This is a genomic window from Pseudomonas sp. R-28-1W-6 (genome assembly GCF_009799925.1).
In the GTDB taxonomy this organism is placed as follows: domain Bacteria; phylum Pseudomonadota; class Gammaproteobacteria; order Pseudomonadales; family Pseudomonadaceae; genus Aquipseudomonas.
The window spans coordinates 220,804-275,231 of record NZ_WELK01000002.1 but is presented as its reverse complement, the minus strand read 5'-3'; the positions used below and the strand labels follow the sequence as shown (position 1 = coordinate 275,231).

Below are 54,428 nucleotides of genomic sequence, written 5' to 3'. Positions count from 1 at the left end.
GTTCGGCGTGGCGGCCTCGATGGTCGCCGGCAGGTTGAGGATCAGCTTCTGCGCCGGGGTCGGCTGGAATACGCCGATCACCGCGTTGCACACCTCGACGGCGAATGCGGTCTCGGTGGAGCTGAACACTTCCGGCGAGTACTCGAAACGCCAGGCGGTTTCCGGCGCCTGGGCGGCCAGGCGCTGGATGATCTGCGCGGCATTCACGGCGATCTCGATCACGCCGGCCTGGTCCTGGTTGAAGACGATGCGGCGGAAGCTCGGCGCGGTGGCGTTGTAGTAGTGGACGATGGCCTGCTTGGCGCCCTTGAGCGACTCGAAGGTGCGGGTGATCAGGTCTTCGCGGGCCTGGGTCAGCACCTGGATGGTCACGTCGTCCGGAATGTGGCCGCCTTCGATCAGCTCGCGGACGAAGTCGAAGTCGGTCTGCGAGGCGGACGGGAAGCCCACTTCGATTTCCTTGATGCCGACCTTCACCAGGGTCTTGAAGAAACGCATCTTCTTCTCGGCATCCATCGGCTCGATCAGCGACTGGTTGCCGTCGCGCAGGTCGGAAGAAAGCCAGATCGGCGCCTGGTCGATGGTCTTGGACGGCCAGGTGCGGTCCGCGATGTCGATCTGCGGGAACGGGCGGTATTTGGTCGACGGGTCTTTGAGCATGGTCATCGGGCTAATCCTTGGTGCGGCGGCGGGCCGGAGAAAACGGGGTGTTGGCGAACGAGGACTTAGCCGCGCAGTCGCGGGCTGACCAGGCGCAGGCAGGCGTGTTGGCGCAACAGAATGAGGGTGTGGGCTGTATTCATGCTGCAACCCTAACCTTGTAGGGTGAAAGCTGGCAAGGCTTGCTTGGAAAACGCCGTTTTTGTGCTGAAAAATGATTATTTGGAAATATTATTGCTGAATCGGTGTGCACTCTTTGTTCCGATTGCGTGGCGATTTTCCACTTCGCTCAGGGTTTGAAGGCGCCGATGAAGATCGCCGGGTCGACCCGCGCATCGTTGAGGCTGACGTTCCAGTGCATGTGCGGGCCGGTGGCGCGGCCGGTGCTGCCGACCTTGCCGACCAGGCCGCCGCGCGGCAGTTCCTGGCCCAGCTGCACGTCGACCTTGGACAGATGGCAGAACATGCTGATCAGGCCCTGGCCGTGGTCGACGAACACGGTCTTGCCGTTGAAGAAGTAGTCGCCGATCAGGCTCACCTTGCCGGCCGCCGGTGCCTTGATCGGGGTGCCGGCCCTGGCGGCGAAATCCAGGCCGGAGTGCGGGTTGCGCTCCTCGCCATTGAAGAAGCGACGCAGGCCGAAGGGGCTGGAGAGCGGGCCGTCGACCGGCTTGTCGAGCAGCAGGTTGCTCGGCTGGCGCGGGCTGAACTGCTGGTAGGCAAGGGTCTGTTCGGCCAGTTCGCGCTCGATGCGCTGGAGGTTGGCCGGGCTCGGGTTGACCTGCTCCTGGTTCTTCAGGGTGATGCGCTGCTCGCGGTAGTGCTTGCTGCCGATCTGGAAGGCGACCGCCTGGCCGTCGACCAGGGCCTGCGCCGCGCCGGGCTGGCTGGTCAGCGGCAGGCCGATGATGGCGATCCACTGCCGGCCGTCTTCCTTGACCGTCAGCACCGGCTTGCCCTGGAAGCGCACCTGCGGCGCGCTGGCGCCGCTGCCCAGTTGCAGCACGGCGACGCCGCCCGGTACCGGCTTGTGCAGCAGGCGGCTGATGAAACCTTCGGCGTGGACGGGCAGGGCGAGGCAGAGGAGCAGCAGGGCAAGCAGGCGCATGAATGGCAGTCCGGCGTGGGGTTAATCCAGTAGCGACAGGGTCACCGGGCTCAGGTGGTTGTCTTCCACTCGCACCAGCAGCTCGCCTTCGCCGAGCCGGGCCTTGAGGCGCTGGCCGGGCTGGGTCTGCGCGGCGCGGCGGATGGCCTGGCCGCGTTCGTCGAGGAGGATGCTGTAGCCGCGGCCGAGGGTGGCCAGCGGGCTGACGATATGCAGGTTCTGCATCAGGCCTTCGAGTTTCTGCCGGCGCTCGCGCAGTTGGCCGAGGGCGGCGCGCGGCAGGCGTTCGGCCAGGCTGTCCAGGCGCTGGCGCAGCAGTGCCAGGCTGCGCCCCGGGTGCTGGGCGGCCAGGCGGGTATCCAGGCGCGCCAGGCGTTCGCGGCGCTTGTGCAGCTCCTGGGCAAAGGCGCGGCGCAGGCGCATGTCCAGGTCGTCCAGGCGCTGGGCCTGCTGGCGCAGGCGTTCGCCGGGGTGGCGCAGGCGCCGGGCCAGGCCGTCCAGGCGCAGGTGCTCATGGGCCAGGCGGCCCTGCATGCGCAGCAGCAGGCGGCGCTTGAGGTTGTCCAGGCGGTGGCGCAGGTCGCTGCTGTCCGGGGCCAGCAGTTCGGCGGCGGCAGAGGGTGTCGGCGCGCGCACATCGGCGACGAAGTCGCTGATCGAGACATCGGTCTCGTGGCCGACGGCGCTGACGATGGGGGTTTTGCAGGCGGCCACGGCGCGGGCCACGGCCTCCTCGTTGAAGCACCAGAGGTCCTCCAGCGAGCCGCCGCCACGGGCCAGGATCAGCGCGTCGAAGCCCTGGGCGTCGGCCAGCTGCAGGGCGCGGACGATCTGCGCGCTGGCCTCGCGACCCTGCACGGCGGTGGGGATCAGGGTCAGCGCCACCTGCGGGGCGCGGCGGCGGAACACGCTGATGATATCGCGGATCACCGCGCCGGTCGGCGAGCTGACGATGCCGATGTGCTGCGGGTGGGCGGGCAGGGCGACCTTGTGCTCGGCGCTGAACAGCCCCTCGCCGGCGAGCTTTTCCTTCAGCGCCTCGAAGGCCAGGCGCAGGGCGCCGTCACCGGCCGGTTCGACGCTGTCGAGGATCAGCTGGTAGTCGCCACGGCCCTCGAACAGCGAGACCTTGCCGCGCACCTTGACCGCCAGGCCGTCGCGCAGGGCCTGGCGTACGCGGCTGGCGTTCTGTCGGAACAGTGCGCAGCGGACCTGGGCCTGGCTGTCCTTGAGGGTAAAGTAGAGATGCCCGGAGGCCGGCTTGGCCAGGTTGGAGATTTCGCCTTCGACCCAGACCTGGGCGAACACGTCTTCCAGCAACAGCCGCGCGCGGTTGTTGAGCTGGCTGACGCTGAGCACATCACGGTCGAGGCCGAGGCGTTGGAACGGGTCGTTGATCATGGCCGGCATGATAAAGGCTTTGCCGGGCCGGCCATAGGCCGACGGCGTTGACCACTGCGCCGCAGCCGCTAAGCTGCGCGCCTTTGATCGAGAGACGGAGCCTGCCATGAGCGACAACCAGGCCATTATCGTGCCGCGCATTTCCAGCTTTCCCGGCCATGAGGCACGGGCGCGGGTGATCCTGCGCTGGCTGGCGCAGCTGAATGTCGTCGAGGAGCGGCCGAGCACCTGTGGGCGCGGCTTCAATCGCATGGCCTATGCCATCGCCCCCGGCGCGCGACAGGTGGTCGAGCAGCCGCAGTTGTTGCCCTTCGGCCAGTCGATCAATGGCCTGGAGGTGGTGAACAAGCGCTGCATCTATACCCCGACCGAGCATTTCGCCGAGGAGGCCGGCTGCCCCGCGTGTCGCCAGGAAATCGGCGAGGCGCTGTTCGACAGCCTGGAGGAGTGGATGCCCGGGCAGACCGACAACTTCCGTTGCCCGGAGTGCGGGCACGAGGACGACATCAACGGCTTCCTGTTCCTGCAGCCCTGCGCCTTCTCCAACCTGGGCTTCATCTTCAACAACTGGGCCCCGGCGACCTTCAGGCAGGGCTTTCTCGACGAGTTCGCCGAGCGCCTGGGCTATCCGCTGGCGCTGGTGCCGGTCGTGCTCTGAATGACTTGTGCGGCCAAGTCATTCTTTGCATTGAGTGAGTGAGGCCGGCTGGGTATAATGGCGCGCTTCCAATTTTCCCGCCCGGGAGCCCCCGCCATGCTGCGTATCAGTCAAGAAGCCCTGACCTTCGACGACGTTCTTCTCATTCCAGGTTATTCCGAAGTTCTGCCCAAGGATGTGAGTCTCAAGACCCGCCTGACCCGTGGCATCGAGCTGAATATCCCGCTGCTGTCGGCAGCCATGGACACCGTCACCGAAGCGCGCCTGGCCATTGCCATGGCCCAGGAAGGCGGCATCGGCATCATCCACAAGAACATGACCATCGAGCAGCAGGCTGCCGAGGTGCGCAAGGTCAAGAAGTTCGAGGCCGGCGTGGTCAAGGACCCGATCACCATCGAGGCCGACGCCACCGTGCGCGACCTGTTCGAGCTGACCCGGCAGAACAACATCTCCGGCGTGCCGGTGCTCTCCAACGGCGACCTGGTCGGCATCGTCACCTCCCGCGACGTGCGCTTCGAGAACCGCATGGACGCCCTGGTGCGTGACGTGATGACGCCGAAAGAGCGCCTGGTCACCGTCAAGGAAGGCGCCACCAAGGAAGTCGTGCGCGATCTGCTGCACAAGCACCGCATCGAGAAAGTCCTGATCGTCGACGACGCCTTCAGCCTCAAGGGCATGATGACCGTCAAGGACATCGAGAAGGCCAAGGCCTATCCGCTGGCCAGCAAGGACGACCAGGGCCGCCTGCGCGTCGGCGCGGCGGTCGGCACCGGCGCCGATACCGCCGACCGGGTGGCCGCGCTGGCCGCCGCCGGCGTCGACGTGATCATCGTCGACACCGCCCACGGCCATTCCAAGGGCGTGATCGACCGCGTGCGCTGGGTCAAGCAGAACTTCCCGGAAGTCCAGGTGATCGGCGGCAATATCGCCACCGGTGACGCCGCCAGGGCCCTGGCCGAAGCCGGCGCCGACGGCGTCAAGGTCGGCATCGGCCCGGGCTCGATCTGCACCACCCGCATCGTCGCCGGCGTCGGCGTTCCGCAGATCAGTGCCGTGGCCAACGTCGCCGCCGCCCTGGCCGGCACCGGCGTACCGCTGATCGCCGACGGCGGCATCCGTTTCTCCGGTGACCTGTCCAAGGCCATCGTCGCCGGCGCCTCCGCGGTGATGATCGGCTCCATGCTGGCCGGTACCGAAGAAGCCCCGGGCGAAGTCGAACTGTTCCAGGGCCGCTCCTACAAGGCCTACCGCGGCATGGGCTCGCTGGGCGCCATGGCGCAGGCGCAGGGCTCCTCGGATCGCTACTTCCAGGACTCCTCGGCCGGTGCCGAGAAGCTGGTGCCGGAAGGCATCGAAGGGCGCGTGCCATACAAGGGCGCGATGAGCGCCATCGTCCACCAGCTGATGGGCGGCCTGCGTGCCTCCATGGGCTACACCGGCTGCGCCACCATCGAAGAGATGCGCACCAAGCCGGAGTTCGTGCGCATCACCGGCGCCGGCATGGCCGAGTCGCACGTGCACGACGTACAGATCACCAAAGAAGCCCCGAACTACCGCGTGGGCTAAGTCCACTGCAATGAATCGACACGGGGCTGACTGATCAGCCCCTTGTCATTTGTGAATTCCGCTACGAGAGATGGCCATGGCTCACCCTGACATTCACGCCCACCGCATCCTCATCCTGGACTTCGGTTCCCAGTACACCCAGCTGATCGCCCGCCGTGTGCGCGAGATCGGCGTGTATTGCGAAATCCACCCGTTCGACATGGATAACGAGGCGATCCGCGCCTTCGCCCCGCGTGGGGTGATCCTCGCCGGTGGCCCGGAGTCGGTGCACGAGGCGGACAGCCCGCGCGCGCCGCAGGCGGTGTTCGACCTGAATGTGCCGATCTTCGGCATCTGCTACGGCATGCAGACCATGGCCGAGCAGCTCGGCGGCAAGGTCCAGGGTTCCGACCTGCGCGAGTTCGGCTACGCCCGCGTCGACGTGGTCGGCAAGAGCCGCCTGCTCGACGGCATCGAAGACCATGTCGACAGCGACGGCGTGTTCGGTCTCGACGTGTGGATGAGCCACGGCGACAAGGTCACCGAGATCCCGGCCGGCTTCCACATCCTCGCCAGCACCCCGAGCTGCCCGATCGCCGCCATGGCCGACGACGTGCGCGGCTACTACGGCGTGCAGTTCCACCCGGAAGTGACCCACACCAAGCAGGGCGGGCGCATCCTCTCGCGCTTCATCCTCGACATCTGCGGCTGTGCGGCGCTGTGGACCCCGGCCAACATCGTCGAAGACGCCATCGCCACCGTGCGTGCCCAGGTCGGCTCGGCCAAGGTGCTGCTGGGTCTGTCCGGCGGCGTCGACTCCTCGGTGGTTGCGGCGCTGCTGCACAAGGCCATCGGCGACCAGCTGACCTGCGTGTTCGTCGACAACGGCCTGCTGCGCCTGCACGAAGGCGACCAGGTGATGGCCATGTTCGCCGAGAACATGGGCGTCAAGGTCATCCGCGCCAACGCCGAAGCGCTGTTCCTCGGCCGCCTGGCCGGGGTCAGTGATCCGGAGCAGAAGCGCAAGATCATCGGCGCCAGCTTCATCGAGGTGTTCGATCAGGAAGCCACCAAGCTCAAGGACGTGAAATTCCTCGCCCAGGGCACCATCTACCCGGACGTGATCGAGTCGGCCGGCGCCAAGACCGGCAAGGCCCACGTGATCAAGAGCCACCACAACGTCGGCGGCCTGCCGGAAGACATGCAGTTCAAGCTGGTCGAGCCGCTGCGCGAACTGTTCAAGGACGAAGTGCGCAAGATCGGCCTGGAGCTGGGTCTGCCCTACGACATGGTCTACCGCCACCCGTTCCCGGGGCCGGGCCTGGGCGTGCGCATCCTCGGCGAAGTGAAGAAGGAGTACGCCGACCTGCTGCGGCGCGCCGACCACATCTTCCTCGAGGAACTGCACAACTTCGACTGGTACCACAAGACCAGCCAGGCCTTCGTGGTGTTCCAGCCGGTGAAGTCGGTCGGCGTGGTCGGTGACGGCCGTCGCTACGCCTGGGTAGTCGCCCTGCGCGCCGTGGAAACCATCGACTTCATGACCGCACGCTGGGCGCACCTGCCCTACGAGCTGCTGGAGAAAGTGTCCAACCGCATCATCAACGAGATCGAAGGCATCTCCCGCGTCACCTACGACGTGTCGAGCAAGCCGCCTGCCACCATCGAGTGGGAATGAGGTGACCGACAGGGGCAGCGCGAGCTGCCCTTGTCGTTTCTGCCTGCGGCAATCTGCGGCTCGTCGCGCTGTTCAGGTAATGAGAAGATGTCGCAAATACTTGGTCGATGGGAATGACAATGGCTTTTACCCGCAGACAGATACTCGCCGGCCTGGGTGCGCTCGGCATCGCCGGCCTCGGCGCCGGTGGCGTGCGCTACTGGCTGGGTCGTCCCGAGAATGCCGCGAGCCATGACTACGAGCTGATCGCCGCGCCGCTCGACCTGGAGCTGGTGCCGGGGCACAAGACCCCGGCCTGGGGCTACGGTGGCCAGGCGCCGGGCCTGGAGCTGCGCTGCCGCCAGGGCGAGCGCCTGCGCGTGCGCTTCATCAACAAGCTGGATGAGCCCACCACCATCCACTGGCACGGCATCCGCCTGCCGCTGGAGATGGACGGCGTGCCCTATGTCTCGCAGTTGCCGGTGCTGCCGGGCGAGTACTTCGACTACGACTTCATCACCCCGGATGCCGGCAGCTACTGGTATCACCCGCACACGGCCAGCAGCGAGCAGCTCGGCCGCGGCCTGGTCGGCCCGCTGATCGTCGAGGAACGCGAGCCGAGCGGCTTCGCCCACGAGCGCACGCTGTGCCTGAAGAGCTGGCATGTCGACGAGCAGGGCGCCTTCACCGACTTCAGCGTGCCGCGCGAGGCGGCGCGCGAAGGCACTCGCGGGCGCCTGTCGAGCATCAACGGCGTGGCGCTGCCAACCCTGGAGCTGCCGGCCGGGCAGGTGGTGCGCCTGCGCCTGATCAATGTCGACAGCACCATCACCTATCGCCTCAATCTGCCGGGCGCCGAGGCGCGCATCTATGCCCTGGACGGCAACCCGGTGGCGCCGCGCCCGCTGGGCAAGGACTACTGGCTGGGCCCAGGCATGCGCCTGGACCTGGCGCTCAGGGTGCCGGCCGCCGGCACCGAGCTGTCGCTGCGCAACGGCCCGCTGCGCCTGGCGACCCTGAAAAGTGTGGCCAGCGCGCAGGCGGCGGGCGACTGGCCGCCGGCGCTGCCGGCCAACCCGGTGGCCGAGCCGGATCTCGCCCAGGCCGAGACCCTGCGCTTCAACTTCGAGTGGGCGGCCATGCTGGCCAGCTCGAATCAGACGGGGCCGGCGCGCTACTGGCAGATCAACGGCCAGGCCTGGGACATCAATGACAAGGCCTGTGCCGACCGGCCCATCGCCACGTTGAAGAAGGATGGCCACTACATCTTCGTGCTGCGCAACATGGCCCAGTACCAGCACCCGATCCACCTGCATGGCATGAGCTTCAAGGTGCTCGATTCCGACCGCCGCGAGATCGTCCCGTATTTCACCGACACCTACCTGCTGGGCAAGAACGAAACGGCGCGCATCGCCTTCGTCGCCGATAATCCGGGGGTGTGGATGTTCCACTGCCATGTCATCGACCACATGGAAACCGGCCTGATGGCCGCGATTGCCGTGGTCTAAGGAAGCTTTGATGCGCCAGATCAAGATCATCGACCGCAGCCAGGACGAGCGCTTCATGCGCGAGGCCCTGGCCCTGGCCAGCGAGGGCGCGACGCTCGGCGAGGTGCCGGTCGGCGCGGTGCTGGTGCAGGATGGCGAGATCATCGGCCGTGGCTTCAACTGCCCGATCTCCACCCATGACCCCAGCGCCCATGCCGAGATGGTGGCGATCCGCGCCGCGGCCCTCGACCTGCGCAACTACCGCCTGCCCGGCAGCACCCTGTACGTGACCCTGGAGCCGTGCAGCATGTGCGCCGGGCTGATCGTGCATTCGCGCATTGCCCGCGTCGTGTACGGCGCCACCGAGCCCAAGGCCGGGGTGGTGGTCAGTCGCGGGCAGTTCTTCACCCAGGAGTTCCTCAACCACCGGGTGCTGGTCGAAGGCGGCCTGCTGGCGCAGGAATGCGGGGCGGTGCTGAGTGCCTTCTTCAAGGCGCGGCGCTCGTCCTGATCCCCGGCCTGGATTGCATTCGGGCCAGGCCGGTTATCAGAGCCTGTTCACGATCTCGCGAGCTAGAGATATACAAGGCAAAAACAGGCGAGGAAGCGGAGTTTACGAGCTGTAAATGAGCATTCCGAGTCTGTTTTTAACGCAGTAGAGCCGACGCGCAGCAGATCGTGAACAGGCTCTCAGAGCTGGGTGGGCTCTTCCTTGGGCAGGGTGCGGTTGACGCCCGGCACGTGGATGCCGCTTTCGGCGACCTGGGTGCCCTCCAGCTGCGGCTGGGTCACCCAGTTGAGGATGTCGTAGTAGCGGCGGATGTTGCGCACGAAGTGCACGGTTTCGCCGCCGCGCGCATAGCCGTAGCGGGTCTTGCTGTACCACTGCTTCTGCGCCAGGCGCGGCAGCATCTTCTGTACGTCCAGCCACTTGTCCGGGTTCAGGCCTTCGGCCTTGGCCAGCTTGCGCGCGTCGCCCAGGTGGGCGATGCCGATGTTGTAGGCGGCCAGGGCGAACCAGGTGCGATCCGGTTCCTCCAGGTCCTCGGCCAGGCTGCCGTGGATCAGTGCCAGGTACTTGCCGCCACCCTGGATGCTCTGCCGGGCGTCCAGGCGATTTGCCACGCCCATGGCCTGGGCGGTGCCCTGGGTCAGCATCATCAGGCCGCGCACGCCGGTCTTGGAGGTGGCGTCCGGCTGCCACAGCGACTCCTGGTAGCCGATGGCGGCCAGCAGGCGCCAGTCGACCTTGTGCTGCTCGGCGGCCTGCTTGAAATGCTGCTCGTAGCGCGGCAGGCGCTGCTGCAGGTGCTTGGCGAAGGTGTAGGCGCCGACATAGCCGAGTACGTCGACGTGCCCGTAGTAGCGCTGTTTCAGGCGCTGCAGGCTGCCGTTCTCCTCGACCAGGGCGAGGAAGTGGTTGACCTCCTGCAGCAGGCTGTCGTCCGTGCCGCCGACCACCGCCCAGCCCAGGTTGCTGGCGTCGCCCAGGTCGAAGGCCACACGCACGTTGGGGAAGTACACCTGGTTCATCGCCAGTTCGTTGGAGTCGACCAGGGTCAGGTCGATCTGCCCTTCGTCGACCATACGCAGCAGGTCGACCACCTCGACGGCGGCGGATTCTTCGTACTTGAGCGCGGGCAGGGTGGTCTTCAGCTGCGCCAGCTGTTCGGCATGGCTGCTGCCCTGCAGCACCAGGATGCGCTTGCCGATCAGGTCGTCGGGGCGCGAGGGGCGGGGCTGGCCGTTGCGGTAGATGACCTGCGGGGTGACCTGCAGGTAGGGCTGGGAAAACTGCGCCTGGCTCTTGCGCCCCGGGCTGTCGACCAGACCGGCGGCGGCCAGTTGCGGGCCGTTGCTCTGATTCAGGCGGCTGAACAGGTCGTCGAGGTTGTCGGCGGTCTCGATCTGCAGCTCGACACCGAGGTTTTCGGCGAAGCGCTTGACCAGTTCGTATTCGAAGCCGGTTTCGCCGCTGCGGTCCTGGAAGTAGGTGGCCGGGCTGTTGCGGGTGACCACCCGTAGCACGCCCTCCTTCTGTACGCGCTCGAGGGTGCTGGGCTGCTTGGTGACTTCGCCATCACCATCACAGCCCGCGAGCAGCAGAGGGATTGCGGTCGCCAGCAGCCAGGCGGCAGTGCGGATGCGCAACGCAGTTTGTGCAAACATCGACGCAGTATACGCAAAGGCCGGCGCCGGCCATATCTCGACAGCGGCAGGGGGCTCTGCTAGGTCCGTCGCCGCCCGCCTCCTTACGGGTGCCGTCGGCCGGCGCTTTAGGCTAGAATGCACGGCCTCAAAGCACACCCCTTCCCAGAGGCTGTTCACGATGTTGATCCTGCGCGGCGCGCCCGCTCTTTCCGCCTTCCGTCACGGCAAACTGCTTTCGCAACTGACCGCCAAGGTCCCCGCCGTGACTGGTCTGTACGCCGAGTTCGCGCATTTTGCCGATGTCGCCGGGGTACTCACTGCCGACGAAGAGCAAGTACTGGCCCGTCTGCTGAAGTACGGCCCGAGCGTGCCGGTGCAGGAGCCGAACGGTCGCCTGTTCCTCACCATCCCGCGTTTCGGCACCATTTCGCCCTGGTCGAGCAAGGCCAGCGACATCGCCCGCAACTGCGGCCTGGCGAAGATCCAGCGCCTGGAGCGCGGCATCGCCTATTACGTCGCCGGCGAACTGTCCGCCGCCGATATCCAGGCCGCCGCCGCGGTGCTGCATGACCGCATGACCCAGCTGGTGCTGGGTGCCATGGAAGAGGCTGCCGGCCTGTTCAGCCACGCCCAGCCCAAGCCGCTGACCTCGGTGGACGTGCTCGGTGGTGGGCGCGCCGCCCTGGAGCAGGCCAACGTCCAGCTCGGCCTGGCCCTGGCCGAAGACGAAATCGACTATCTGGTGAAGAGCTTCACCGAGCTGGGGCGCAACCCCCACGACATCGAACTGATGATGTTCGCCCAGGCCAACTCCGAGCACTGCCGGCACAAGATCTTCAACGCCAGCTGGGACATCGACGGCCAGAGCCAGGACAAGTCCCTGTTCGGCATGATCAAGAACACCTACGAGCTGCACCGTGAGGGCGTGCTGAGCGCCTACAAGGACAACGCCTCGGTCATCGTCGGCAACGTCGCCGGGCGCTTCTTCCCCAATCCCGAGACCCGCGAGTACGCTGCGACCCAGGAGCCGGTGCACATCCTGATGAAGGTGGAGACGCACAACCACCCGACCGCCATCGCCCCGTTCCCCGGAGCCTCCACCGGCTCCGGCGGCGAGATCCGCGACGAAGGCGCCACCGGTCGCGGCGCCAAGCCGAAGGCCGGCCTGACCGGCTTCACCGTGTCCAACCTGCAGATCCCCGGCTTCGAACAGCCCTGGGAAGTGCCGTACGGCAAGCCCGAGCGCATCGTCACCGCGCTGGACATCATGCTCGAAGGCCCGCTGGGCGGCGCCGCGTTCAACAACGAATTCGGCCGGCCGGCGCTGACCGGCTACTTCCGTACCTTTGAACAGGCGGTGAACAGCCCGCGTGGCGAGGAAGTGCGCGGCTACCACAAGCCGATCATGCTCGCCGGTGGCATGGGCAACATCCGCGAAGACCATGTGCAGAAGGGCGAGATCTCGGTCGGCGCCAAGCTGATCGTGCTCGGCGGCCCGGCCATGCTCATCGGCCTGGGCGGCGGCGCGGCCTCGTCCATGGCTACCGGCACCAGCTCGGCCGACCTGGACTTCGCCTCGGTGCAGCGCGACAACCCGGAAATGGAGCGGCGCTGCCAGGAAGTCATCGACCGCTGCTGGCAGCTGGGCGAGCACAACCCGATCAAGTTCATCCACGACGTCGGTGCCGGCGGCATCTCCAACGCCCTGCCGGAGCTGATCAACGACGGCGGTCGCGGCGGTCGTTTCGAACTGCGCGCCGTGCCCAACGACGAGCCGGGCATGGCCCCGCACGAAATCTGGTGCAACGAGTCGCAGGAGCGCTACGTGATGAGCGTGGACGCCGCCGACTTCGAACGCTTCAAGGCCATCTGCGAGCGCGAGCGCTGCCCGTTCGCCGTGGTCGGCGAGGCCATCGCCGAGCCGCACCTAACCGTGAACGACAGCCACTTCGGCAACCAGCCGGTGGACATGCCGCTCGAAGTGCTGCTCGGCAAGCCGCCGCGCATGCACCGCAGCGTCACCCGCGAAGCCGAGCAGGGCGATGACTTCAGTGCCGCCAGCGTCGACCTCGACGAAGCGGTCAGCCGCGTGCTGCGTCACCCGGCCGTGGCCAGCAAGAACTTCCTGATCACCATCGGCGACCGCAGCATCACCGGCCTGGTCGCCCGCGACCAGATGGTCGGCCCGTGGCAGGTGCCGGTGGCCGACTGCGCCGTGACCGCCACCAGCTTCGACGTGTATACCGGCGAAGCCATGGCCATGGGCGAGCGCACCCCGCTGGCCCTGCTGGACGCCGCCGCCTCCGGGCGCATGGCGATCGGCGAGACGCTGACCAACATCGCCGCCTCGCGCATCGACAAGCTTTCCGAGATCAAATTGTCCGCCAACTGGATGGCCGCCGCCGGCCACCCGGGCGAGGATGCCCGCCTGTATGACACCGTGAAGGCGGTGGGCATGGAGCTGTGTCCGGCCCTGGGCCTCACCATCCCGGTGGGCAAGGACTCGATGTCGATGAAGACCCGCTGGCAGGACGAGGGCCGGGAGAAATCCGTGACCTCGCCGCTGTCGCTGATCGTCACCGGCTTCGCCCCGGTCGTCGACATCCGCCAGACCCTGACCCCGCAGCTGCGCCTGGACAAGGGCGAGACCGACCTGATCCTGATCGACCTGGGCCGCGGGCAGAACCGCATGGGCGGCTCTATCCTCGCGCAGACCTACGGCAAGCTCGGCCAGACGGTGCCGGACGTCGACGACGCCGAAGACCTCAAGGCCTTCTTCGCGGTGATCCAGGGCCTCAACAACGATGGCCTGCTGCTGGCCTACCACGACCGTTCCGACGGCGGCCTGCTGGCCACCGCCCTGGAAATGGCCTTCGCTGGCCACTGCGGTCTGAGCCTGTTCCTCGATGCCCTGGCCGACGGCCGCGACGATGTCGCCGCCGTGCTGTTCAACGAAGAGCTGGGTGCGGTGATCCAGGTCCATCAGGACGCCACCCCGGAAGTGCTGGCGCAGTTCAGCGCCGCCGGCCTGGGCGACTGCGTGGCGGTGATCGGCCAGCCGATCAACGGCAGCGACGTGGCCATCAGCTTCAATGGCGAGCCGGTGTTCGGCGGCCAGCGCCGCCTGCTGCAGCGCCAGTGGGCCGAGACCAGCTACCAGATCCAGCGCCTGCGCGATAACGCCAGCTGCGCCGAGCAGGAGTTCGACAGCATCCTCGACGAGGACAATCCGGGCCTGTCGGTGAAGCTCAGCTTCGACGTCAACCAGGACATCGCCGCGCCGTACATCAAGAAAGGCGTGCGTCCGCGGGTGGCGGTGCTGCGCGAGCAGGGCGTCAACGGCCAGGTGGAGATGGCCGCGGCCTTCGACCGTGCCGGGTTCAGCGCCGTGGATGTGCACATGAGTGACATCCTCAGTGGTCGCGTCAGCCTGGAAGAGTTCAAGGGCCTGGTGGCCTGCGGCGGCTTCTCCTACGGCGACGTGCTGGGCGCCGGCGAGGGCTGGGCCAAGTCGATCCTGTTCAACGCCCGTGCCCGCGACGGCTTCCAGGCCTTCTTCGCGCGCAAGGACAGCTTCGCCCTCGGCGTGTGCAACGGCTGCCAGATGATGAGCAACCTGCACGAGCTGATCCCCGGCACCGAGTTCTGGCCGCACTTCGTGCGCAACCGCTCGGAGCAGTTCGAGGCGCGCGTGGCCATGGTCCAGGTGCAGGAGTCGGCCTCGATCTTCCTGCGCGGCATGGCCGGCTCGCGCCTGCCGATCGCCATCGCCCACGGCGAAGGGCATGCCGAGTTCGAGAGCGAGGAAGCCCTGCTCGAAGCCGATCTGTCCGGCACCGTGGCGCTGCGTTTCGTCGACAACCTGGGCAAGGTCACCGAGGCCTACCCGGCCAACCCGAACGGCTCGCCGCGCGGGATCACCGGCCTGTGCAGCCGCGATGGTCGGGTGACCATCATGATGCCGCACCCGGAACGGGTGTTCCGCGCCGCGCAGAACTCCTGGCGCCCGGACGAGTGGCAGGAAGACGGCGGCTGGCTGCGCATGTTCCGCAACGCCCGCGTCTGGGTCGACTGATCGGCGCCTGCCGACTGCTGCACCGCCCTCTCCCGTAGCCGGGGAGGGCGGCGCTCACCGCCGCCCTGCGGCACTCGCGCGAGACGGCGGCGATGCCCGACAGCGATTCCATCCCTCCCATTCTTCCCGAGGTACGCCTGGTCAAGCCGGGTGAGACCTTGCTGCTATGCCGTTGCGGGCGCTCGCCGGCACTCCCCGATTGCTCCTCCGCGTGCAGCACCGGCTTGCGCCTGCAGCCTGCGCGCGAGCAGCGCCTGCTGCTGTGTCGTTGCGGCCGCTCGCGGCGCCTGCCCTATTGCGATGGCAGCCACAGCCCGCCGGCCGCAGGGCTCAAGGCGCGCTGGCAACGCTTCACCAAGGGTGATTAAGCCGGCCTGGCTTATGGCTAACTGCTCTAACCAGGAAATGGACTATCGGGCTTTCCGAGAGTCCTATGCAGAGTTGCGAACTGTGCCACGGGTAGCAAATAAGGCAAAATGCCATTATTGCTGTGGCAGGGCGAGTCGCGAGGCTCCCGTATTCGTCGATGCACTTTGGAGAAGCGGATGTACAAGCTGTGTTTCTATGTGCCGGAAAGCCACCTGGATGTGGTCAAGACGGCGGTGTTCGCCGCTGGGGCAGGACGCATTGGCAAGTATGACAGTTGCTGCTGGCAGGTCCTGGGCCAGGGCCAGTATCGCCCGTTGGAGGGCAGCGAGCCGTACCTCGGCTTTCACGGGCAGGTGCACCAGGTGGCGGAGTGGAAGGTCGAGCTGGTGGTGGCCGACGAACTTCTGCATGACGCGGTCAAGGCCATGAAGAAAGCCCACCCCTACGAGACGCCGGCGTTCGATGTGTGGCGGCTTTCCGACCTGCAGTTCTGATACCCGGCGCGACAGACAAAGCCCCGGCTTGCCAATGCAAGCCGGGGCTTTGTGCTTTTGGCCTTTGGGGACTGCTGGGTAGGCCTTCGCCCTCCAGGCGCTTGAGCAGCGGGGTCAGCGAGCCGGCGGGCGCTGATTTCGCCGACGGTGATGCCGTCACCTTTCCACAGCACCGGCATGGCCAGGTACTGCGGCTAGGTCGGGCCGATGCTCTGCAGCAGCGGTTTGCAGGCCTTGGTCATCAGCAGCGAAGTCGAATGCAGGGCGAAGCACAGCTGGTTGTCCAGGTGCAGGGCGGCACTGGCGCTGGGCTGTTTCATCGGGCTATCCCGCGCTCAAGGGTGAAGGCAGCAAGTTGTCGCGCAAGAGCGTGGGGTGCAAACATCTACCGACGTTGCGTACCCTTCACATGGCGTTGCCGATGATCATCAGCAGCACCGCGAACAGGGTGGTCAGCGCGGCGAAGATGCTGCCGAGGATGGCGAAGATCTTCTTGCGCTCGGTCTGGAACAGGCCGCCGATGCCCAGGCCGATGGCCAGCAGGTTGAGGAACAGCAGGAAGATGATGAACAGGCCGAGCATCACGGCCTCGACCGACTCCTCGTCGATCCCGCCCGGGGTCGAGGCTTCCATCACGCCGGCGATCAGGAACAGCAGGAAGAGCAGAATGGCGCAGACGATGCTGATGGTGAACGAGGCGATGCCGAGCCCGGAGTGCTGCTGTTGCTGTTCCATGTGCGGGTCCTGATCCATGTGGGGCGGGCATGATCGTGGAGAACGGCTGGCGCTTCAAGTGCCGGGCGGGCCAGCGCAAGGCGCCGTCGCGGCCGTGAGCGAAACCGGAACAGGCCCTAGGGGCGGATCTCGATCAGCGTGCCGTCCTTGACCAGGCTCCAGATCTCGCGCATGTCGGCGTTCTTCATGGCGATGCAGCCCTCGGTCCAGTCGAGGGTGTGGAAGTACCACTCGGGGTATTCGGCGTCCAGCGGGGTGCCGTGGATCATGATCATGCCGCCGGGCGGCACGCCTTTCTTGCGCGCGTTGGCGGCGTCGCGGGCATTGGGGTAGGAGATGTGCATCGATAGGTTGTACTTCTCGCTGGTCTTGCGCCAGTCGATCCAATAGAAGCCTTCCGGCGTGCGGCTGTCGCCTTCGCGCAGCTTGGCGCCCTTGGGCTGCTTACCGAGGGATACCCGGTAGGACTTGAGCACTTCGCCGCGGCCGATCAGGTGCAGCTTGCGTTCGGATTTGACCACCAGCACCTTGTCGATTGGCTTGCCGCGCAGGGTGGGTGCCGTCGAGGCGTTGGCGAGGCTGACGAGGGAAAGACAGAGGGCGGCGAGCAACCAGCGCATTGCGATGTTCCAGAGCGTTTCTGTGGCCTGAGCGAACAGGTTGTTATGGGGCGAGAGTCTGCCTATGCCGGCGCCGATGTTCAATCCTCGGGGGATTGCCGGTCGCGCCCGGCTGGCCGGCGCGCGCAAATGGCTCGACAGGCTGGGAGCGGCCTGCTCTGATCGGCGTCATCAACCGCCACGGGGATGAACATTGGCCATGAACGATCTGCGCCACCTGCGTGATTTGCACCTGGCCCCGGGCCAGTACCCGGCCGGCCGCTCGCACCTGAGCGCCGCCAGTGCCCTGGTGCGCTGCGCCGGCTACCTGTACGTGGTGGCCGACGACGAGCTGCACCTGGGCGTGTTCCGCGCCGACGATGGCGCGCCCGGGCAGTTGCTGCGCCTGTTTCCCGGCGAGTTGCCCGCCGCCCCGGCCGAACGCAAGGCGGCCAAGCCCGATCTCGAGGCCCTGGCATTGCTGCCGGCCATGCCCGGCTATGCGCAGGGGGCATTGCTGGCGCTGGGCTCGGGCTCCAGACCGAACCGCCAGCAGGCGCTGCTGCTGGCCCTGGACGAGCGGGGGGCGGTACGCGGCGCGCCGCGCCTGATCGACCTGGCGCCCCTGTACGCCGCCCTGCACTTGCAGTTTGCCGACCTGAACATCGAGGGCGCCTTCATCCTCGGCCAGCAGTTGCTCCTGCTGCAGCGTGGCAACCAGGGCCAGGCCGGCAATGCGGCGGTGCATTTTGCCTGGCCGGCGGTGCAGGCCTGGCTGCTCGGCCAGGCCGCGGCGCCGCTGCCGCAGGCCGTGCAGATCCTGGCGCTGGGGGAGCTGGACGGGGTGGCGCTGGGTTTTACCGATGGCGCGGCGCTGGCCGACGGGCGCTGGCTGTTCAGTGCGGTGGCGGAGAACACCACCGACAGTTATCGGGATGGCGCCTGCCTGGGGGCGGTGCTCGGCCTGGTCGAGGCCGATGGCCGGATACGCCGGCTGGCCAGCCTGGGCCCGCAGTGGAAGGTCGAGGGGCTGGCGCTGCAGCAGCGCGGCCGGCGCCTACTGCTGAACCTGGTCACCGATGCCGACGACCCGCGGATCGCCGCCAGCCTGCTGGCCCTCGAGCTGGAACTACCCGGCTAGCTAGCGGGACAGCAGCAGGGCCAGTTCGTCGGCCATTTCCGCCCAGTCCGAATCGTCGTCCAGGGCTTCCTGGAGAAAGGCGGCCTGCCCTGCATTCCAGAACGGCGCCTGGGCCAGGGTCATCCCGGCCGGCAGTCGGTGCTCGCGCAGAAAGGCCTCGATCGCGGCCTTGCCGGCGGGCAGGCCGAGTTGCAGAAACAGGGTGCTCAGGCTGTGGTCGCTGGTGTCCATGGTTCCTCCTGTCAGGCGTCGAGCCAATGGCGGATAAGCAGAAAGGACTATAGCTGCCCGGCGGCGCTCAGGTGGGCGGTCGCAGCGGGGCGATGCCTTCGTTGCGGATCGGGTAGACCTGCGCGCGGCGGTCGGCGAAGTAGCACTTCAGCGTGCGCCCGACGGTCGGAAAGGCCAGCTCGCCCCAGGGGATCTCGTGCTCGTGGAACAGTTGCACCTCGAGGCTTTCCTCGCCGGCGGCGAAGTCCAGGTCGACCAGTTCGGCGCGGAAGAACACATACAGCTGGCTGATGTGCGGCAGGTCGAACAGGGTGTACAGGTTCAGCTCGCGCACCCGCGCGCAGGCTTCCTCGTGGGTCTCGCGGGCGGCGGCCTGCTCCAGGGTCTCGCCGTTCTCCATGAAGCCGGCCGGCAGGGTCCAGAAGCCGCGGCGCGGTTCGATGGCGCGGCGGCACAGCAGCACCTGCTCGCCCCATACCGGCAGGCAGCCGGCGACGATGCGCGGGTTCTGGTAGTGGATGGTCTGGCACTGCGGGCAGACGTAGCGCAGGCGGTTGTCGCCGAGCGGAATGCGCTGCTCCACCGGGCTGCCACAGTGACTGCAGAATTTCATGCCGGCTCCTTTCTTCAATGGCCCATCTTCGCGCTACCGGCGGGTTACCGGCAAGCAGTCCCGTCGGGGCAGGGCTTGGGCGGCCCCCGGCTTTCATGCCATCATGCCGGTTAGAAGAAAAGACCGAGAATGAGCCATGCTCGACGAGCTGCTCCTGCGCGTGCGTAGCCATACGCCACGCATCCTGGAGACCGACAAGCGCCTGCCCGAAGCCGCCGTGCTGTTGCCGCTGACCCGCAGCGACGAGCCGGAACTGGTGCTGACCCTGCGTGCCAGCGGCCTGTCCACCCACGGTGGCGAAGTGGCCTTTCCCGGCGGTCGGCGCGACCCGGAAGACCGCGACCTGATCCACACCGCCCTGCGCGAGGCCGAGGAAGAGGTCGGCCTGCCGCCGGGCCTGGTGGAGATGATCGGCCCGCTCAGCCCACTGGTGTCGCGCTTCGGCATCAAGGTCACGCCCTATGTCGGGGTGGTGCCGGACTTCGTCGAGTACCGCGCCAACGACGACGAGATCGCCGCGGTGTTCGCCGTGCCGCTGCGCTTCTTCTGCGACGACCCGCGCGAGGTCACCCACCGCATCGATTACGAGGGGCGCAGCTGGTACGTGCCCTGCTACCACTACGACAACTACAAGATCTGGGGGCTGACGGCGGTGATGATCGTCGAGCTGGTCAACCTGGTGTTCGATGCCGGCATCGACCTGGAGCAGCCGCCCAAACCCTCGGTCAAGATCATTCGCCTGTGAGGAGTCAACCATGAAGTACCGCCTGGGCGATGCCCGTGTCGATGCGCACCCCGAAAGCTGGATCGCCCCCACCGCGGCGGTGATCGGCAAGGTGCGCCTGGAGCAGGGCGCCAGCGTCTGGTTCGGCGCCGTGCTGCGCGGCGACAACGAGCTGATCCATATCGGCGAGAACAGCAACGTGCAGGACGGCACGGTGATGCACACCGACATGGGCTTCCCGCTGACCCTGGGCAAGGGCGTCACCGTCGGCCACAACGTGATGATGCACGGCTGCACGGTGGGCGATTACAGCCTGATCGGCATCAACTCGGTGATCCTCAACGGCGCCAGGATCGGCAAGCACTGCATCATCGGCGCCAACAGCCTGATCGCCGAGGGCAAGGAGATTCCCGACGGCAGCCTGGTGATGGGCAGCCCCGGCAAGGTGGTGCGCGAACTGACCGAGCAGCAGAAGCAGATGCTCGAAGGCAGCGCCGCCCATTACGTGCACAACGCCCAGCGCTATGCCCGCGACCTGGCCGAGGACGAGGCCTGATGGAGGCCGAACGCCCGGTCAAGTCACCCTGCGTGAGCATCTGCGCGCTGGACGAGCAGGACCTCTGCACCGGCTGCCAGCGCACGGCGGACGAGATCACCCGCTGGGGGCGCATGGACAATGCCGAGCGCCGCCTGGTGCTGGCGCGCTGCGTCGAACGCACTCGTGCCGCCGGTCTGTTCCTCCAGCAGCCGGCCGCCCACTAACTACCCGTTTCCCTTTCTGACGAGGACTCTTGCATGCCCCGTATCGGTACTCCGCTGTCGCCGACGGCCACCCGCGTTCTGCTCTGTGGCTCCGGCGAGCTGGGCAAGGAAGTGGTCATCGAGCTGCAGCGCCTGGGCTGCGAAGTGATCGCCGTCGACCGCTATGCCAATGCCCCGGCCATGCAGGTGGCCCATCGCAGCCACGTCATCAGCATGCTCGACGGCGCCGCCCTGCGCGCGGTGATCGAGCTGGAGCAGCCGCACTACATCGTGCCGGAGATCGAGGCGATCGCCACCGACACCCTGGTCGAGCTGGAAGCCGAAGGCTTCACCGTGATCCCCAGTGCGCGCGCGGCCAGGCTGACCATGAACCGCGAAGGCATTCGTCGCCTGGCCGCCGAGGAGCTGGGGCTGCCGACTTCGCCCTATGTCTTTGCCGACTCGCTGGAGGAATGTCGCGCGGCGACCGAGAAGCTGGGCTTTCCCTGCCTGATCAAACCGATCATGAGTTCTTCCGGCAAGGGCCAGTCGGTGCTGAAGAGCGCCGCCGATCTGCAGGCCGCCTGGGATTACGCCCAAGAGGGCGGGCGCGCCGGCAAGGGCCGGGTGATAGTCGAGGGCTTCATCGACTTCGACTACGAGATCGCCTTGCTCACCGTGCGCCATGCCGGCGGCACCACCTTCTGTGCCCCGGTGGGCCATCGTCAGGTCAAGGGTGATTACCAGGAGTCCTGGCAGCCGCAGCCGATGAGCGCCAAGGCGCGGGCCGAGGCCGAGCGCATCGCCCTGGCGGTCACCGAATCGCTGGGCGGGCGCGGCCTGTTCGGCGTGGAGCTGTTCGTCAAGGGTGATCAGGTGTGGTTCTGCGAAATCTCCCCGCGCCCGCACGACACCGGCCTGGTCACCCTGATTTCCCAGGATCTGTCCGAATTCGCCCTGCATGCGCGGGCCATTCTCGGCCTGCCGATCCCGGCGATTCGCCAGTTCGGCCCGTCCGCCTCGGCGGTGATCCTGGTCGAAGGCGAGTCGCAGCAGGTCACCTTCGGCAATCTCGGTGCCGCCCTGGCCGAGGCGGATACCGCCCTGCGCCTGTTCGGCAAGCCGCAAGTCAGCGGCCAGCGGCGCATGGGCGTGGCCCTGGCGCGCGATGAAAGCCTCGAGGCGGCGCGGGCCAAGGCGACGCGCGCGGCCCAGGCGGTCAGCGTCGAGCTGTGATGCAGCTGCGCGCTGCCGGCTGGTGGGGCCTGGCCCTGCTGTTGTTACCGGTGGCCTTGCCGCAGGCGCTGTGGGCCCGGCGCACGGCCTTGCGCCTGCCGCCGGCGGCGGGCGCCCAGCAGGGCCTGGCCGGTGGCGATTACACCGGTGCGCCGCTGCGTCTGGTGCTGCTCGGCGAGTCCACCGTGGCCGGAGTCGGCGTCGACTCCCAGGAGGCGGCCCTGGCCGGGCAACTGGCTGCCGCCCTGGCTGCGCGGCTGCGGCGCCCGGTGGCCTGGCGGGCGTGCGGCGAGAACGGCATCACCACCGATCAGGCCTGTGCCCGGCTGCTGCCGCAGGCCCTGGCCGAGCCGGCGGACCTCGCCGTGCTGGTGTTCGGGGTCAACGACACCACCCATCTGCGGACCTTGCACGGCTGGGATGCTGCCCTGCGTAGCCTGTCCGCTGCATTGGCCGCGCGCGGCGTGCCGGTGGCCTTTACCGGGGTGCCGCCGATCGAGCATTTCAGCGCCTTGCCCTGGCTGTTGCGCCGGCTGCTGGGGTGGCGGGCGACGCTGCTCGACCGCCGGCTGCGGCGGGTCTGTACCGAGGTGGCGGCCGGCTATCACCGGCTGGAGCTGGAGTTTGCCGCGGACTACCTGGCGGCTGATGGCTATCACCCGTCGGCGCTGGGTTATCGGCTGTGGGGCGAGGGGCTGGCGGCCAGCCTGAGCGTTGCCGTGCCGACGCTGGCTAGCGCGAACGCCTGAACGGCGCCTGCCACAGGCGCACGCTGGTCACCCGGCTCTCGCTGGACTCGAGGATTTCCAGGCGGTAGGGGCCTATTTTCAGGCACACCGGGCTGTCCGGGATGGTTTCCAGGGCTTCGGTGATCAGGCCGTTGAGGGTCTTCGGGCCGTCGCTGGGCAGGCGCCAGCCGAGGGACTTGTTGATCTCGCGGATATTGGCGGTGCCTTCGATGATCTGCGTGCCGTCGGCCTGCGGATGGATCTCCGGGTTGCTTTCGCCTTCTTCGTGGCTGAAGTCGCCGACTATCTCGTCGAGCAGGTCTTCCAGGGTGACGATGCCGAGGACGTCGCCGTATTCGTCGACCACCAGGCCCAAGCGGCGCTTTTCCTTCTGGAAGTTGATCAGCTGGGTGGCCAGTGGGGTGCTTTCCGGCACGAAGTAGGGCTGCTGGCAGCACTCCAGCAGGCTGGCGTGGGTCAGCTGGCCCTGGGTCAGCAGGCTGGCCAGGCGGCGCATGTGCACGATGCCTTCGACCTGGTTGATGTCGCCGCGAAACACCGGCAGGCGGGTGTGCGGGGTGCGGCGCAGCTGTTCGGTGATCTGCCCCAGGTCGTCGTCGAGGTCGATGCCGACGACCTCGCTGCGCGGGATCAGGATGTCGTCGACCGTGACCTTTTCCAGTTCGAGCAGTTCGAGCAGGGTGCTCTGGCGCTGCTGGCGGGCCTCCTGCAGTGAGGGTGCGCGCGTGGTCCGCCGGCGCTCGCGGCGGCGGGCCACGTCGGTACCGTTGCCGGCGCGGCGGAAATCGATTTCGCCCCGCAGCAGACAGGCCGCGGCGCTCAGCAGGAGCAGAGCGCCGAGCCACCATTGCCAGGAGTCGAGGTTCACGGCAGGCCTAGATATGCAGGATGAATTCGCGGACCAGCTTGCTGCCGAAGTAGGCCAGCATCAGCAGGCAGAAGCCGGCCAGGGTCCAGCGGATCGCCTTGTGCCCGCGCCAGCCGAGCTGATAGCGGCCCCACAGCAGCACGGCGAAGACCACCCAGGCGAAGCAGGAGAGCAGGGTCTTGTGCGCCAGGTGCTGGGCGAACAGGTTGTCGACGAACAACCAGCCGGACAGCAGCGACAGCGAGAGCAGGCCCCAGCCGGCCCAGAGGAAGCCGAACAGCAGGCTTTCCATGGTCTGCAGCGGCGGGAAGTTCTTGATCAGCCCGGACGGGTGCTTGTGCTTGAGTTGGTGGTCCTGCAGCAGCAGGAGCAGGGCCTGGAACACCGCCATGGTCAGCAGGCCGTAGGCCAGGATCGACAGCAGGATATGGGCGAGGATGCCCGGCGCCGCGTTGATCGGGTTGAGTGTGCCGGCCGGCAGGAACTGCGCCAGCAGCACGGTCAGGCAGCCCAGCGGCAACAGCACCAGCAGCAGGTTCTCCACCGGGATGCGCAGGCAGGCCAGCAGGGTCAGCAGGATCACCGCGTAGGCGATCAGGCTGGCCGCATTGAAGAAGTCGAGGGTCAGCCCTGGCGTGGCATGCAGCTGGGCGAACAGGCTGGCGCCGTGGAGCAGCAGGGCGAGCGTGACGAGCAGGGCGAGCAGGCGCCGGTTCGGCGTTTCGCGTTTGGCCAGGCGCAGACCCTGGTAGGCGGTGGCGCCGGCATACAGCGCGGCGGCAGCGAGGCTGGGCAGCAGAGGGTACATAAGTCCTTGTAAGGCGGGCCCTAAAGATCGTGAGTGTGGCATACAAGAAGCGTTCCCCGAAAGACCGCTGGCGGTGTCGGCGGCTCGGACACTTGGTTATACTCCGCGACCTGCCGCAAGACCCGCTGAAAGGAACGCGCATGTTCGAAAACCTTACCGACCGCCTGTCACAGACGCTGCGCCATGTCACCGGCAAGGCCAAGCTGAGCGAAGACAACATCAAGGACACCCTGCGCGAAGTGCGCATGGCCCTGCTCGAGGCCGATGTCGCGTTGCCGGTGGTCAAGGACTTCGTCAACAAGGTCAAGGAGCGCGCGGTCGGCACCGAGGTGTCGAAGAGCCTGACCCCGGGCCAGGCCTTCGTGAAGATCGTCCGCGCCGAACTGGAAGAGCTGATGGGCGCGGCCAACGAGGATCTCAGCCTCGCCGTCACCCCGCCCGCCGTGGTGTTGATGGCCGGCCTGCAGGGCGCCGGCAAGACCACCACCGCCGGCAAGCTGGCGCGCTTCCTCAAGGAGCGCAAGAAGAAGACGGTGATGCTGGTCTCGGCCGACGTCTACCGTCCGGCGGCGATCAAGCAGCTGGAAACCCTGGCCGGCGACATCGGCGTGACCTTCTTCCCCTCCGACAGCAGCCAGCAGCCGGTGGCCATCGCTCAGGCGGCGATTGCCGAGGCCAAGCTCAAGTTCATCGACGTGGTCATCGTCGACACCGCCGGCCGCCTGGCCATCGACGCCGAGATGATGGCCGAGATCCAGGCCGTGCACGCGGCCAGCAAGCCGGCCGAGACCCTGTTCGTGGTCGACGCCATGACCGGCCAGGACGCCGCCAACACGGCCAAGGCCTTCGGCGACGCGCTGCCGCTGACCGGGGTGATCCTGACCAAGGTCGACGGCGATGCCCGTGGCGGTGCCGCGCTGTCCGTGCGCCACATCACCGGCAAGCCGATCAAGTTCCTCGGCATGGGCGAGAAGAGCGACGCCCTCGAACCCTTCCACCCGGATCGCATCGCCTCGCGCATCCTCGGCATGGGCGACGTGCTCAGCCTGATCGAGCAGGCCGAGCAGACCCTCGACCGCGAGAAGGCCGAGAAGCTCACCAAGAAGCTGAAGAAGGGCAAGGGCTTCGACCTCGAAGACTTCCGCGACCAGCTGCAGCAGATGAAGAACATGGGCGGCCTCGGCGGCCTGATGGACAAGCTGCCGTCCATCGGTGGGGTCAACCTGTCGCAGATGAGCGGCGCCCAGGGCGCGGCCGAGAAGCAGTTCAAGCAGATGGATGCGATCATCTGCTCCATGACCCCGGCCGAGCGCCGCGATCCGGACATCATCAGTGGCTCGCGCAAGCGCCGCATCGCCCTCGGCTCCGGCACCCAGGTGCAGGATGTCGGGCGGCTGATCAAGCAGCACAAGCAGATGCAGAAGATGATGAAGAAATTCACCGCCAAGGGTGGCATGGCCAAGATGATGCGTGGTCTTGGCGGGATGATGCCCGGCGGTGGTATGCCGAAGCTCTGAGTTCGCCGCTGCGCACGCCGCCCTGGCTGGTCTGCAGGGCAGTACCGACCGGCGGGACCAAAAAGAGATTTGCAAACGGCCGCATAATCCTTAGAATATGCGGCCTTTCGGGCCTAGGCCCTCAAAGTGTGCCTTTAAGTTTTGCAAGCACCGACTACAGGAACGATGTTCACATGGTAACCATCCGTCTTGCCCGTGGCGGCTCCAAGAAGCGCCCCTTCTACCACCTGACCGTGACCAACAGCCGCAATGCGCGCGATGGTCGTTTCGTTGAGCGCGTGGGTTTCTTCAACCCGATCGCCACCGGTGGTGAAGTGAAGCTTTCTGTTAATCAGGAGCGCGTCACTTACTGGCTGAGCCAAGGCGCCCAGCCGTCTGAGCGTGTTGCTCAGCTGCTCAAGGACGCTGCCAAGGCCGCTGCCTGAGTACTATGACCACGACGCCGACCGCCGAGGACCTGATCGTCCTCGGCAAGATCACTTCGGTGCACGGCGTACGTGGCGAGGTGAAGATTTATTCCTTCACCGATCCGATTGACAACCTGCTCGACTACTCGCAGTGGACGCTCAAGCGCGACGGCGAAGTCAAACAGGTTGAGTTGGTCAGCGGGCGCTTGCAAGGCAAGGTCCTGGTGGCAAAGCTCAAAGGCCTCGATGACCGCGAAGTGGCACGTACCTTCGCGGGCTTCGACATTTGTGTGCCGCGTGCTTTGCTGCCGGATCTGGCTGAAGACGAGTTCTACTGGTACCAGCTCGAAGGTCTCAAGGTCATCGATCAACTCGGGCAACTGCTCGGCAAGATCGATCATCTGCTGGAGACCGGCGCCAACGATGTGATGGTGGTCAAGCCCTGTGCGGGCAGTTTGGATGATCGCGAGCGCCTGCTGCCCTATACGGCGCAGTGCGTACTCAAGGTGGATCTGGCGGCCGGCGAAATGCAGGTCGACTGGGATGCCGATTTCTGAGCTGTCAGGCTCTTGTGTGAGCGAGTGCCATGCGCGTTGAAGTCATCAGCATCTTCCCGGAGATGTTTGCCGCCATCAGCCAGTACGGCATTACCAGTCGTGCGGTGAAGCAGGGTCTGTTGCAGTTGAACTGCCACTACCTGCGCGATTTCACCGATGACCGGCACCAGACCGTGGACGATCGCCCCTTCGGTGGCGGCCCCGGCATGGTGATGAAGATCAAGCCTCTGGAAGGCGCCCTGGCTGCGGCCAAGGCATCGGCCGGGGCGCAGGCGAAGGTGATCTACCTGTCACCGCAAGGCCGCCAGCTTAATCAGCCGGCAGTGCGTGAGCTGGCCGGCGAAGAGGCGTTGATCCTGATCGCCGGTCGCTACGAAGGTATCGACGAGCGCTTCATCGAAGAGCATGTCGATGAGGAATGGTCGATCGGTGACTATGTACTCTCCGGTGGCGAGCTGCCGGCGATGGTCCTGATCGATGCGGTGACGCGCTTGCTGCCCGGTGCATTGGGCCATGCAGACTCGGCCGAGGAGGACTCGTTCAGCGACGGCCTGCTCGACTGCCCGCACTACACCCGCCCGGAGGTGTATGCGGGAAAACGTGTTCCTGACGTGTTGCTTAGTGGCAACCACGAACACATCCGGCGCTGGCGTTTGCAGCAGTCCCTTGGTCGGACCTGGGAACGCCGTGCCGATCTTCTGGATAGCCGCTCGCTTTCTGGAGAAGAAAAAAAGCTGCTGGAGGAATACATCCGCCAGCGGGACGATAGTTAACGTATCGATGACAGACCGTGGTTTGTCTTAGGAGCACAGCATGACCAACAAAATCATTCAGCAGCTCGAAGCTGAGCAGATGACCAAAGAAATCCCGGCCTTTGCCCCGGGCGACACCATTGTCGTTCAGGTGAAAGTGAAGGAAGGCGACCGTTCCCGTCTGCAGGCTTTCGAAGGCGTGGTTATCGCCAAGCGCAACCGTGGTCTGAACAGCGCCTTCACCGTGCGCAAGATCTCCAACGGTGTTGGCGTAGAGCGTACCTTCCAGACCTATAGCCCGCTGGTCGACAGCCTGGCCGTCAAGCGTCGCGGTGACGTGCGCAAAGCCAAGCTGTACTACCTCCGCGACCTGTCCGGCAAGGCAGCCCGCATCAAGGAAAAACTGTCCTGATCGGACGGTTCTCCTGCACGAAAGAAGCAGCCCGAGGGCTGCTTTTTTCTTGCCCGCAATTTCCCGATCCGGCGTGAATATGGCCAGCTGCTGGCCCGGTCCGCGGCGGCGGGCGCCACGGAATGTCATCAGGTAGTAGTGGCATGAGCCCCAGAGAACAAGAGATCCAGCGCCGTACCGAGCTGTCGATAACCAGCGTGACCAAGGCGGTGTTCCCGCCCACCACCAACCACCACAACACCCTGTTCGGCGGCACGGCGCTGGCCTGGATGGATGAAGTGTCGTTCATCGCCGCCACGCGTTTCTGCCGTCTGCCGCTGGTGACCGTGTCCAGCGACCGCATCGACTTCAAGCACGCGATTCCCGCCGGCTCCATCGTCGAGCTGGTCGGCCGGGTGATCAAGGTCGGCACTACCAGCCTCAAGGTCGAGGTGAACCTCTACGTGGAAAGCATGTACAGCGATGGGCGCGAGAAGGCGGTCAGCGGCGTGTTCAGCTTTGTCGCCGTGGGCGAGGGCAAGAAGCCGATTCCAGTGTTGCCGAGCTTTGCCGAGAGCCCTGCCACCTAGCCCGGATGGCGCGGGCCGCCAGATTCCGGCACTGGTGACCGGCGGCTCGGCTATGGAACACTAGCCGCCCTGTTATTCGCGAAGTCCTGTGCATGCCGATTCTCGACCACCCGCTGATCGACCGCTTCCTCGATGCCCTGTGGCTGGAAAAGGGCCTGTCGGCGCACACCCGCGATGCCTACCGCAGTGACCTCGGGCATTTCCACGCCTGGCTGCAGGCGCGTGGCCTGGAGCTGCCGGGGGCCGGGCGCGAAATCATCCTCGACCACCTGGCCTGGCGCCTGGCCGAAGGCTACAAGGCGCGCTCCACGGCGCGCTTTCTCTCCGGCCTGCGCGGCTTCTACCGTTACCTGCTGCGCGAAGGTCTGATCGCCGAGGACCCGACCCTGCAGGTCGACCTGCCGCAGCTCGGCCGGCCGTTGCCCAAGTCGCTGTCCGAGGCGGATGTCGAGGCGCTGCTGGCGGCGCCGGAGCTGGATGACCCGCTCGGCCTGCGCGACCGGGCCATGCTCGAGGTGCTGTATGCCTGCGGCCTGCGGGTGACTGAGCTGGTGTCCTTGACCCTGGAGCAGGTCAATCTGCGTCAGGGCGTGCTACGCGTGTTCGGCAAGGGCAGCAAGGAGCGCCTGGTGCCGATGGGCGAGGAGGCGATTGCCTGGATCGAGCGCTATGTGCGCGAGGCGCGCCCCCTGTTGCTGGGCGGCAAGCCGAGCGATGTGCTGTTCCCCAGCCTGCGCGGCGAGCAGATGACCCGGCAGACCTTCTGGCACCGGATCAAGCTGCAGGCGCGGGTGGCCGCGATCGCCAAGCCGCTGTCGCCGCACACCCTGCGCCATGCCTTCGCTACCCACCTGCTCAACCATGGCGCCGATCTGCGCGTGGTGCAGATGCTGCTCGGCCATAGCGACCTGTCGACCACGCAGATCTATACCCATATCGCCAAGGCGCGGCTGCAGGAGCTGCATGCCCGCCACCATCCGCGCGGTTAGTCGCCTGCTTGTCGGCGGGCTTGCTCCGCCTGGCGTCTGCGGTCGGCTCGTCAGACCTTCTGTGGTAGGCTTTAACGATTATCGACAGGAGTGACCCATGCTTATTTCCCGCTTTCTCGCCGGTGCGGCACTGGGCCTTGCCGCGGCCGTTGCCCAGGCCGCAGATCCCGACCAGGCCATTCGCGAGACCTTCAGCAAGCTGCAGCCGGATCTGCCGATCGAGGCGATTGCCGAAAGCCCCATGCCCGGCCTGTATCAGGTGCATCTGAAGGGCGGGCGCCTGCTCTACGCTAGCGCCGACGGCCAGTTCCTCCTGCAGGGCAGCCTGTACCAGTTCCGCAACGGCAATGCGGTGAACCTCACGGCCATGGCCGAGAGCAAGGGCATCGCCAAGCTGATCAACGCGATTCCACGTTCCGAGATGGTGATCTTCCCGGCCAAGCCGGCGCAAACCCATATCACCGTGTTTACCGACACCGACTGCGGTTACTGCCAGAAGCTGCACAGCGAGGTGCCGGAGCTGAACCGGCGCGGCGTCGAAGTGCGCTACGTTGCCTTCCCGCGCCAGGGGCCGGGCTCCCACGGCTACAACAGCCTGGTCAGCGTGTGGTGTGCCGAGGACCGCCAGGAGGCCATGAACAAGGCCAAGATGCGCGAGCAACTGCCGGCCGCCAGCTGCGAAAATCCGGTGCTCAAGCAGTACGAGCTGGGCCAGATGATCGGCGTGAACGGTACGCCGGCCATCGTTCTGGCCAACGGCCAGCTGATCCCGGGCTACAAGCCGGCCCCCGAGCTGGCCAAGATCGCCCTGGAGGCCAAGTAATCCGGGCCTGCTAGTTGATTGACTAATAGGGAGCCGCTAATGTGCGGCTCTTTTATGCGGCCGGGGCTTGCTCCGGCCGTTTTACGCAGTGCAGATGGGGAAAACAGAGTGAAACCGGTCAAAGTAGGCATCTGTGGGCTGGGTACCGTCGGTGGCGGCACCTTCAATGTGCTTCAACGCAACGCCGAGGAGATTGCCCGCCGTGCCGGGCGCGGAATCGAAGTCGCGCAGATCGCCGCACGTCGCCCCAACCCGAAATGCATGACCGGTGCGACCCACATCACCGCCGATATTTTCGACGTGGCCAACAACCCCGAGATCGACGTGGTGGTCGAGCTGATCGGCGGCTACACCCTGGCCCGTGAACTGGTGCTCAAGGCCATCGAGAACGGCAAGCATGTGGTCACCGCGAACAAGGCGCTGATCGCCGTGCACGGCAACGAAATCTTCGCCAAGGCCCGCGAGAAGGGCGTCATCGTCGCCTTCGAAGCGGCCGTGGCCGGCGGCATCCCGGTGATCAAGGCGATCCGCGAAGGCCTGGCCGGCAACCGCATCAACTGGCTGGCCGGCATCATCAACGGCACCGGCAACTTCATCCTCACCGAGATGCGCGAGAAAGGCCGGGCCTTCTCCGACGTGCTGCAAGAGGCCCAGGCCCTCGGCTACGCCGAAGCCGACCCGACCTTCGACGTCGAAGGCATCGATGCCGCGCACAAGCTGACCATCCTCGCCTCCATCGCTTTCGGCATCCCGCTGCAGTTCGACAAGGCCTACACCGAGGGCATCAGCCAGCTCACCAGCGCCGACGTCAACTACGCCGAGGCCCTGGGCTACCGCATCAAGCACCTCGGCGTGGCGCGGCGTACCGATGCAGGCTTCGAGCTGCGCGTGCACCCAACGCTGATTCCGGCCGATCGCCTGATCGCCAACGTCAACGGCGTGATGAACGCGGTGATGGTCAATGGCGACGCGGCCGGCAGCACCCTGTTCTACGGCGCCGGCGCCGGCATGGAGCCGACCGCCTCCTCGGTGGTCGCCGACCTGGTCGACGTGGTTCGCGCGATGACCAGCGACCCGGAAAACCGCGTGCCGCACCTGGCCTTCCAGCCGGACTCGCTGTCCGACCACCCGATCCTGCCGATCGAGGAGTGCGAGAGCGCCTACTACTTGCGCATCCAGGCCAAGGATCATCCGGGCGTGCTGGCCCAGGTGGCGAGCATCCTCTCGGCGCGCGGCATCAATATCGAATCGATCATGCAGAAGGAAGCCGAGGAACACGACGGCCTGGTGCCGATGATTCTGGTCACCCACCGGGTGGTCGAGTCCCGCGTCAACGACGCCATCGCCGCGCTGGAAGCGCTGAGCGACGTGGTCGGCAGCGTGGTGCGTATCCGCGTCGAACAACTGGTCTGAGGTAAGAACACCATGCGTTATATCAGCACCCGCGGCCAGGCCCCGGTTCTCAACTTCGAAGACGTGCTGCTGGCTGGTCTGGCCAGTGATGGCGGCCTCTACGTCCCGGAAAACCTGCCGCGCTTCACCCAGGAGGAGATCGCTTCCTGGGCCGGCCTGCCGTATTACGAGCTGGCCTTCCGGGTGATGCGCCCGTTCGTCGCCGGCAGCATTCCGGACGCCGACTTCAAGCGGATCCTCGAAGACACCTATGGGGTTTTCGCTCATAACGCCGTGGCGCCGCTGCGCCAGCTGAACGGCAACGAGTGGGTGCTGGAGCTGTTCCACGGCCCGACCCTGGCGTTCAAGGACTTCGCCCTGCAGCTGCTCGGCCGCCTGCTCGACTACGTGCTGGCCAAGCGCAACGAGCGCGTGGTGATCATGGGCGCCACCAGCGGCGACACCGGCTCGGCGGCGATCGAGGGCTGCAAGGCTTGCGATAACGTCGACATCTTCATCATGCACCCGCACAACCGCGTGTCCGAGGTGCAGCGCCGGCAGATGACCACCATCTTCGGCGACAACATCCACAACATCGCCATCGAAGGCAACTTCGACGACTGCCAGGAAATGGTCAAGGCCAGCTTCGCCGACCAGAGCTTCCTCAAGGGCACCCGCCTGGTCGCGGTCAACTCGATCAACTGGGCGCGGATCATGGCCCAGATCGTCTACTACTTCCACGCCGCCCTGCAGCTCGGCGGGCCGGCCCGTTCCGTGGCGTTCTCGGTGCCGACCGGCAACTTCGGCGACATCTTCGCCGGCTACCTGGCGCGCAACATGGGCCTGCCGATCAGCCAGCTGATCGTCGCCACCAACCGCAACGACATCCTGCACCGCTTCATGAGCGGCAACCAGTATGTGAAGGACACCCTGCACCCGACCCTGTCGCCGTCCATGGACATCATGGTTTCGTCGAACTTCGAGCGCCTGCTGTTCGACCTGCACGGGCGCAACGGCGCGGCCATCGCCGGGCTGATGGACCGCTTTAAGCAGGGCGGCGGCTTCAGCGTCGAGGAAGATCGCTGGACCGAGGCCCGGCGCCTGTTCGACTCGCTGGCGGTGAACGACGAGGAAACCTGCGAGACCATCGCCGAGGTGTACCGTGAGTGCGGCGAGCTGCTCGATCCGCACACCGCCATCGGCGTGCGCGCGGCCCGCGAATGCCGCCGCAGTCTGGCCATCCCCATGGTGACCCTGGGCACCGCGCATCCGGTCAAGTTCCCGGAAGCGGTGGAGAAGGCCGGCATCGGCCAGGCTCCGGCCCTGCCGCCGCACCTGGCCGACCTGTTCCAGCGCGACGAGCGCTGCACCGTGCTGGCCAACGACCTGAAGACCGTGCAGCAGTTCGTCGCTGCCCACGGCAACCGCGGCAAGCCGCTGTAAGGTCGCTGCTGCAGATAAAAAAGCCCCGCCCAGTGCGGGGCTTTTTCATGTTGCGCTGTCCAAGCGCCAACCTCTCCCACAAAAGCTTCGCCTGTAGTACCCCGCTGTTACCCGGCGCGGCCGCTCCAGGCGCAGACTGCAAGGGTCAACTCAACCGAAGCGGAGGCCCTGCCATGACTGCCAAGAACATCCTTATGCTGGTCGGCGATTACGTCGAAGACTACGAGACCATGGTGCCGTTCCAGGCCCTGCAGATGGTCGGCCATAGCGTGCATGCGGTGTGCCCCGGCAAGCAGGCCGGCGACAGCGTGCGCACCGCCATCCATGACTTCGAGGGCGACCAGACCTACAGCGAAAAGCCGGGGCACAACTTCGCCCTCAACTTCGGCTTCGACCAGGTGCGCGTCGAGGCTTACCATGCCCTGGTGATCCCCGGTGGCCGCGCGCCCGAGTACCTGCGCCTGAACCCGCAGGTGATCGCCCTGGTGCAGGCCTTCGCCGCCGCCAGCAAGCCGATTGCCGCGGTCTGTCACGGTGCCCAGCTGCTGGCTGCCGCCGGCGTGCTCAAGGGCCGTTCGTGCAGCGCCTACCCGGCCTGCGCGCCGGAGGTGCGCCTGGCCGGCGGCGAGTATGTGGAAGTGCCGATGGACGGCGTGCATGTCGACGGCAACCTGGTCACCGCGCCTGCCTGGCCGGCCCATCCGGCCTGGCTGGCGGCGTTTCTCAAGGTTCTTGGCTGATAAGAGGGAAAGCGCGATGTGCGAACTCTATGTAAAGGCCGACCCGATCCTCTACGAGTCGCGCTCGCGTTCCCTGCGCATTCGCGGGGTGGTCACCACCCTGCGTCTGGAAAACCAGTTCTGGGAGCTGCTGCGCGAGATCGCCGAGGTCGACGGCATGAGCACCAACCAGCTGATCAGCAAGCTGTATGACGAGGTCATGGAGTACCGCGGCGAAGTGGTCAATTTCGCCTCGTTCCTGCGCGTCAGCTGCACCCGCTACCTGGCGCAGCGGCCGCAGCACAGCGCCGAGGTGCTCAGCCTGGTACAGAACCGCCAGCCATGAAAAAGCCCGCTTGATGCGGGCTTTTTTACGGGCTGTCGATCAGTGCCTGTGCGGCACCGGCTTGAGCAGCTCGTCCGGCGGCATCTCGCAGTTGATCTTGCGACCCAGCAGTTCCTCGATCGGCGGCAGGGCGTAGGCGTCGTCTTCGCTGGCGAAGCTGATCGAGACGCCGCTGGCGCCGGCCCGGCCGGTGCGGCCGATGCGGTGCACGTAGTCGTCCGGCACTTCCGGCAGGGTGAAGTTGATCACGTGGCTGATGCCGTCGACATGGATGCCGCGGCCGGCCACGTCGGTGGCGACCATCACGCGGATCTTGCCTTCGCGGAAGCCTTCCAGGGTCTTGATCCGCTTGTGCTGCGGCACGTCGCCGGACATCTGCGCGGCGCTGACGCCATCGCGGATCAGCTTCTCTTCGATGCGCCGCACTTCGTCGCGGCGGTTGGCGAAGACCATCACCCGTTCCCAGTTGTTCTGGGTCACCAGGTTGTACAGCAGGCGGTACTTGTCCTTGCTCGACACGGCGTAGACATGCTGTTCGACGGTGTCGCTGGCGACGTTCTCCGGCTCGATCTCGACGATGGCCGGGTCGACCGTCCACTGCCGGGCCAGGTTCATCACGTCCTCGGTGAAGGTGGCGGAGAACAGCAGGGTCTGCCGTTCGCCCTTCATCGGGGTCTGGCGGATGATCTGCCGCACCTGCGGGATGAAGCCCATGTCGAGCATGCGGTCGGCTTCGTCGAGAACCATCACCTCGACCATGTCCAGGTGCACTTCGCCGCGCTGGTTGAAGTCCAGCAGGCGGCCGGGGGTGGCCACCAGGATGTCGCAGTAGCGCGACTCCAGCTGCTTGAGCTGCTTGTCGAAGTCCATGCCGCCGACGAACTGCATGACGTTGAGCCCGGTGTACTTGGTCAGGTCGGCGGCGTCCTTGGCGATCTGCACCACCAGCTCGCGAGTCGGCGCGATGATCAGCGCGCGCGGCTCGCCCATGTAGCGCTCTTTCGGCGGCGGCGTCTGCAGCAGCTGGGTGATGGTCGAGACCAGGAACGCGGCGGTCTTGCCGGTACCGGTCTGGGCGCGGCCGATGGCGTCCTTGCCCTTGAGGGTGTGGCCGAGGACCTGGGCCTGGATCGGCGTGCAGTAGGGGAAACCGAGATCGTGGATCGCGTGCATCAGCTCCGGGGCCAGGCGGAAGTCGTGGAAACGGGTCTTGCCTTCCTGCGGCTCGACCGCGAAGTCTTCCAGCTTCCAGGTGTCCACCGGCTTGGCCTGGCGCTCGCGGCGCGGCTTGCTGGGGCGTGGTTTGTGCGTATCCGCGGCGGCAGGGCCGGCCGTCTGCGCGCTGGCGGCGGGGGCCGGCGGCGTCGGTTGCTGGCGTGTTTCGCTCTGCGGAGCGAGGGATGAAGCGGGTGAGCTGGGAGAGGTGCTGCGCACGGGCTGCTCGGCTTCGCCCTTGCTGAAGATTTTCTTGAGTGCTTTGAGCACGGCCATCTCGTATTGGTTAAGGAGTGAACGGGGGCCAGTGTAAAGCAAGAAGCCCCCGTGGCGAAGTGCCGCGGGGGCTTCCTGGCGGGGATGGCGGGTTATTCCGGCAGGTTCGCGAGCAGCAGGCGCTGCACGTTGCCGCCCATGATCCGGGCGATGTCGGCCTGGCTGAAGCCGGCGCGCAGCAGGCCTTCGGTGATCTGCGCCAGGCCGGTGGTGTCGAACGGCGTGTGCACCGTGCCGTCGAAGTCCGAGCCCAGGGCGACATGCTCGACCCCGACCTTGTCGGCGGTATAGCGGATGGCGCGGACAATGGCTCCAACCGAGGTTTCGCAGACGGCGGCATCCCAGTAGCCGATGCCGATCAGCCCGCCGTTGGCGGCGATGCGCTGCAGGTGCTCGTCACTGAGATTGCGCGGGCCCTTGCAGGTGCCGGCAACCCCGGTGTGGGAGACCAGTACCGGGCGCTTGGCGATGGCCAGCACGTCGTCGATCAGCGGCTGGGAAGCGTGGGCCAGGTCGACCAGCATGCTCTTCTGCTCCAGGCGGGCGATCACCTGGCGGCCGAACGGGGTCAGGCCGCCTTTTTCCAGGCCGTGGGCCGAGCCGCCGACCTCGTTGTCGAAGAAGTGGGTCAGGCCGGCGATGCGAAAGCCGGCGTCATACAGGCGGTCGACGTTCTCCAGCTTGCCTTCCAGCGGGTGCAGGCCTTCGGTGGCGAGCAGGGCGGCGAGGTGCTGCGGGTCTTGCTTCCAGGTTTCGAGGAAGGCCTGCAGGTCGCCGCGGCTGCGGATCAGCAGCAGCCGGCCCTGGCTGTCGGCGGCCGCCTGCTGCAGCTTCTGGCCCTGGTAGAGGGCGCGTTCGAGCAGGCTGCTCCAGGTCGCCCGCGGCCAGCGCTGGGCCATGGCCAGCAGGGTGATGTTGTCGCTGTCGCTGCCGTTGCTCTGGTAGTTGAGGCCGCGTGGGGTCTTGGTCACGGTGGCGAATACCTGCAGGCCGACGTGCCCTTCGAGCAGGCGCGGCAGGTCGGCGTGGCCATAGCTGTGGCGTTCCAGGATATCGCGCTGCCAGAGCAGGGCATCGTCATGCAGGTCGGCGACGAACAGGCTCTGATGCAGCTGGGTGGCCGGTTCGCTGGCCGGGTAGGGCGCGGGTGTGGCCACGCTGTTCATCTTGCGGTCGAGCAGGCTGGGCAGGCTGAAGAACACACCGACACCGATCACGGCGACAGCGAGCAGAGCGAGGGGGAGCTTGCGCATAGAGGGGCCATCCGGGCGTTATTGTTATCAATCGAACTCTAACAGAGCGAGTGAGGACTTCGAGCGGGTTGATAGTGCGAATGGCGGCGAGCGAGCCTGGTCGAGGCGAGAAGCCTGGAGCGCAGACGCCGCAGTGAGCGTTGGTTCATGAGGACGGCGAGCACCAGGCCCCGCGCCATCGGCCTGGTGCAGCCGCTGCCTGCGCACTGTTCAGCCGCAGAGGCAGTTGCGGCCCTGCAGCTTGGCCTGGTACAGCGCGCTGTCGGCCCGCGCGATCAGGCTCTCCAGGCTGTCCTTCGGGCGCATCGGGGCCAGGCCGATGGATACGGTGACCCCGGGCAGGATGCCGACCGGCGAGTAGAAGGAGTCGATCTGCTGCAGGCTCTGGCGCAGGCGCTCGCCGATGCTGCGGGCCTCCTCCAGGTCGATTTCCGGCAGCAGGATGACGAATTCCTCGCCGCCGTAGCGGACCATGCTGTCCTTCGGACGCAGCTGGTTGCGCAGGGTGTGGGCCACCAGGCACAGCGCGTAGTCGCCGGCCAGGTGGCCGTGCTGGTCGTTGTAGGCCTTGAAGTGGTCGACATCGAGCATGAGCATGCCCATGGGCTGGCCGTTGAAGGCGCAGCGGGTGCTCTCGCGCTCGTAGACATGCTCCAGCCAGCGCCGGTTGAAGCAGCCGGTGAGGGTGTCGATGTTGGCGTTCTGTTCGCTGTCGAGGATGATCCGGTTGCCCTGGCGCACCCGCTCGCAGAGCAGCTCCAGCAGGTTCTGCATCAGTTGCGGCGACTGCTGGAACAGGTTGACCAGCGCTTCGCGGTGCAGGCGCAGGGCCAGAGACGGGACCGTGGCCACCACATAGGCGGAGGGGTGGTCGTTGTCGATGAAGCTGATTTCCCCGGCGCATTCCCCGGCGCTCAGGGTGCTCACCGCCTGATTGTCGAGGGAGCCGAGGTAGACCTTCAGCTCGCCTTCGAGCAGCAGGTACAGGTACTGGTTGCGGTTGAACGGCGAGAGCAGGATCTCGCCGGCCTCCAGCTCGCAGGCGCGAAAATCCCGCAGCAGCTGTTCGAGGCCACTGGCGGCGACGTTCTGGAACAATCGCACCTGTCGGAGTTGCAGCAGGTCGGGCTGCCAGCGCGCGGTCTTCATAACCGGCCTGCTAGCGTCCAAGCGCTGCGGAAATTGGTCTGGGCATCGCCAACGCTTCCTATCGTTTATACGAACACCAGCGTCGAACATATGACTGCGCCGCGCCAGACACAATCCCGCCGGGCCGAGTTGGCGACCAGCGGTTGTGCGGCTGACGGGCAGGCGTCAGGCCCGGGGCTTGCGGCCCGTTCAGGCCTCGTCGTGCAGCTGGTAGCGCACGGCAAAGCCGGACAGGCGCCGGGCGATGGCCTCTTGCCGCGCGGCATCGAGCCCGGCGCCGTGGATATGGGCGAGCTGGCCGAGGCGATCATCGCTGAGCACTTCGACCCGCAGGGCGCCGTCTAGGTCGGCCAGGGCGGCCTGGTAGACCCGACGAATGGCATCGAAGCGCAGGGCCGGCTTGAAGGTCTTGCCGACCGGGGTGAGCGGAATGGCGTCGATGATCCACACATCCTTGGGCACCGCCGCGCGTTCCGGGATGTGCGCGGCGGCGTGCGCGAGCAGTTCGCTTTCGCTGGCGTGCTGCCCGGGCTTGAGCTGGATGTACACCACCGGCAGCTCGCCGGCTTTGGCATCCGGCTTGCCGACCGCCGCGGCCAGGGCCACGGCCGGGTGCTTGTGCAGGGCTTCCTCGATCATCTGCGGGTCGATGTTGTGCCCGCCGCGGATGATCAGGTCCTTGCTGCGCCCGGTCAGCCAGACATAGCCGTCGGCGTCCAGGCGGCCGAGGTCGCCGGTGTTGAACCAGTTGCCGTCGACCCAGATGCCGGCATTCTTGCTGGCCTGCAGGTAGCCCTTGAACACGGTGGCACCACGGATGCACAGGTTGCCGATCTCGTTCTGCGCGGCCTCGCGCAGGTAGTTGCCCTGCTCGTCGAGCACCTTGATCGCCACCTCGCAGTAGGGCATGCGCAGGCCGATGGAGCCGGGCCGGCGCTCGCCGCCGATGGGGTTGGCGCAGCTGCCGCAGGTGCCTTCGGTGAGGCCGTAGCCTTCGAGCAGGGTCAGCCCGGTCTTGGCCTCGAACTGGCGGATCAGCTCCACCGGCATCGGCGCCGCGCCGCACAGCGCATAACGCAGGCTGGACAGGTCGCGGCCCGCGCTGGGCACCTGCAGCAGGCCGGCGTAGATGGTCGGCACGCCGCTGAAGAAGCTGACCTTGTGGCGCTCGATGATGCTCCAGAAGTCCTGCATCAGCGCGCTGTTGCGGTAACCCTGCGGCGTGGCCAGGAAGACCTCGGCGCCGCTGATGAAGGCGGTCAGGCCGGTGACGATGACGCCGTTGACATGGAACAGCGGCAGCCCGCACAGCGCCACGTCGCCGGGGCCGAAGCGGGTGACCATGGCCATGCTGTAGGCCATCGCCACCTCGTTGCGGTGGCTGTGCGGCGCCAGTTTCGGCGTGCCGGTGGTGCCGCCGGTGTGGAAGTAGCTGGCGGTGTCGTCGGGCTGGATCTGCCGGGGGCTTTCCAGGTGGTCGGCCGGGCAACTGGCGATCAGCTCGTCGAAGTCCAGCACGCCGGCCGGCAGCGGCCCGCGCTGGGCCTTGACGGCACTGCGCTGCGGCTCGGGCAGCAGGTTGGCCATGTCCACGCAGAGCACCGCCTTGAGTTCCGGCAAGTGGCCGCGCAGGGCCTCGACCTTGGCCCACAGGTCGGTGCCGGGGAAGGGCGCCAGGGTCACCAGGATTTCCGAGTCGGCGGCGTGGATCAGCTCGGCGATGTGCTCGGGTTCGAGCAGCGGGTTGATCGCATTGACGATGCCGGCCGTCTCGCCACCCCAGATGGTGAAGTGGGTCTGTGGCAGGTTGGGCAGCAGGAAGGACACCGCCTTGCCCGCGCCGAGCCCGAGGCGGTGGAAGGCGTTGGCGGTCTGGGTGATCTTGCCCAGCAGCTCGCTGTAGGTCAGGCGGTAGGGCTGCTCGTCGGCGCTGCCCTGGAGGATGAAGCTCAGCGCCGGGGCCTGGGGGTGGGCGGCGGCGCTGCGGCGGATCAGCTCATAGGTGCTGGCCGGCAGGTCGCGCTCGCTCAGCGGGGTCTGCTCGATCAGTTCGATGTCGGCCAGGCTACGGATGATGGGGGCAGCGCTCATGGTCATTCCCTGTGCAGTGGGCTCAGTGGTTCAGTGGCTCAGCTGCTCGCGCAGCCAGATCGCGATATCGCGGATTTCTTCGGGTCGCACCTCGTGGCCCATCGCATAACTCAGCCACTGGCTCGGCACGCCCCGGGCCTGCAGGTGCTCGAAGGCGGCCCGGCCCAGGGCTGCTGGGACCACGTCGTCCAAACTGCCATGCAAACACAGCGCCGGCAGTTGTAGTTTTGTATCCGCCAGCTGCAAGTCAGGGGCGAAGGTCGGGGCATAGGTCGACAGCGCCAGCACGCCGCCCAGCGGGCCCTGCCAGCGCAGGTAGGCGGTGTGGTAGACCACGGCGCCACCCTGGGAGAACCCGGCCAGGAAGATCCGCGCCGGGTCGATGCCGCTGTCGCGCTGTTTTTCGATCAGCTCGATCACGCGCTGCGCCGAGGTTTCCAGCTGTTCCTGGTTGATCGCCCGGGCCGGGCTCATGGCCAGGATGTCGTACCAGCTGGGCATGAGGTAGCCGCCATTTATGGTCACCGCGCGGGTCGGTGCCTGGGGCAGGACGAAGCGGGTGCTGTGCAGGTGCTCCTGCAGGGCTTCGGCCACCGGCAGGAAGTCGTAACGGTCGGCACCCAGGCCGTGTAACCAGATGACGCAGGCGTCGGCGGTTTGTGTGGGTTCTAGGATCAGCGGTTCGCTCATGACGGGCTCCGGCGCGGTGCGCGCGCTTCATTCTGGTGCGCGGTATTTTGGCGCAGCGGGTGGATTAGTTAAGAAGATGTCGCACGGTGAAAACTTTGCCTATTGACCGGTTTTTATCACGCTTGGCGCGGGAAAGTGGTACGCACCTTGCTGTAGCTATCGGGTCTGGCGGGGCGGCGGTTGGCCACTTCGCCAGCTTAATTACCGCGTCTCAAGTCCGTATGACCTACGGCACTGGGTGGGCAGTTCGCCGGTATGGTTATCGGCAACTAGACTCACTACAGGTTCGCACCCCGGTCGATTCCGCCATGGTGGCGGGATCGAACGTGCCTCACAAGGGTACGGCGGCAGGACCGAGACTCCGATCCAATAAGAACATTTGGAGGTTTGAATGAAGATGGTGAAATCCACCCTGGCAATTTTGACCACGGCTGCGGTACTCGGCGTGAGCGGTTTCGCGCAAGCCGGCGCCACCCTGGATGCGGTGAAGAAGAAAGGCTTCGTGCAGTGCGGTATCAGCGATGGCTTGCCGGGTTTCTCCTATGCCGACGCCAAGGGCAACTACCTGGGTATCGACGTGGACGTCTGCCGTGCCGTAGCGGCCGCCGTGTTCGGCGATGCCTCCAAAGTGAAATTCAGCCCGCTGACCGCCAAGGAGCGCTTCACCGCGCTGCAGTCCGGCGAAGTGGACATCCTCTCGCGCAACAGCACCTGGACCAGTTCGCGCGATGCGGCCATGGGCCTGAACTTCACCGGCGTGACCTACTACGACGGCCAGGGCTTCCTGGTGAACAAGAAGCTCGGCGTTTCCAGCGCCAAGGAACTGGACGGCGCCACCGTGTGCATCCAGGCCGGTACCACCACCGAGCTGAACCTCGCCGACTACTTCCGCGCCAATGGCCTGAAGTACACCCCGATCACCTACGACACCTCCGACGAAAGCGCCAAGTCGCTGGAGTCCGGCCGTTGCGACGTACTCACCTCCGACCAGTCCCAGCTGTATGCCCAGCGCATCAAGCTGGCCGCGCCGGACGAATACGTGGTGCTGCCGGAAGTGATCTCCAAGGAGCCGCTCGGCCCGGCCGTGCGTCAGGGTGACGAGGAGTGGTTCGACATCGTGCGCTGGACCCTGTTCGCCCAGCTCAACGCCGAGGAACTGGGCGTGACTTCGGCCAACGTCGAGGAAACCGCCAAGACCACCAAGAACCCCGACGTTGCCCGCCTGCTGGGGGCCGAGGGTGACTTCGGCAAGGACCTGAAGCTGCCGAAGGACTGGGCCGTACAGATCGTCAAGCAAGTGGGCAACTACGCGGAAGTCTTCGATCGCAACGTCGGTGCCGGCAGCGAGCTGAAGATCGAGCGCGGTCTCAATGCCCTGTGGAACAAGGGTGGTATGCAGTACGCACCGCCGGTGCGCTGACCCACAGTGCCGGCGCCCCGGTCAGGGGCGCCGGTACTCCTGATTTCGTGATCTCCGCACCGCGGTCTAGGGGCGGAGTTTCAATGAGGGCCATCATGCAAAATCCTGCCAATCTTTCGCGCCCGCGCGGTTCGGCCTGGACCGATCCGAAGGTGCGCGCTTGGGCTTTCCAGATTCTTGCCGTCATCGCCGTCGTGGCGATCGGCTGGTACCTGTTCCACAACACCCAGAGCAACCTGCAGCAACGCGGGATCATTTCCGGCTTCGGTTTCCTCGGGCAAAGCGCCGGTTTCGGCATCTCCCAGCACCTGATCGACTACAGCGAAAGCGATACCTACGGACGGGTGTTCGTCATCGGTCTGCTCAACACCCTGCTGGTGTCGGTGGTCGGCATCTTCTTCGCCACCCTGCTGGGGTTCATCCTCGGCGTGGCGCGGCTGTCGCCGAACTGGCTGATCAGCAAGCTGGCGACCATCTACATCGAGACCTTCCGCAACATCCCGCCGCTGCTGCAGATCTTCTTCTGGTACTTCGCCGTGCTGCTGCCGCTGCCGGGGCCGAAGCAGAGCCTGAGCATCGGCGACACCTTCTTCCTCAGCAACCGCGGCCTGAACATGCCGTCGCCTAATGCGGCGGAGGGCTACTGGCCGTTCATCGTCGCGCTGGTGCTGGCGGTGGTTGCGGTCATCCTTGTGGCCCGTTGGGCGCGCCAGCGCTTCGAGGCGACCGGGCAGCCGTTCCACACGGTGTATGTGTCGCTGGCCATCCTGCTGCTGGTGCCGGGGCTGAGCGTGCTGGTATTCGGTGACCCGTTCCACTGGACGGTGCCGCAGCTGACCGGCTTCAACTTCCGTGGCGGCTGGGTGGTGATTCCCGAGCTGATGGCACTGACCCTGGCGCTGACCATCTACACCGCCGCCTTCATCGCCGAGAACGTGCGTTCCGGGATTCAGGCGGTCAGCCACGGGCAGACCGAAGCGGCGCGTTCGCTGGGCCTGCAGCCGACCGTGACCCTGCGCAAGGTGATCATTCCCCAGGCGCTGCGGGTGATCATCCCGCCGCTGACCAGCCAATACCTCAACCTGGCGAAGAACTCCTCGCTGGCCGCCGGCATCGGCTACCCGGACATGGTCTCGCTGTTCGCCGGCACGGTGCTCAACCAGACCGGCCAGGCCATCGAGGCGATTGCCATCACCATGAGCGTGTACTTGGCCATCAGCATCAGCATTTCCATGCTGATGAACTGGTACAACAAGCGCATCGCGCTGATCGAGCGGTAAGGAGCAGCCATGCAGACCCATACCTTCAAACCCGATCTGCCGCCGCCCGCGATGAGCGTGGGTGTGCTCGGCTGGTTGCGCAGCAACCTGTTCTCCAACTGGTTCAATACCCTGCTGACCCTGCTGGCCGCCTACCTGGTCTGGCTGATCATCCCGCCGCTGCTGCAGTGGGCCTTCATCGAGGCCGACTGGAGCGGCACCAGCCGCACCGACTGCACCAGCGAGGGCGCCTGCTGGGTGTTCATCAAGGAGCGCTTCAGCCAGTTCATGTACGGTTTCTATCCGGAAGAACTGCGCTGGCGCGTCGACCTGACCCTGTGGCTGGCGGTGATCGGCGCGGCGCCGCTGTTCGTGCCGATGATGCCGCGCAAGGCGATCTACGGCGCGGTGTTCCTGCTGGTCTACCCGCTGCTGGCCTTCTGGCTGCTGTACGGCGGCTTCTTCGGCCTCGGCATGGTGGAAACCAGCCAGTGGGGCGGCCTGATGCTGACCCTGGTGATCGCCGCGATCGGCATCAGCGGCGCGCTGCCGCTGGGCATCCTGCTGGCACTGGGGCGGCGTTCGGACATGCCGGCGATCCGCGTGATCTGCGTGACCTTCATCGAGTTCTGGCGTGGCGTGCCGCTGATCACCGTGCTGTTCATGTCCTCGGTGATGCTGCCGCTGTTCCTCCCCGAAGGCATGCACTTCGACAAGCTGATGCGCGCGCTGATCGGCGTGATCCTGTTCCAGTCGGCCTATATCGCCGAGGTGGTGCGCGGCGGCCTGCAGGCCATTCCCAAGGGCCAGTACGAGGCCGCGGCGGCCATGGGCCTGGGCTACTGGCGGATGATGGGCCTGGTGATCCTGCCGCAGGCGCTGAAGCTGGTGATTCCCGGCATCGTCAACACCTTCATCGCCCTGTTCAAGGACACCAGCCTGGTGATCATCATCGGCCTGTTCGACCTGCTCAATAGCATCAAGCAAGCCACCACCGACCCGGTCTGGCTGGGCATGGCCACCGAGGGCTATGTGTTCGCGGCCCTGGTGTTCTGGATTTTCTGTTTCGGCATGTCCCGCTATTCCATGCGCCTGGAGCGCAGGCTGGACACCGGCCACAAGCGTTAGGAGTGAATCATGAGTGAAGCCATCAAACAGCCCAGCGCCGAGCCGATGATCCTGCTGCAGGGCGTGAACAAGTGGTACGGCCAGTTCCACGTGCTCAAGGACATCAACCTCAGCGTGCAGCCGGGCGAGCGCATCGTCCTGTGCGGTCCGTCCGGCTCCGGCAAGTCGACCACCATCCGCTGCATCAACCGCCTGGAAGAACACCAGCAGGGACGCATCGTGGTCGACGGCACCGAGCTGACCCACGACCTCAAGCAGATCGAGGCGGTGCGTCGCGAGGTGGGCATGGTGTTCCAGCACTTCAACCTGTTCCCGCACCTGACCGTGCTGCAGAACTGCACCCTGGCGCCGATGTGGGTGCGCAAGATGCCCAAGCGCCAGGCCGAGGAGATCGCCATGCACTTCCTCGAGCGCGTGCGCATCCCCGAGCAGGCCAACAAGTTCCCCGGCCAGCTCTCCGGCGGCCAGCAGCAGCGCGTGGCCATCGCCCGGGCGCTGTGCATGAAGCCGAAGATCATGCTGTTCGACGAGCCGACTTCGGCCCTCGATCCGGAAATGGTCAAGGAAGTGCTGGATACCATGGTCAGCCTGGCCGAGGACGGCATGACCATGCTCTGCGTGACCCACGAAATGGGCTTCGCCCGCACCGTGGCGAACCGGGTGATCTTCATGGACAAGGGTGAGATCGTCGAACAGGGCGAGCCGAACAGCTTCTTCACCAACCCGCAGAACGAACGGACCAAGCTGTTCCTCAGCCAGATCCTGCACTGAGGTTCACGGCAAAACGAAAAGGGAGCCTGCGGGCTCCCTTTTTCTTGCGCGGGGGCTTTGTGTAGGCACCGATGCCCGTGCGCTGACCGTGGTGCGCACGGCGCACCCTACGCGAGATCGGGAGCGCCTGCCTCCGGCTGCTGCAGGCGCTTGCGAAAGGCGCCGGGGGTCTCGCCGCAGAGCTGCTTGAACAGCTTGGCGAAGGTGGCGCGATCGGCGTAACCGACCTGGGCGGCGACCTGCTCCAGCGAGCGCGCCGGGTGGCGCAGGGCGCTCTGCGCGGCGCCGATGCGCAGGCGCTGCAGGTAGTCGTTGGGCGTCAGCCCGGTGGCGGCCTTGAAGCGGCGCAGCAGGGTGCGGGTCGAGCAGTTGGCCTGTTGCGCCAGGCGTTGCAGGTCGATGGCCTGCGCGTGGTGTTGCTGCAGCCAGCGCAGCAGCGGGGCGATCAAGCCGTCCTCCAGCAGCGGCTCCGGCAGCAGCGGGACAAAGCGCGACTGGCGGCCGCGGCCGCGGTCGAACACCAGCGCGCCGGCCACCCGCTCGGCCAGCCAGTCGCCGCCGTGCCAGGCGATCAGGTGCAGGCACAGATCCAGCCCGGCCTGGGCGCCGCCGGAGCAGAAGCGGTTGCCGTCCTCGGTGAACAGTTCGTCGGCCTGTAGGTTTACCCGCGGGAAGCGCTGGCGAAAGCCGCCGGCCAGCGACCAGTGGGTAGTGGCGCGGCGGCCGTCGAGCACCCCGGCGGCGGCCAGCAGGCAGGCGCTGCTGCACAGGCTGGCCAGCTGCTGGCTGGCCGGACGCGCGGCCAGCCAGGCGAGCAGCTCGGGGTTGCCGCTCAGGGTGCGCTCGATGGCGCTGCCGGTGGCGGGGATCACTAGCAGGTCGGCGCCATCGGCCCGGCGCAGGTCGCCTTCCACGCGCAGCTGGGCGAAGCCGATATCGACCGGCTGGCCGTCCGCGCTGAGTCGGGTCACCTCGAACAGGCGCTCCCCGGCCAGCTGATTGGCCAGGTGAAAGGCGTCGTCGGCCATGCTCAGGCTGGACAGCACGGTCTGCGGGCAGACATACAGGGCAATGCGGATCATGGGCCGGTATCGGTTGGGATGACTGGCGATTATTGACACAAAGATGGCGTTTACGCCAATCGCCGTCGGGCGGATCGACGGCAATACTCTGTGCAGTCCATCCAGCGGAGCAGCACCCATGGCCCACCCCAACGCCGAACTGATCAGCCGTTTCTACCAGGCCTTCCAGCAGCTGGACGCCGAGGCCATGGCCGCCTGCTATGCCGAGGACGTGCAGTTCAGCGACCCGGCGTTCGGCGACCTGCGCGGCCGCGATGCCGGCGACATGTGGCGCATGCTGGCGGCGCGGGCGCAGGACTTCTCCCTGACCTTTGACAGCGTGCAGGCCGATGACCGGCAGGGCAGTGCGCGCTGGGTGGCGACCTACCTGTTCAGCAAGACCGGCCATACCGTGGTCAACCCTATCCGGGCCGACTTCCGCTTCGCAGGCGGCAAGATCGTCGAGCACCGCGACAGCTTCGACCTGTGGCGCTGGGCCCGTCAGGCGCTGGGCACCAAGGGCCTGCTGCTGGGCTGGACGCCGCTGGTGCAGGGCGCGATCCGCCAGCAGGCGATGGCCGGGTTGCGCGCCTGGCAGGCGGCCCGCGGAGTGACGTAAGCTGCCCGCCGGAAAACTGCTCCTGTGTAGGGTGCGCCGTGCGCACCAGCGACCTGTAGGTGGTTGGTGGTGCGCGCGGCGCACCCTACGCAGATTCTTGGCAGGTCCCAACGAGAAGGCATTGATGAGTGAAATCCCGACCGAGCCCGGCAAGACCTGGTCGGTTTACCTGGTGCGCGCGGAGAACGGCGCGCTGTACTGCGGCATCAGCGACGACCCGCAGCGGCGCTTCGCCCAGCACCGCAGTGGCAAGGGCGCGCGCTTCTTCCACTCCAGCCCGGCGCAGGCGCTGGTCTATGTGGAGGCCTGCACGGACAAGGGCGCGGCCCTGCGCCGCGAGCGGGCGATCAAGAGCCTGGCCAAGGTCGCCAAGGAGCGCCTGGTGCTGACGGCTACTATGGAAATAACTGATAGCTAGCTATCAGTCCCGGCGGGTAGGCTGCCGGCTGCCACGGGGTTAAGCTGCCCCTTCACTGTCACCGACGCGGAGCCCGTCATGCACGAGTTGATCCTGCACCATTACCCGACCTCGCCATTCGCCGAAAAGAGCCGCCTGCTGCTGGGTTTCAAGCAGCTGTCCTGGCGTTCGGTAATGATCCCTGCGGTGATGCCCAAGCCCGATCTGCTGGCCCTGACCGGCGGCTACCGCAAGACCCCGGTGCTGCAGGTCGGTGCCGACATCTATTGCGACACCGCGCTGATCGCCCGCCGCCTGGAGGCCGAGAAAGCTACCCCGGCGCTGTTCCCGGAAGGCCAGGAGTTCGTCGCCGCTAGCTTCGCCCAGTGGGTCGATTCGGTGGTGTTCCAGCACGCGGTGAGCCTGGTGTTTCAGCCGGAGTCCATCGCCCTGCGCTTCGCCAAGCTGCCGCCGGAAGCGGTCAAGGCCTTTATCGCCGACCGCGCCGGGCTGTTCAGTGGCGGCACGGCCACCCGTCTGCCGGCGGAAGTCGCCAAGCACAACTGGCCGGGCATCATGTCCCGTGTCGAGCAGCAGCTGGGGCGCGAGGAGGGCGACTTCCTGTTCGGCGAGCCGTCGATTGCCGACTTCTCCCTGGCCCACTGCCTGTGGTTCCTCAAGGCCACCCCGGTGACCGCGCCGCTGGTCGATGCCTACCCGAATGTCAGCGCCTGGCTCGGCCGCGTGCTGGGCTTCGGCCACGGTGCGTCCAGCGCCCTGAGCGCCGAAGAAGCCATCGAGATCGCCCGGGCGGCGACGCCGGCGGCCCTGCCGGACGAGCCCTTCATCGAGCCCAATGGCCTGCAGGCCGGGCAGCGGGTGAAGATCGCCGCCACCGATTACGGGGTCGATCCGGTCGAGGGCGAGCTGCTGTTCGCCGGCGTCGAAGAGCTGATCCTGCGCCGCGAAGACGCGCGTGCCGGGGTGGTGCATGTGCACTTCCCGCGCCTGGGCTTTCGTATCGAAGCCATCTGACTGTTCGTAGGGTGGATCGCGCTCCACCGATCCACCGCACGGCGCTTTGGTGGATGGAAAAAACGTCATCCACCCTACGAAGCCTTTACCCCGTGCCTACTCGGCGGCGTCCAGGTCGCTGGCGTCGAACGGCGGCGGGCTGTCCGGCCAGGCCAGTTGCAGGCGTTCCAGCTCGCGGGCCAGCAGGCTGGCCACCAGCCAGTCGCGCAGCCAGCGCAGATCGGACGGGATCACGTACCAGGGCGCCTCTGGCGTATGGCTGGCCGTCAGCAGCGCGCTCCAGCGCTGCTGGCGCAGGTCGAACTCGCGGTAGGCCTGCAGGTCGCTGGCCTTCAGCTTCCAGCGCTTCTCCGGACGCTGCAGGCGGCTGAGCAGGCGCAGCTTCTGCTCCTCGCGGGAAATCTGCAGGTAGCACTTCAGCGGGTGCAGCCGCAGCGCCGGCCATTCCCCTTCGAACGCCAGCAGATCCTGCAGGCGTTGCGGCAGTTCATCCTCGCCGCACAGGCCATCCAGCGGGTCGCCGATCAGCGCCTCGTAATGGCTGCGGTTGAACACGCCGAGCAGCCCCGGCTGCGGCAGGCGCTGACGGTAGCGCAGGAGAAAGTGCTGGCGCCGCTCGCCCTCATCCGGCGGATGGAAGCTGTGCAGGCGCACGCCCTGCGGATCGACGGCGCTGACCACCTTGCGGATCACTCCGTCCTTGCCCGAGCAGTCGGTGCCTTGCAGCACCAGCAGCAGGGCCTCGCGGCGATTGGCCCAGAGCATGCGCTGCCGTTCGTTGAGCCAGGGCCTGAGGCCGGCCATGGCCTGCTGGGCCTCGCCCTTGCCCAGGCCGAAGTCGCGCGCCGGGTCCTGCGCCAGCGGCGCCCGCGCATCGCACAGGCAGGCGTCGAGGATGGCATCCGGCAGGCGCATGGCGGGCTCAGTCCTTGCGGCGCTTGAGCTGGTCCTTCAGCTGGGTCGGCAGCTGGCGGATGATCAGCATGTCGCGCGCCTCGTCATACTCGATGGCCGAACCCAGCAGGTGCGACTCGAAGCTGATCGACAGGCCTTCGGCGCGCCCGGTGAAACGGCGGAACTGGTTGAGGGTGCGCTTGTCCGCGGGAAATTCCGGGGCCAGGCCGTAGTCCTTGTTGCGGATGTGCTCGTAGAAGGCGCGCGGGCGGTCTTCGTCGATCAGCCCGGAGAGGTCTTCCAGGGTCATCGGCTCGCCGATCTTGGCCTGGCTGCTGGCGTAGTCGACCAGGGTGTCGGTCTTGGCGCGGGCCTGTTCTTCCGGCAGGTCCTCGCTCTCGACGAAGTCGCTGAAGGCCTTGAGCAGGGTGCGCGTCTCGCTCGGCGCGTCGACGCCTTCCTGGCAGCCGATGAAGTCGCGGAAGTAGTCCGAGACCTTCTTGCCGTTCTTGCCGCGGATGAACGAGATGTACTGCTTGGACTGCTTGTTGTTCTGCCACTCGCTGATATTGATGCGCGCCGCCAGGTGCAGCTGGCCGAGGTCGAGGTGCTTGGCCGGGGCCACGTCCAGCGCCTCGGTCACGGTCACGCCTTCGCTGTGATGCAGCAGGGCGATCGCCAGGTAGTCGGTCATGCCCTGCTGGTAGTGGGCCAGCAGCACGTGGCCGCCGGTGGCCAGGTTGGATTCCTCCATCAGCTTCTGCAGCTGCTCCACGGCCTGGCGGCTGAAGGCGGTGAAGTCCTTCTCGCCGTCCAGGTACTGCTTCAGCCAGCCGCTGAACGGGTAGGCGCCGGATTCCTCGTGGAACAGGCCCCAGGCCTTGCCCTGCTTGGCGTTGTAGCTCTCGTTGAGGTCGGCCAGGAGGTTCTCCATGGCCTGCGAGCTGCTCAGCTCGCTGTCGCGGGCGTGCAGCACGGCGGGGGTGCCGTCGGGCTTCTTGTCGATCAGGTGGACGATGCAGTGGCGGATCGGCATGGCGGCCTCGTGGTGCTTGAACGGAAAGCGCGCATGTTACCCGACCACCGCCTGCGCAGTCGTGCGTCGCTGGACGGCTTGCAGGCGCTCGATCATGTAGCGCAGGTGCATGTGCAGCTCGTACAGCTCGCTGGAGTAGGACAGCGGCACCTCGACCCGCGCCAGCTCGTCTTCCAGTTTTTCCAGGCGGCTGATTTCCACGGCGATGTCACTGGGCAGGTCGCCCTTGTACAGCAACTGGTCGATCTCGCGCAGGTGCTTGTACCAGCGGTAGATGCGCGCACGGATGCGCCATTGGTAGATCGGGCCGATGGCCTTGAACAGCGGGAACAGCAGCACCAGCAAGGGGATGGCGAGGATGATGTAGCGGTCGGCCAAGGATGCGATGCGGAACGGCAGGTAGCGCTGCAGGATCGGCAGGCCCTTGGCGTAGTAGTAATCGGCCTCGGCCAGGGTATTCAGCGACAGCGGCGGCCTGGCCGGGTAGCTGCCGGCTGGGTCGAGCAGGCTGCCGTTCTTCAGCACGCTCCTGGCCGCCTCGAGGATCAGCGGGGTCAGCGAGGGGTGGAACTCCTCGCCGGCCACCAGGGTGGCGACCGGGCCGAGGGTGACGATGTCGCGGTCCGGGGTGTTCTGCGCCATGTCGAGCATGCCTTCGCCGACTTCCAGGCGGCTCAGGTAGGGCAGGCGCGCCAGGTAGGCGTCGGTGCGCCGCAGGCTGACCAGGCGCAGCTTGGGTTCGGCGGCCAGGCGCTGGATCAGCGGGTTCTCCGCCGGGCCGACGAAGAAGGCGGCGTCCAGCCTGCCTTCGATCAGCGCATCGGCGGCGCGGCTGCCGCCCAGTTGCTGCCAGCGCTTGGGGTACTGCGCCGGCTCGATGCGGTTGGCTTTGAGCAGCGCGGCGGTCACCGCCTGGGTGCCACTGTCGACAGAGCCGATGGCTAGGCGCAGCTTGCTCAGGTCGGCCAGGCGCTGGAACTTGACCTTGCGCCCGGTGAACAGCCACAGCGGCTCGCGGTACATCACGCCCAGACCGGTCAGCTTGGCGCGGGCCGCGTCGGGCAGGGTCAGTTCCTGGCCGCTCTGCACCAGGGCCAGCTCTACTTCACCTTGGCCGAGCTTGGCCAGGTTGTCCGCTGAGCCCTGGCTTTCCACCAGTTCCAGGGTGAAGCCCTGCTGCTCCAGCTCGGCGCGCAGGCGCTCGGCGAAGGCGTGGTAGCCGCCGCCCACCGCGCCGGTGGCCAGCCGCGCATGCATGGGCGGCGGCGGGGCGACGAAGTAGAACAAGGCGCCAACCAGGGCGGCCAGCACCGGCACTATCCACAGGTTGGCCAGCAGCATGATTTTCAGGTCGCGGAGGATGCGGCGCATGGTCTGTCCTTGTCATTGCCTTGCCTGAGGATAGCCGGGATGCGCGCCGCGCTCATCTACCGCGGGTGCTGTGCCTGGCGATTGCCCATTCGCTCGCGCCAGGCACCGAACAGCGCCAGTCCGGCCAGCAGGCCGAGGGCATACAGCGCCTCGCTGCCCAGGGCCAGCAGGACCAGGGCGCAGAGCAGCGTGCTGAAGCCCGCCAGCCAGCGCCACAGACCGCGCAGCAGCACCCAGCCGGCGGCCATGCTGAGCAGGTAGACCAGGATGAAGTTGCCGTTGGCGTAGCGGATCAGGTCGTCCACCGACAGTTGCAGCATGGCGGCCAGGGCGGCGCACAGGGCGCAGATCAGCACCACCAGCAGCAGGGCCGGGCCGGGCACGCCGTGCCGGTTGAGGCGGGCCAGCGGCTGCGGCAGCTTGCCTTCGTCGGCCAGGCTCCAGATCAGCCGTGCGAAGCCCTGCACATAGACGTTCATCGAGGCGAAGCAGGCCAGGTAGCCGACCAGCGCCACCAGCACGCGGGCCTTCTCGCCCAGCAGCTGGTCCATCAGCCGTGGCAGCGAGGCGGCGTCGCTGTGCACGTCGCCATACACATGGAAGCTCAGCACCGCCACCGAGAACGCCCAGTACACCAGGCCGGCCAGCAGCACGCCGAGCAGCAGCGCGAGGGGGAAGTCGCGCTGCGGGTGCTTGAACTCCTCGCCCAGGTGGGTGAACGCCTCGATGCCGACGAAACACCAGAACATCACCCCCAGCGCGGTCGGGATCAGCTGCCAGGAACCGGCGATGTCCGGCAGCAGCGGCTGGCTGGCCAGCGGCAGCTCGCCGACCCACCAGACCAGCGCCACCGTGCCGATGATGGCGAGGGCGATCAGCCCCTGCAGCACGCCCGAGGCTCTGGCCGGGCGCTGGCCGAGCAGGAGCATGGCGCCGAGGGTGGCGAGCTGGATCAGCAGCGCCTCGCCACGGCCGATCGGCAGCAGCGCCTGCCAGAAGCCGGTGGCGATGTTCAGCGCCGCCGGCAGGCCCACCGGCAGCACGGCGAGGAACAGGAAGGCGATCAGCCGCTCCATGCGCGCGCCGAAGGCGCGGCCGATCAGGTGCGGCGCGCCGCCGGCATGGGGGAAGCGTTTGCCCAGCTGGGCGAAGGTGAAGGCCACCGGCAGGACCAGGGCGATCAGGATCAGCCAGGCCCACAGCGAGGCCGGGCCGGCGGCGGTGGCGGCCAGTGCCGGCACCACGAAGATGCCGGTGCCGAGCAGCGAGGTGCTGAGCAGCCCGACGCCCTGCAGCAGGCCCAGTTCCTTGTTCAACCGACTCATGGGGTAAGCTCGTGGCAATGGTGTGCAATTGCGCCATGTTAAGCGCCAGGCCTCTGCGACGCCGCTGCCAGCCCGTCGCCGTTGGCCGGCAAAGTGACGGAATTGTCCGTCAAACTGACTGCTGAGAACCATCGTGGACAAGTTCGACCATCAGATCCTCGCCCTGTTGCGCGAGGATGCGCGCACCTCCGTCAGCCAGATCGCCCGCGAGGTCAACCTGTCGCGTTCGGCGGTGGGCGAGCGCATTCGCCAGCTGGAGCAGGGCGGGGTAATCCAGGGTTACCACGCGCGGGTGGCCAGCCCGCAGGGAGCGGCGGTGCGCGCCTTTCTCGAGCTGTTCTACAAGGACAGCCGCTGCCAGGACTATGTCGAGCGCATGCGTGCCTACCCGGAAATCCGCCAGTGCTGCGGCATCAGCGGCGAGACCGACATGCTGGTGCTGGTCGAGGCGCCGAGCATGGCGCGCCTGGCCGAGATCCGCGGCGAGATCGAGAACTACCCTGGCATGCAGCGGGTGAAGACCCATATGGTGGTGCAGGAATGGGCGATGTAATGGGGTGCGGGTGTTCTGCTCGCTGAGCGGCCGAGCCGATTACTGTGTGTTCTGAAGGTCCTGATTTCGCCCTCCCGGGCGAGTCACTTTCTCTTGCTCGCACAAGAGAAAGTAACCAAAGAGAAGTGCGCCCCGACATCCGGGTTTCGCTGCGCTCCACTGATTCGCTTCGCTCACCCTTCGGGCCAGCCTTCGGCTGTTACTCCGCTACGCTCCGTTTCCCTCCCTCCGGTGCTGCTCCGGGGGCCGGCTTACAAGGGCCGTCCCTGGCCCTTTAAGCGGGGACGCCTAGTCCTCTCGCCGCATCCCTGCGGCTCGTCCCCCTGCGCAGCACCTGCGCTCGGCCTCCTGACGGGGGCGGGCTCCGAGTTGCTTGAAGGCTCTTTGCTCTGCTCCTTTACGCGAACTTTCAGGCGCCACCAAACGCCCCTTCAGGAGGGTGAGTGGAATCGTCGTGGAAGGGGTTGAGCGGCAGGGATGCCGCGAGAGCCGCGATGGGCCAGGGATGGCCCTTCGCGGCGTGCCCCTGGAGCGGCGATGGAGCGAACGAACCCCGCCGTAGGCGGGGCCGGATGCAGGGGCAAGCGTTTTTGCTTACTTTTTCCGCGTCTGGAAAAAGTGAGTCGCCCAGCAGGGCGAAACCAGAGGCTGCAGAGCACTCGGAAATCAGCTGAACATCGCGGCACACAACCGGCTTCACACAGTTTTCCTACCCGGCATGCTCCAAAGTCGGGTGTCTAGGGCACCAACTCCAGCCGAATCCGCCCGCGCCCCAGGTCAGCCAACTGGCGTTTCGCTTCGTCGAAACACTCGACCGGCAGCGCCAGCTGCAGCAACGCACCATCGGCATCGAAGGCTTCCTCCTCGATCACCGCCTGCCACTCGCCCAAGCGGGCCTTGACCCGCGCC

The 54,428-nt window shown here is 66.6% G+C and carries 54 protein-coding genes and 2 pseudogenes (2 of these 56 only partly in view); 34 read left to right on the top strand and 22 right to left on the bottom strand.

Features of this window, described 5'->3' with window-relative positions:
• The 3 genes from leuA to xseA all read right to left on the bottom strand — a co-directional run.
• Positions 1 to 666, bottom strand: the beginning of a protein-coding gene (gene leuA, locus F3I62_RS05500) for a 2-isopropylmalate synthase (RefSeq protein WP_160488682.1). It extends 1,005 nt beyond the left edge of the window; only the first 666 of its 1,671 coding nucleotides appear in the window; the start codon lies at positions 664 to 666; its stop codon lies off the left edge, out of view.
• A gap of 283 nt (positions 667 to 949) precedes the next feature.
• Positions 950 to 1,768 (bottom strand): peptidoglycan DD-metalloendopeptidase family protein, encoded by an 819-nt coding sequence (locus F3I62_RS05495; RefSeq protein ID WP_160488681.1) that lies wholly within the window; start codon positions 1,766 to 1,768, stop codon positions 950 to 952.
• 21 nt (positions 1,769 to 1,789) lie between these two features.
• A complete protein-coding gene (xseA, locus tag F3I62_RS05490; protein WP_160489028.1) occupies positions 1,790 to 3,169 on the bottom strand; it encodes an exodeoxyribonuclease VII large subunit in 1,380 nt (459 codons plus the stop codon).
• 106 nt (positions 3,170 to 3,275) lie between these two features.
• Between xseA and F3I62_RS05485 the strand changes: the two genes are divergently transcribed.
• The 5 genes from F3I62_RS05485 (at position 3,276) to tadA (ending at position 9,027) form a co-directional block, all read left to right on the top strand.
• A complete protein-coding gene (locus tag F3I62_RS05485) occupies positions 3,276 to 3,827 on the top strand; it encodes a sugar ABC transporter ATPase (RefSeq protein WP_160488680.1) in 552 nt (183 codons plus the stop codon).
• 96 nt (positions 3,828 to 3,923) lie between these two features.
• The gene (gene guaB, locus F3I62_RS05480) at positions 3,924 to 5,393 is read left to right on the top strand and encodes an IMP dehydrogenase (RefSeq protein ID WP_160488679.1); all 1,470 of its coding nucleotides are present in this window, start codon (positions 3,924 to 3,926) and stop codon (positions 5,391 to 5,393) included.
• A 76-nt stretch (positions 5,394 to 5,469) separates the two neighbouring features.
• Positions 5,470 to 7,050, top strand: a complete 1,581-nt coding sequence (gene guaA, locus F3I62_RS05475) for a glutamine-hydrolyzing GMP synthase (protein WP_160488678.1) — start codon at positions 5,470 to 5,472, stop codon at positions 7,048 to 7,050.
• A gap of 119 nt (positions 7,051 to 7,169) precedes the next feature.
• Positions 7,170 to 8,537, top strand: coding sequence for a multicopper oxidase family protein (locus F3I62_RS05470; protein WP_160488677.1), 1,368 nt, complete (start codon positions 7,170 to 7,172; stop codon positions 8,535 to 8,537).
• Between the two features lie 10 nt (positions 8,538 to 8,547).
• On the top strand, positions 8,548 to 9,027 hold the full coding sequence (gene tadA / locus F3I62_RS05465; RefSeq protein WP_160488676.1) for a tRNA adenosine(34) deaminase TadA: 480 nt from the start codon (positions 8,548 to 8,550) through the stop codon (positions 9,025 to 9,027).
• A gap of 179 nt (positions 9,028 to 9,206) precedes the next feature.
• On the opposite strand, the gene mltF is transcribed toward tadA, so the two are convergent.
• Positions 9,207 to 10,685 carry a membrane-bound lytic murein transglycosylase MltF gene (gene mltF, locus F3I62_RS05460; RefSeq protein ID WP_160488675.1) on the bottom strand — a complete coding sequence of 493 codons (1,479 nt, stop codon included), beginning with the start codon at positions 10,683 to 10,685 and terminating at the stop codon, positions 9,207 to 9,209.
• Between the two features lie 160 nt (positions 10,686 to 10,845).
• On the opposite strand from mltF, the gene purL reads away from it, so the two are divergent.
• The 3 genes from purL to F3I62_RS05445 all read left to right on the top strand — a co-directional run bounded on the left by purL (position 10,846) and on the right by F3I62_RS05445 (position 15,605).
• A complete protein-coding gene (gene purL / locus F3I62_RS05455) occupies positions 10,846 to 14,742 on the top strand; it encodes a phosphoribosylformylglycinamidine synthase (protein ID WP_160488674.1) in 3,897 nt (1,298 codons plus the stop codon).
• Between the two features lie 92 nt (positions 14,743 to 14,834).
• Positions 14,835 to 15,110 (top strand): CDGSH iron-sulfur domain-containing protein, encoded by a 276-nt coding sequence (locus tag F3I62_RS05450; RefSeq protein WP_160488673.1) that lies wholly within the window; start codon positions 14,835 to 14,837, stop codon positions 15,108 to 15,110.
• A 177-nt stretch (positions 15,111 to 15,287) separates the two neighbouring features.
• A complete protein-coding gene (locus F3I62_RS05445) occupies positions 15,288 to 15,605 on the top strand; it encodes a YqfO family protein (RefSeq protein WP_160488672.1) in 318 nt (105 codons plus the stop codon).
• A gap of 79 nt (positions 15,606 to 15,684) precedes the next feature.
• On the opposite strand, the pseudogene F3I62_RS05440 reads toward F3I62_RS05445, so the two are convergent.
• The 3 genes and pseudogenes from F3I62_RS05440 to F3I62_RS05430 all read right to left on the bottom strand — a co-directional run.
• Positions 15,685 to 15,925 (bottom strand): annotated as a pseudogene (locus tag F3I62_RS05440) (MarR family winged helix-turn-helix transcriptional regulator); the annotation flags it as partial.
• Between the two features lie 85 nt (positions 15,926 to 16,010).
• Positions 16,011 to 16,340 carry a hypothetical protein gene (locus F3I62_RS05435; RefSeq protein WP_160488671.1) on the bottom strand — a complete coding sequence of 110 codons (330 nt, stop codon included), beginning with the start codon at positions 16,338 to 16,340 and terminating at the stop codon, positions 16,011 to 16,013.
• A 116-nt stretch (positions 16,341 to 16,456) separates the two neighbouring features.
• The gene (locus F3I62_RS05430; RefSeq protein WP_160488670.1) at positions 16,457 to 16,960 is read right to left on the bottom strand and encodes a murein L,D-transpeptidase family protein; all 504 of its coding nucleotides are present in this window, start codon (positions 16,958 to 16,960) and stop codon (positions 16,457 to 16,459) included.
• A gap of 199 nt (positions 16,961 to 17,159) precedes the next feature.
• On the opposite strand from F3I62_RS05430, the gene F3I62_RS05425 reads away from it, so the two are divergent.
• Entirely contained in the window at positions 17,160 to 18,080 is a 921-nt protein-coding gene (locus F3I62_RS05425; RefSeq protein WP_160488669.1) for a hypothetical protein, read from the top strand.
• On the opposite strand, the gene F3I62_RS05420 is transcribed toward F3I62_RS05425, so the two are convergent.
• Both F3I62_RS05420 and F3I62_RS05415 read right to left on the bottom strand, forming a co-directional pair.
• Entirely contained in the window at positions 18,081 to 18,311 is a 231-nt protein-coding gene (locus tag F3I62_RS05420) for a DUF2789 domain-containing protein (RefSeq protein WP_160488668.1), read from the bottom strand.
• A gap of 67 nt (positions 18,312 to 18,378) precedes the next feature.
• Positions 18,379 to 18,924, bottom strand: coding sequence for an NUDIX hydrolase (locus F3I62_RS05415; protein WP_160488667.1), 546 nt, complete (start codon positions 18,922 to 18,924; stop codon positions 18,379 to 18,381).
• A gap of 136 nt (positions 18,925 to 19,060) precedes the next feature.
• Here F3I62_RS05415 and F3I62_RS05410 point away from each other — a divergent pair, with 136 nt between their 5' ends.
• The 5 genes from F3I62_RS05410 to F3I62_RS05390 are packed head-to-tail and all read left to right on the top strand — an operon-like array spanning position 19,061 to position 22,374.
• The gene (locus F3I62_RS05410; protein ID WP_160488666.1) at positions 19,061 to 19,669 is read left to right on the top strand and encodes a CoA pyrophosphatase; all 609 of its coding nucleotides are present in this window, start codon (positions 19,061 to 19,063) and stop codon (positions 19,667 to 19,669) included.
• Positions 19,670 to 19,679: 10 nt separating this feature from the next.
• Positions 19,680 to 20,204: a gamma carbonic anhydrase family protein gene (locus F3I62_RS05405; protein WP_160488665.1), complete on the top strand. Its 525-nt coding sequence runs from the start codon at positions 19,680 to 19,682 to the stop codon at positions 20,202 to 20,204.
• Positions 20,204 to 20,410, top strand: a complete 207-nt coding sequence (locus tag F3I62_RS05400) for a DUF1289 domain-containing protein (RefSeq protein WP_178122492.1) — start codon at positions 20,204 to 20,206, stop codon at positions 20,408 to 20,410. Before F3I62_RS05405 ends, F3I62_RS05400 begins: the two co-directional genes overlap by 1 nt.
• Before the next feature lie 33 nt (positions 20,411 to 20,443).
• The gene (gene purT, locus F3I62_RS05395) at positions 20,444 to 21,625 is read left to right on the top strand and encodes a formate-dependent phosphoribosylglycinamide formyltransferase (RefSeq protein WP_160488664.1); all 1,182 of its coding nucleotides are present in this window, start codon (positions 20,444 to 20,446) and stop codon (positions 21,623 to 21,625) included.
• Complete coding sequence (locus F3I62_RS05390; protein ID WP_160488663.1) at positions 21,625 to 22,374, top strand: SGNH/GDSL hydrolase family protein; 750 nt, start codon at positions 21,625 to 21,627, stop codon at positions 22,372 to 22,374. The genes purT and F3I62_RS05390 overlap by 1 nt, the downstream gene beginning before the upstream one ends.
• Here the strand turns inward: F3I62_RS05390 and F3I62_RS05385 are convergent.
• Together F3I62_RS05385 and F3I62_RS05380 are read right to left on the bottom strand one after the other, a co-directional pair.
• Positions 22,358 to 23,059 (bottom strand): annotated as a pseudogene (locus F3I62_RS05385) (CBS domain-containing protein); the annotation flags it as partial. The gene F3I62_RS05390 and the pseudogene F3I62_RS05385 sit on opposite strands and share 17 nt — an antisense overlap.
• Before the next feature lie 190 nt (positions 23,060 to 23,249).
• A complete protein-coding gene (locus F3I62_RS05380) occupies positions 23,250 to 24,050 on the bottom strand; it encodes an inner membrane protein YpjD (RefSeq protein WP_160488662.1) in 801 nt (266 codons plus the stop codon).
• Positions 24,051 to 24,190: 140 nt separating this feature from the next.
• Between F3I62_RS05380 and ffh the strand changes: the two genes are divergently transcribed.
• From ffh to F3I62_RS05320, 12 genes are all read left to right on the top strand, one after another.
• Entirely contained in the window at positions 24,191 to 25,567 is a 1,377-nt protein-coding gene (gene ffh, locus F3I62_RS05375; protein WP_160082187.1) for a signal recognition particle protein, read from the top strand.
• Positions 25,568 to 25,740: 173 nt separating this feature from the next.
• Positions 25,741 to 25,992, top strand: coding sequence for a 30S ribosomal protein S16 (rpsP, locus tag F3I62_RS05370; RefSeq protein WP_160082185.1), 252 nt, complete (start codon positions 25,741 to 25,743; stop codon positions 25,990 to 25,992).
• Between the two features lie 5 nt (positions 25,993 to 25,997).
• Positions 25,998 to 26,531 (top strand): ribosome maturation factor RimM, encoded by a 534-nt coding sequence (gene rimM, locus F3I62_RS05365; protein ID WP_160488661.1) that lies wholly within the window; start codon positions 25,998 to 26,000, stop codon positions 26,529 to 26,531.
• Positions 26,532 to 26,560: 29 nt separating this feature from the next.
• The gene (trmD, locus tag F3I62_RS05360) at positions 26,561 to 27,304 is read left to right on the top strand and encodes a tRNA (guanosine(37)-N1)-methyltransferase TrmD (RefSeq protein ID WP_160488660.1); all 744 of its coding nucleotides are present in this window, start codon (positions 26,561 to 26,563) and stop codon (positions 27,302 to 27,304) included.
• Positions 27,305 to 27,344: 40 nt separating this feature from the next.
• Positions 27,345 to 27,695: a 50S ribosomal protein L19 gene (rplS, locus tag F3I62_RS05355; protein ID WP_160488659.1), complete on the top strand. Its 351-nt coding sequence runs from the start codon at positions 27,345 to 27,347 to the stop codon at positions 27,693 to 27,695.
• Between the two features lie 143 nt (positions 27,696 to 27,838).
• On the top strand, positions 27,839 to 28,264 hold the full coding sequence (locus tag F3I62_RS05350) for an acyl-CoA thioesterase (RefSeq protein ID WP_160488658.1): 426 nt from the start codon (positions 27,839 to 27,841) through the stop codon (positions 28,262 to 28,264).
• A gap of 92 nt (positions 28,265 to 28,356) precedes the next feature.
• On the top strand, positions 28,357 to 29,253 hold the full coding sequence (gene xerD / locus F3I62_RS05345) for a site-specific tyrosine recombinase XerD (protein ID WP_160488657.1): 897 nt from the start codon (positions 28,357 to 28,359) through the stop codon (positions 29,251 to 29,253).
• A 97-nt stretch (positions 29,254 to 29,350) separates the two neighbouring features.
• Complete coding sequence (locus F3I62_RS05340) at positions 29,351 to 30,076, top strand: DsbC family protein (protein WP_160488656.1); 726 nt, start codon at positions 29,351 to 29,353, stop codon at positions 30,074 to 30,076.
• A gap of 108 nt (positions 30,077 to 30,184) precedes the next feature.
• Positions 30,185 to 31,489, top strand: coding sequence for a homoserine dehydrogenase (locus F3I62_RS05335; protein ID WP_160488655.1), 1,305 nt, complete (start codon positions 30,185 to 30,187; stop codon positions 31,487 to 31,489).
• Between the two features lie 12 nt (positions 31,490 to 31,501).
• Positions 31,502 to 32,911, top strand: coding sequence for a threonine synthase (gene thrC, locus F3I62_RS05330; protein WP_160488654.1), 1,410 nt, complete (start codon positions 31,502 to 31,504; stop codon positions 32,909 to 32,911).
• A gap of 173 nt (positions 32,912 to 33,084) precedes the next feature.
• Entirely contained in the window at positions 33,085 to 33,651 is a 567-nt protein-coding gene (locus F3I62_RS05325; RefSeq protein WP_160488653.1) for a DJ-1/PfpI family protein, read from the top strand.
• Positions 33,652 to 33,667: 16 nt separating this feature from the next.
• Complete coding sequence (locus tag F3I62_RS05320) at positions 33,668 to 33,976, top strand: ribbon-helix-helix domain-containing protein (protein ID WP_160488652.1); 309 nt, start codon at positions 33,668 to 33,670, stop codon at positions 33,974 to 33,976.
• Between the two features lie 39 nt (positions 33,977 to 34,015).
• Here the strand turns inward: F3I62_RS05320 and rhlB are convergent, their stop codons facing one another.
• The 5 genes from rhlB to F3I62_RS05295 all read right to left on the bottom strand — a co-directional run bounded on the left by rhlB (position 34,016) and on the right by F3I62_RS05295 (position 40,650).
• A complete protein-coding gene (rhlB, locus tag F3I62_RS05315; protein ID WP_372240083.1) occupies positions 34,016 to 35,461 on the bottom strand; it encodes an ATP-dependent RNA helicase RhlB in 1,446 nt (481 codons plus the stop codon).
• A gap of 98 nt (positions 35,462 to 35,559) precedes the next feature.
• Positions 35,560 to 36,720: a dipeptidase gene (locus tag F3I62_RS05310; RefSeq protein WP_160488650.1), complete on the bottom strand. Its 1,161-nt coding sequence runs from the start codon at positions 36,718 to 36,720 to the stop codon at positions 35,560 to 35,562.
• Positions 36,721 to 36,930: 210 nt separating this feature from the next.
• Entirely contained in the window at positions 36,931 to 37,869 is a 939-nt protein-coding gene (locus F3I62_RS05305) for a GGDEF domain-containing protein (RefSeq protein WP_160488649.1), read from the bottom strand.
• A gap of 189 nt (positions 37,870 to 38,058) precedes the next feature.
• Positions 38,059 to 39,960 carry an acyl-CoA synthetase gene (locus F3I62_RS05300; protein WP_160488648.1) on the bottom strand — a complete coding sequence of 634 codons (1,902 nt, stop codon included), beginning with the start codon at positions 39,958 to 39,960 and terminating at the stop codon, positions 38,059 to 38,061.
• A 30-nt stretch (positions 39,961 to 39,990) separates the two neighbouring features.
• The gene (locus F3I62_RS05295; RefSeq protein WP_160488647.1) at positions 39,991 to 40,650 is read right to left on the bottom strand and encodes an alpha/beta hydrolase; all 660 of its coding nucleotides are present in this window, start codon (positions 40,648 to 40,650) and stop codon (positions 39,991 to 39,993) included.
• Between the two features lie 391 nt (positions 40,651 to 41,041).
• Here F3I62_RS05295 and F3I62_RS05290 point away from each other — a divergent pair, with 391 nt between their 5' ends.
• The 4 genes from F3I62_RS05290 to F3I62_RS05275 all read left to right on the top strand — a co-directional run bounded on the left by F3I62_RS05290 (position 41,042) and on the right by F3I62_RS05275 (position 45,228).
• Positions 41,042 to 42,070, top strand: a complete 1,029-nt coding sequence (locus F3I62_RS05290) for an amino acid ABC transporter substrate-binding protein (protein ID WP_160488646.1) — start codon at positions 41,042 to 41,044, stop codon at positions 42,068 to 42,070.
• Positions 42,071 to 42,165: 95 nt separating this feature from the next.
• Positions 42,166 to 43,350, top strand: coding sequence for an amino acid ABC transporter permease (locus tag F3I62_RS05285; protein WP_160488645.1), 1,185 nt, complete (start codon positions 42,166 to 42,168; stop codon positions 43,348 to 43,350).
• A gap of 9 nt (positions 43,351 to 43,359) precedes the next feature.
• Positions 43,360 to 44,457, top strand: coding sequence for an amino acid ABC transporter permease (locus F3I62_RS05280; RefSeq protein WP_160488644.1), 1,098 nt, complete (start codon positions 43,360 to 43,362; stop codon positions 44,455 to 44,457).
• A 9-nt stretch (positions 44,458 to 44,466) separates the two neighbouring features.
• The gene (locus tag F3I62_RS05275) at positions 44,467 to 45,228 is read left to right on the top strand and encodes an amino acid ABC transporter ATP-binding protein (RefSeq protein ID WP_160488643.1); all 762 of its coding nucleotides are present in this window, start codon (positions 44,467 to 44,469) and stop codon (positions 45,226 to 45,228) included.
• A gap of 107 nt (positions 45,229 to 45,335) precedes the next feature.
• On the opposite strand, the gene F3I62_RS05270 is transcribed toward F3I62_RS05275, so the two are convergent.
• Entirely contained in the window at positions 45,336 to 46,310 is a 975-nt protein-coding gene (locus F3I62_RS05270) for a GlxA family transcriptional regulator (RefSeq protein WP_160488642.1), read from the bottom strand.
• 118 nt (positions 46,311 to 46,428) lie between these two features.
• Between F3I62_RS05270 and F3I62_RS05265 the strand changes: the two genes are divergently transcribed.
• From F3I62_RS05265 to F3I62_RS05255, 3 genes are all read left to right on the top strand, one after another.
• Positions 46,429 to 46,908 (top strand): nuclear transport factor 2 family protein, encoded by a 480-nt coding sequence (locus F3I62_RS05265; protein ID WP_160488641.1) that lies wholly within the window; start codon positions 46,429 to 46,431, stop codon positions 46,906 to 46,908.
• 124 nt (positions 46,909 to 47,032) lie between these two features.
• Positions 47,033 to 47,326, top strand: coding sequence for a GIY-YIG nuclease family protein (locus tag F3I62_RS05260; protein WP_160488640.1), 294 nt, complete (start codon positions 47,033 to 47,035; stop codon positions 47,324 to 47,326).
• A gap of 78 nt (positions 47,327 to 47,404) precedes the next feature.
• Entirely contained in the window at positions 47,405 to 48,340 is a 936-nt protein-coding gene (locus F3I62_RS05255; RefSeq protein WP_160488639.1) for a glutathione S-transferase family protein, read from the top strand.
• 96 nt (positions 48,341 to 48,436) lie between these two features.
• On the opposite strand, the gene F3I62_RS05250 is transcribed toward F3I62_RS05255, so the two are convergent.
• Genes F3I62_RS05250 through yjeH form a run of 4 tightly spaced genes read right to left on the bottom strand, consistent with a single transcriptional unit; the run spans position 48,437 to position 52,966 of the window.
• Entirely contained in the window at positions 48,437 to 49,255 is an 819-nt protein-coding gene (locus F3I62_RS05250) for a hypothetical protein (protein ID WP_160488638.1), read from the bottom strand.
• Positions 49,256 to 49,262: 7 nt separating this feature from the next.
• Positions 49,263 to 50,270, bottom strand: coding sequence for a nucleoid-associated protein YejK (gene yejK / locus F3I62_RS05245; protein ID WP_160488637.1), 1,008 nt, complete (start codon positions 50,268 to 50,270; stop codon positions 49,263 to 49,265).
• A 36-nt stretch (positions 50,271 to 50,306) separates the two neighbouring features.
• Positions 50,307 to 51,641 (bottom strand): TAXI family TRAP transporter solute-binding subunit, encoded by a 1,335-nt coding sequence (locus tag F3I62_RS05240; protein ID WP_160488636.1) that lies wholly within the window; start codon positions 51,639 to 51,641, stop codon positions 50,307 to 50,309.
• 56 nt (positions 51,642 to 51,697) lie between these two features.
• Entirely contained in the window at positions 51,698 to 52,966 is a 1,269-nt protein-coding gene (gene yjeH / locus F3I62_RS05235) for an L-methionine/branched-chain amino acid transporter (protein ID WP_160488635.1), read from the bottom strand.
• A gap of 133 nt (positions 52,967 to 53,099) precedes the next feature.
• Between yjeH and F3I62_RS05230 the strand changes: the two genes are divergently transcribed.
• The gene (locus F3I62_RS05230) at positions 53,100 to 53,519 is read left to right on the top strand and encodes an Lrp/AsnC family transcriptional regulator (RefSeq protein WP_160488634.1); all 420 of its coding nucleotides are present in this window, start codon (positions 53,100 to 53,102) and stop codon (positions 53,517 to 53,519) included.
• A 737-nt stretch (positions 53,520 to 54,256) separates the two neighbouring features.
• Here the strand turns inward: F3I62_RS05230 and F3I62_RS05225 are convergent.
• Positions 54,257 to 54,428, bottom strand: partial view of a YigZ family protein gene (locus tag F3I62_RS05225; RefSeq protein WP_160488633.1) — the end only. Its footprint extends 416 nt past the window's final position; 172 of the gene's 588 nt are visible here — the last part of the coding sequence; its start codon lies off the right edge, out of view; its stop codon occupies positions 54,257 to 54,259.

Bases quoted from the DNA above. Each gene is read 5' to 3' on its own strand.
- F3I62_RS05425 (WP_160488669.1), top strand. From the start codon at position 17,160: ATGAACGATCTGCGCCACCTGCGTGATTTGCACCTGGCCCCGGGCCAG.
- F3I62_RS05265 (WP_160488641.1), top strand. From the start codon at position 46,429: ATGGCCCACCCCAACGCCGAACTGATCAGCCGTTTCTACCAGGCCTTC.
- F3I62_RS05295 (WP_160488647.1), bottom strand. From the start codon at position 40,650: ATGAGCGAACCGCTGATCCTAGAACCCACACAAACCGCCGACGCCTGC.
- F3I62_RS05380 (WP_160488662.1), bottom strand. From the start codon at position 24,050: ATGTACCCTCTGCTGCCCAGCCTCGCTGCCGCCGCGCTGTATGCCGGC.
- F3I62_RS05420 (WP_160488668.1), bottom strand. From the start codon at position 18,311: ATGGACACCAGCGACCACAGCCTGAGCACCCTGTTTCTGCAACTCGGC.
- F3I62_RS05410 (WP_160488666.1), top strand. From the start codon at position 19,061: ATGCTCGACGAGCTGCTCCTGCGCGTGCGTAGCCATACGCCACGCATC.
- yjeH (WP_160488635.1), bottom strand. From the start codon at position 52,966: ATGAGTCGGTTGAACAAGGAACTGGGCCTGCTGCAGGGCGTCGGGCTG.
- F3I62_RS05405 (WP_160488665.1), top strand. From the start codon at position 19,680: ATGAAGTACCGCCTGGGCGATGCCCGTGTCGATGCGCACCCCGAAAGC.
- F3I62_RS05430 (WP_160488670.1), bottom strand. From the start codon at position 16,960: ATGCGCTGGTTGCTCGCCGCCCTCTGTCTTTCCCTCGTCAGCCTCGCC.
- F3I62_RS05285 (WP_160488645.1), top strand. From the start codon at position 42,166: ATGCAAAATCCTGCCAATCTTTCGCGCCCGCGCGGTTCGGCCTGGACC.
- yejK (WP_160488637.1), bottom strand. From the start codon at position 50,270: ATGCCGATCCGCCACTGCATCGTCCACCTGATCGACAAGAAGCCCGAC.
- F3I62_RS05260 (WP_160488640.1), top strand. From the start codon at position 47,033: ATGAGTGAAATCCCGACCGAGCCCGGCAAGACCTGGTCGGTTTACCTG.
- F3I62_RS05325 (WP_160488653.1), top strand. From the start codon at position 33,085: ATGACTGCCAAGAACATCCTTATGCTGGTCGGCGATTACGTCGAAGAC.
- thrC (WP_160488654.1), top strand. From the start codon at position 31,502: ATGCGTTATATCAGCACCCGCGGCCAGGCCCCGGTTCTCAACTTCGAA.
- F3I62_RS05435 (WP_160488671.1), bottom strand. From the start codon at position 16,340: ATGGAACAGCAACAGCAGCACTCCGGGCTCGGCATCGCCTCGTTCACC.
- F3I62_RS05400 (WP_178122492.1), top strand. From the start codon at position 20,204: ATGGAGGCCGAACGCCCGGTCAAGTCACCCTGCGTGAGCATCTGCGCG.
- F3I62_RS05340 (WP_160488656.1), top strand. From the start codon at position 29,351: ATGCTTATTTCCCGCTTTCTCGCCGGTGCGGCACTGGGCCTTGCCGCG.
- F3I62_RS05415 (WP_160488667.1), bottom strand. From the start codon at position 18,924: ATGAAATTCTGCAGTCACTGTGGCAGCCCGGTGGAGCAGCGCATTCCG.
- F3I62_RS05270 (WP_160488642.1), bottom strand. From the start codon at position 46,310: ATGATCCGCATTGCCCTGTATGTCTGCCCGCAGACCGTGCTGTCCAGC.
- purL (WP_160488674.1), top strand. From the start codon at position 10,846: ATGTTGATCCTGCGCGGCGCGCCCGCTCTTTCCGCCTTCCGTCACGGC.
- F3I62_RS05255 (WP_160488639.1), top strand. From the start codon at position 47,405: ATGCACGAGTTGATCCTGCACCATTACCCGACCTCGCCATTCGCCGAA.
- F3I62_RS05300 (WP_160488648.1), bottom strand. From the start codon at position 39,960: ATGAGCGCTGCCCCCATCATCCGTAGCCTGGCCGACATCGAACTGATC.
- tadA (WP_160488676.1), top strand. From the start codon at position 8,548: ATGCGCCAGATCAAGATCATCGACCGCAGCCAGGACGAGCGCTTCATG.
- trmD (WP_160488660.1), top strand. From the start codon at position 26,561: ATGCGCGTTGAAGTCATCAGCATCTTCCCGGAGATGTTTGCCGCCATC.
- F3I62_RS05450 (WP_160488673.1), top strand. From the start codon at position 14,835: ATGCCCGACAGCGATTCCATCCCTCCCATTCTTCCCGAGGTACGCCTG.
- guaA (WP_160488678.1), top strand. From the start codon at position 5,470: ATGGCTCACCCTGACATTCACGCCCACCGCATCCTCATCCTGGACTTC.
- xseA (WP_160489028.1), bottom strand. From the start codon at position 3,169: ATGATCAACGACCCGTTCCAACGCCTCGGCCTCGACCGTGATGTGCTC.
- F3I62_RS05495 (WP_160488681.1), bottom strand. From the start codon at position 1,768: ATGCGCCTGCTTGCCCTGCTGCTCCTCTGCCTCGCCCTGCCCGTCCAC.
- xerD (WP_160488657.1), top strand. From the start codon at position 28,357: ATGCCGATTCTCGACCACCCGCTGATCGACCGCTTCCTCGATGCCCTG.
- F3I62_RS05290 (WP_160488646.1), top strand. From the start codon at position 41,042: ATGAAGATGGTGAAATCCACCCTGGCAATTTTGACCACGGCTGCGGTA.
- ffh (WP_160082187.1), top strand. From the start codon at position 24,191: ATGTTCGAAAACCTTACCGACCGCCTGTCACAGACGCTGCGCCATGTC.
- rpsP (WP_160082185.1), top strand. From the start codon at position 25,741: ATGGTAACCATCCGTCTTGCCCGTGGCGGCTCCAAGAAGCGCCCCTTC.
- F3I62_RS05445 (WP_160488672.1), top strand. From the start codon at position 15,288: ATGTACAAGCTGTGTTTCTATGTGCCGGAAAGCCACCTGGATGTGGTC.
- rimM (WP_160488661.1), top strand. From the start codon at position 25,998: ATGACCACGACGCCGACCGCCGAGGACCTGATCGTCCTCGGCAAGATC.
- F3I62_RS05390 (WP_160488663.1), top strand. From the start codon at position 21,625: ATGCAGCTGCGCGCTGCCGGCTGGTGGGGCCTGGCCCTGCTGTTGTTA.
- F3I62_RS05485 (WP_160488680.1), top strand. From the start codon at position 3,276: ATGAGCGACAACCAGGCCATTATCGTGCCGCGCATTTCCAGCTTTCCC.
- F3I62_RS05310 (WP_160488650.1), bottom strand. From the start codon at position 36,720: ATGCGCAAGCTCCCCCTCGCTCTGCTCGCTGTCGCCGTGATCGGTGTC.
- F3I62_RS05280 (WP_160488644.1), top strand. From the start codon at position 43,360: ATGCAGACCCATACCTTCAAACCCGATCTGCCGCCGCCCGCGATGAGC.
- guaB (WP_160488679.1), top strand. From the start codon at position 3,924: ATGCTGCGTATCAGTCAAGAAGCCCTGACCTTCGACGACGTTCTTCTC.
- mltF (WP_160488675.1), bottom strand. From the start codon at position 10,685: ATGTTTGCACAAACTGCGTTGCGCATCCGCACTGCCGCCTGGCTGCTG.
- F3I62_RS05275 (WP_160488643.1), top strand. From the start codon at position 44,467: ATGAGTGAAGCCATCAAACAGCCCAGCGCCGAGCCGATGATCCTGCTG.
- F3I62_RS05240 (WP_160488636.1), bottom strand. From the start codon at position 51,641: ATGCGCCGCATCCTCCGCGACCTGAAAATCATGCTGCTGGCCAACCTG.
- rplS (WP_160488659.1), top strand. From the start codon at position 27,345: ATGACCAACAAAATCATTCAGCAGCTCGAAGCTGAGCAGATGACCAAA.
- F3I62_RS05250 (WP_160488638.1), bottom strand. From the start codon at position 49,255: ATGCGCCTGCCGGATGCCATCCTCGACGCCTGCCTGTGCGATGCGCGG.
- F3I62_RS05350 (WP_160488658.1), top strand. From the start codon at position 27,839: ATGAGCCCCAGAGAACAAGAGATCCAGCGCCGTACCGAGCTGTCGATA.
- F3I62_RS05305 (WP_160488649.1), bottom strand. From the start codon at position 37,869: ATGAAGACCGCGCGCTGGCAGCCCGACCTGCTGCAACTCCGACAGGTG.
- F3I62_RS05470 (WP_160488677.1), top strand. From the start codon at position 7,170: ATGGCTTTTACCCGCAGACAGATACTCGCCGGCCTGGGTGCGCTCGGC.
- F3I62_RS05320 (WP_160488652.1), top strand. From the start codon at position 33,668: ATGTGCGAACTCTATGTAAAGGCCGACCCGATCCTCTACGAGTCGCGC.
- purT (WP_160488664.1), top strand. From the start codon at position 20,444: ATGCCCCGTATCGGTACTCCGCTGTCGCCGACGGCCACCCGCGTTCTG.